This window comes from Micromonospora sp. ZG13 (assembly GCF_059359355.1).
In genome coordinates, this window is the sequence record NZ_JCADBQ010000008.1 from 110344 (window position 1) to 168014 (window position 57671).

Annotated in this window: 46 protein-coding genes (2 of these 46 only partly in view); 27 read left to right on the forward strand and 19 right to left on the reverse strand. The window is 73.5% G+C overall.

Annotated elements, in window-relative coordinates; genetic code table 11:
- Positions 1-363, forward strand: the 3' portion of a protein-coding gene (gene hrpA, locus AC5L34_RS18410; RefSeq protein ID WP_494826092.1) for an ATP-dependent RNA helicase HrpA. Its footprint begins 3666 nt before the window's first position; only the last 363 of its 4029 coding nucleotides appear in the window; the start codon falls outside the window, past its left edge; its stop codon occupies positions 361-363.
- A gap of 85 nt (positions 364-448) precedes the next feature.
- Here hrpA and AC5L34_RS18415 read toward each other — a convergent pair whose 3' ends face one another.
- Positions 449-1771, reverse strand: coding sequence for an FAD-dependent oxidoreductase (locus AC5L34_RS18415; RefSeq protein ID WP_441176390.1), 1323 nt, complete (start codon positions 1769-1771; stop codon positions 449-451).
- 118 nt (positions 1772-1889) lie between these two features.
- Complete coding sequence (locus AC5L34_RS18420; protein ID WP_441176389.1) at positions 1890-2819, reverse strand: LysR family transcriptional regulator; 930 nt, start codon at positions 2817-2819, stop codon at positions 1890-1892.
- A gap of 35 nt (positions 2820-2854) precedes the next feature.
- Between AC5L34_RS18420 and AC5L34_RS18425 the strand changes: the two genes are divergently transcribed.
- The 7 genes from AC5L34_RS18425 (at position 2855) to AC5L34_RS18455 (ending at position 11206) form a co-directional block, all read left to right on the forward strand.
- A complete protein-coding gene (locus tag AC5L34_RS18425) occupies positions 2855-3586 on the forward strand; it encodes a succinate dehydrogenase cytochrome b subunit (RefSeq protein WP_494826095.1) in 732 nt (243 codons plus the stop codon).
- 1 nt (position 3587) lies between these two features.
- A complete protein-coding gene (locus tag AC5L34_RS18430) occupies positions 3588-5525 on the forward strand; it encodes a fumarate reductase/succinate dehydrogenase flavoprotein subunit (RefSeq protein WP_494826097.1) in 1938 nt (645 codons plus the stop codon).
- Entirely contained in the window at positions 5522-6286 is a 765-nt protein-coding gene (locus AC5L34_RS18435; protein ID WP_089001139.1) for a succinate dehydrogenase/fumarate reductase iron-sulfur subunit, read from the forward strand. Before AC5L34_RS18430 ends, AC5L34_RS18435 begins: the two co-directional genes overlap by 4 nt.
- A gap of 452 nt (positions 6287-6738) precedes the next feature.
- Entirely contained in the window at positions 6739-7923 is a 1185-nt protein-coding gene (locus AC5L34_RS18440; protein WP_494826099.1) for a zinc-dependent alcohol dehydrogenase, read from the forward strand.
- Positions 7920-8864 carry an SDR family NAD(P)-dependent oxidoreductase gene (locus AC5L34_RS18445; protein WP_494826101.1) on the forward strand — a complete coding sequence of 315 codons (945 nt, stop codon included), beginning with the start codon at positions 7920-7922 and terminating at the stop codon, positions 8862-8864. The genes AC5L34_RS18440 and AC5L34_RS18445 overlap by 4 nt, the downstream gene beginning before the upstream one ends.
- 86 nt (positions 8865-8950) lie before the next feature.
- Positions 8951-9952, forward strand: coding sequence for a serine hydrolase (locus tag AC5L34_RS18450; RefSeq protein WP_441176383.1), 1002 nt, complete (start codon positions 8951-8953; stop codon positions 9950-9952).
- Between the two features lie 108 nt (positions 9953-10060).
- The gene (locus AC5L34_RS18455) at positions 10061-11206 is read left to right on the forward strand and encodes an MBL fold metallo-hydrolase (RefSeq protein WP_441176382.1); all 1146 of its coding nucleotides are present in this window, start codon (positions 10061-10063) and stop codon (positions 11204-11206) included.
- Between the two features lie 18 nt (positions 11207-11224).
- On the opposite strand, the gene AC5L34_RS18460 is transcribed toward AC5L34_RS18455, so the two are convergent.
- Positions 11225-12736, reverse strand: a complete 1512-nt coding sequence (locus AC5L34_RS18460) for a deoxyguanosinetriphosphate triphosphohydrolase family protein (protein ID WP_101414857.1) — start codon at positions 12734-12736, stop codon at positions 11225-11227.
- A gap of 134 nt (positions 12737-12870) precedes the next feature.
- On the opposite strand from AC5L34_RS18460, the gene AC5L34_RS18465 reads away from it, so the two are divergent.
- The 8 genes from AC5L34_RS18465 (at position 12871) to AC5L34_RS18500 (ending at position 23339) form a co-directional block, all read left to right on the forward strand.
- Complete coding sequence (locus tag AC5L34_RS18465) at positions 12871-15300, forward strand: Tex family protein (RefSeq protein WP_494826104.1); 2430 nt, start codon at positions 12871-12873, stop codon at positions 15298-15300.
- A gap of 249 nt (positions 15301-15549) precedes the next feature.
- Complete coding sequence (locus tag AC5L34_RS18470) at positions 15550-15981, forward strand: hypothetical protein (protein ID WP_441176380.1); 432 nt, start codon at positions 15550-15552, stop codon at positions 15979-15981.
- Between the two features lie 346 nt (positions 15982-16327).
- Entirely contained in the window at positions 16328-16966 is a 639-nt protein-coding gene (locus tag AC5L34_RS18475) for a sugar transferase (RefSeq protein WP_494826215.1), read from the forward strand.
- Positions 16963-18111 carry an aminotransferase class I/II-fold pyridoxal phosphate-dependent enzyme gene (locus tag AC5L34_RS18480; protein WP_441176378.1) on the forward strand — a complete coding sequence of 383 codons (1149 nt, stop codon included), beginning with the start codon at positions 16963-16965 and terminating at the stop codon, positions 18109-18111. The genes AC5L34_RS18475 and AC5L34_RS18480 overlap by 4 nt, the downstream gene beginning before the upstream one ends.
- The gene (locus AC5L34_RS18485) at positions 18108-18752 is read left to right on the forward strand and encodes an acetyltransferase (RefSeq protein WP_441176377.1); all 645 of its coding nucleotides are present in this window, start codon (positions 18108-18110) and stop codon (positions 18750-18752) included. Before AC5L34_RS18480 ends, AC5L34_RS18485 begins: the two co-directional genes overlap by 4 nt.
- 149 nt (positions 18753-18901) lie before the next feature.
- Positions 18902-20773, forward strand: coding sequence for a polysaccharide biosynthesis protein (locus AC5L34_RS18490; protein ID WP_441176376.1), 1872 nt, complete (start codon positions 18902-18904; stop codon positions 20771-20773).
- A gap of 101 nt (positions 20774-20874) precedes the next feature.
- Positions 20875-22101, forward strand: coding sequence for a glycosyltransferase family 4 protein (locus AC5L34_RS18495; protein WP_441176375.1), 1227 nt, complete (start codon positions 20875-20877; stop codon positions 22099-22101).
- 32 nt (positions 22102-22133) lie between these two features.
- Complete coding sequence (locus AC5L34_RS18500; RefSeq protein ID WP_494826108.1) at positions 22134-23339, forward strand: glycosyltransferase; 1206 nt, start codon at positions 22134-22136, stop codon at positions 23337-23339.
- Between the two features lie 69 nt (positions 23340-23408).
- Here AC5L34_RS18500 and AC5L34_RS18505 read toward each other — a convergent pair whose 3' ends face one another.
- From AC5L34_RS18505 to AC5L34_RS18530, 6 genes are all read right to left on the reverse strand, one after another.
- Positions 23409-24833, reverse strand: coding sequence for a glycosyltransferase (locus tag AC5L34_RS18505; RefSeq protein ID WP_494826109.1), 1425 nt, complete (start codon positions 24831-24833; stop codon positions 23409-23411).
- 148 nt (positions 24834-24981) lie between these two features.
- Positions 24982-26298, reverse strand: a complete 1317-nt coding sequence (locus AC5L34_RS18510; protein ID WP_441176372.1) for a lipopolysaccharide biosynthesis protein — start codon at positions 26296-26298, stop codon at positions 24982-24984.
- Positions 26295-27572, reverse strand: coding sequence for an O-antigen ligase family protein (locus AC5L34_RS18515; protein WP_494826111.1), 1278 nt, complete (start codon positions 27570-27572; stop codon positions 26295-26297). The genes AC5L34_RS18510 and AC5L34_RS18515 overlap by 4 nt, the downstream gene beginning before the upstream one ends.
- Positions 27569-28576 (reverse strand): SDR family NAD(P)-dependent oxidoreductase, encoded by a 1008-nt coding sequence (locus AC5L34_RS18520; protein ID WP_441176370.1) that lies wholly within the window; start codon positions 28574-28576, stop codon positions 27569-27571. Before AC5L34_RS18520 ends, AC5L34_RS18515 begins: the two co-directional genes overlap by 4 nt.
- 48 nt (positions 28577-28624) lie before the next feature.
- Positions 28625-29536 (reverse strand): NAD-dependent epimerase/dehydratase family protein, encoded by a 912-nt coding sequence (locus AC5L34_RS18525; protein ID WP_441176369.1) that lies wholly within the window; start codon positions 29534-29536, stop codon positions 28625-28627.
- Positions 29533-30261 carry a nucleotidyltransferase family protein gene (locus tag AC5L34_RS18530; protein ID WP_494826114.1) on the reverse strand — a complete coding sequence of 243 codons (729 nt, stop codon included), beginning with the start codon at positions 30259-30261 and terminating at the stop codon, positions 29533-29535. The genes AC5L34_RS18525 and AC5L34_RS18530 overlap by 4 nt, the downstream gene beginning before the upstream one ends.
- Before the next feature lie 189 nt (positions 30262-30450).
- On the opposite strand from AC5L34_RS18530, the gene AC5L34_RS18535 reads away from it, so the two are divergent.
- Entirely contained in the window at positions 30451-31380 is a 930-nt protein-coding gene (locus tag AC5L34_RS18535; RefSeq protein ID WP_363895739.1) for an NAD(+)/NADH kinase, read from the forward strand.
- A gap of 10 nt (positions 31381-31390) precedes the next feature.
- Here the strand turns inward: AC5L34_RS18535 and pgm are convergent, their stop codons facing one another.
- The gene (pgm, locus tag AC5L34_RS18540; protein ID WP_441176367.1) at positions 31391-33037 is read right to left on the reverse strand and encodes a phosphoglucomutase (alpha-D-glucose-1,6-bisphosphate-dependent); all 1647 of its coding nucleotides are present in this window, start codon (positions 33035-33037) and stop codon (positions 31391-31393) included.
- Positions 33034-34266 carry a glucose-1-phosphate adenylyltransferase gene (gene glgC / locus AC5L34_RS18545; RefSeq protein ID WP_121395617.1) on the reverse strand — a complete coding sequence of 411 codons (1233 nt, stop codon included), beginning with the start codon at positions 34264-34266 and terminating at the stop codon, positions 33034-33036. The genes pgm and glgC overlap by 4 nt, the downstream gene beginning before the upstream one ends.
- 71 nt (positions 34267-34337) lie before the next feature.
- Between glgC and glgA the strand changes: the two genes are divergently transcribed.
- The 4 genes from glgA to glgB all read left to right on the forward strand — a co-directional run bounded on the left by glgA (position 34338) and on the right by glgB (position 40603).
- A complete protein-coding gene (glgA, locus tag AC5L34_RS18550; RefSeq protein WP_494826117.1) occupies positions 34338-35546 on the forward strand; it encodes a glycogen synthase in 1209 nt (402 codons plus the stop codon).
- A 72-nt stretch (positions 35547-35618) separates the two neighbouring features.
- Positions 35619-36134: a DUF3592 domain-containing protein gene (locus tag AC5L34_RS18555; RefSeq protein ID WP_441176364.1), complete on the forward strand. Its 516-nt coding sequence runs from the start codon at positions 35619-35621 to the stop codon at positions 36132-36134.
- Positions 36135-36413: 279 nt separating this feature from the next.
- Positions 36414-38513 (forward strand): alpha-1,4-glucan--maltose-1-phosphate maltosyltransferase, encoded by a 2100-nt coding sequence (locus tag AC5L34_RS18560; RefSeq protein ID WP_494826119.1) that lies wholly within the window; start codon positions 36414-36416, stop codon positions 38511-38513.
- Positions 38501-40603 carry a 1,4-alpha-glucan branching protein GlgB gene (glgB, locus tag AC5L34_RS18565; protein ID WP_441176362.1) on the forward strand — a complete coding sequence of 701 codons (2103 nt, stop codon included), beginning with the start codon at positions 38501-38503 and terminating at the stop codon, positions 40601-40603. The genes AC5L34_RS18560 and glgB overlap by 13 nt, the downstream gene beginning before the upstream one ends.
- A 188-nt stretch (positions 40604-40791) precedes the next feature.
- Here glgB and AC5L34_RS18570 read toward each other — a convergent pair whose 3' ends face one another.
- Both AC5L34_RS18570 and AC5L34_RS18575 read right to left on the reverse strand, forming a co-directional pair.
- Complete coding sequence (locus AC5L34_RS18570; protein ID WP_494826121.1) at positions 40792-42828, reverse strand: family 10 glycosylhydrolase; 2037 nt, start codon at positions 42826-42828, stop codon at positions 40792-40794.
- A gap of 505 nt (positions 42829-43333) precedes the next feature.
- Positions 43334-44374: an App1 family protein phosphatidate phosphatase gene (locus tag AC5L34_RS18575; protein WP_441176360.1), complete on the reverse strand. Its 1041-nt coding sequence runs from the start codon at positions 44372-44374 to the stop codon at positions 43334-43336.
- Positions 44375-44590: 216 nt separating this feature from the next.
- On the opposite strand from AC5L34_RS18575, the gene AC5L34_RS18580 reads away from it, so the two are divergent.
- From AC5L34_RS18580 to AC5L34_RS18595, 4 genes are all read left to right on the forward strand, one after another.
- Positions 44591-46210: a glycosyltransferase family protein gene (locus tag AC5L34_RS18580; protein ID WP_494826123.1), complete on the forward strand. Its 1620-nt coding sequence runs from the start codon at positions 44591-44593 to the stop codon at positions 46208-46210.
- 62 nt (positions 46211-46272) lie between these two features.
- Positions 46273-47070, forward strand: coding sequence for a peroxide stress protein YaaA (yaaA, locus tag AC5L34_RS18585; RefSeq protein ID WP_494826125.1), 798 nt, complete (start codon positions 46273-46275; stop codon positions 47068-47070).
- A gap of 102 nt (positions 47071-47172) precedes the next feature.
- On the forward strand, positions 47173-47847 hold the full coding sequence (locus AC5L34_RS18590) for a hypothetical protein (RefSeq protein WP_494826127.1): 675 nt from the start codon (positions 47173-47175) through the stop codon (positions 47845-47847).
- 185 nt (positions 47848-48032) lie between these two features.
- Positions 48033-48953: a TAXI family TRAP transporter solute-binding subunit gene (locus AC5L34_RS18595; RefSeq protein ID WP_441176491.1), complete on the forward strand. Its 921-nt coding sequence runs from the start codon at positions 48033-48035 to the stop codon at positions 48951-48953.
- A 206-nt stretch (positions 48954-49159) separates the two neighbouring features.
- On the opposite strand, the gene AC5L34_RS18600 is transcribed toward AC5L34_RS18595, so the two are convergent.
- The 3 genes from AC5L34_RS18600 to AC5L34_RS18610 all read right to left on the reverse strand — a co-directional run bounded on the left by AC5L34_RS18600 (position 49160) and on the right by AC5L34_RS18610 (position 51795).
- Positions 49160-50653 (reverse strand): sensor histidine kinase, encoded by a 1494-nt coding sequence (locus AC5L34_RS18600; RefSeq protein ID WP_494826129.1) that lies wholly within the window; start codon positions 50651-50653, stop codon positions 49160-49162.
- A gap of 9 nt (positions 50654-50662) precedes the next feature.
- Positions 50663-51319: a response regulator transcription factor gene (locus AC5L34_RS18605; protein ID WP_089001170.1), complete on the reverse strand. Its 657-nt coding sequence runs from the start codon at positions 51317-51319 to the stop codon at positions 50663-50665.
- Between the two features lie 164 nt (positions 51320-51483).
- On the reverse strand, positions 51484-51795 hold the full coding sequence (locus tag AC5L34_RS18610; protein WP_441176354.1) for a hypothetical protein: 312 nt from the start codon (positions 51793-51795) through the stop codon (positions 51484-51486).
- A 115-nt stretch (positions 51796-51910) separates the two neighbouring features.
- Between AC5L34_RS18610 and AC5L34_RS18615 the strand changes: the two genes are divergently transcribed.
- Together AC5L34_RS18615 and AC5L34_RS18620 are read left to right on the forward strand one after the other, a co-directional pair.
- Positions 51911-52249 (forward strand): DUF952 domain-containing protein, encoded by a 339-nt coding sequence (locus AC5L34_RS18615; protein ID WP_089001171.1) that lies wholly within the window; start codon positions 51911-51913, stop codon positions 52247-52249.
- A 159-nt stretch (positions 52250-52408) separates the two neighbouring features.
- The gene (locus tag AC5L34_RS18620; protein ID WP_441176353.1) at positions 52409-52951 is read left to right on the forward strand and encodes an acyltransferase; all 543 of its coding nucleotides are present in this window, start codon (positions 52409-52411) and stop codon (positions 52949-52951) included.
- A gap of 57 nt (positions 52952-53008) precedes the next feature.
- Here AC5L34_RS18620 and AC5L34_RS18625 read toward each other — a convergent pair whose 3' ends face one another.
- The 3 genes from AC5L34_RS18625 to AC5L34_RS18635 all read right to left on the reverse strand — a co-directional run.
- Positions 53009-54754: a CDP-glycerol glycerophosphotransferase family protein gene (locus AC5L34_RS18625; protein ID WP_441176352.1), complete on the reverse strand. Its 1746-nt coding sequence runs from the start codon at positions 54752-54754 to the stop codon at positions 53009-53011.
- Between the two features lie 187 nt (positions 54755-54941).
- The gene (locus tag AC5L34_RS18630) at positions 54942-56225 is read right to left on the reverse strand and encodes a nucleotide sugar dehydrogenase (protein WP_357719358.1); all 1284 of its coding nucleotides are present in this window, start codon (positions 56223-56225) and stop codon (positions 54942-54944) included.
- Positions 56226-56229: 4 nt separating this feature from the next.
- Positions 56230-57671 carry the 3' portion of a glycosyltransferase family 2 protein gene (locus AC5L34_RS18635; protein WP_494826134.1) on the reverse strand. It continues 130 nt past the right edge of the window, so the window shows 1442 of its 1572 coding nt (coding positions 131-1572); its start codon lies beyond the right edge, outside the window; its stop codon occupies positions 56230-56232.

Below are 57671 nucleotides of genomic sequence, written 5' to 3' on the forward strand. Positions count from 1 at the left end.
CTGGCCGACATCCGGGCTCAGCTGAACGGCCTGGTGCACAAGGGGTTCGTCACCGAGACCGGGTACGCGCGCCTGCCCGACCTGCTGCGCTACCTCACCGCGATCGAGCGGCGGCTGGACCGGCTGCCGGGCAACCCGCAGCGCGACAAGCAGCAGCAGGACCGGGTCGCGGTGGTACAGAAGGAGTACCAGGAGGTGCTCGCCGCGCTGCCGCAGAGCCGCCGGCAGTCGACGGCGGTGCGGCAGATCCGCTGGATGATCGAGGAGCTGCGGGTGAACGTGTTCGCCCAGGCGCTGGGCACCCCGTACCCGGTGTCGGAGCAGCGGATCTACCGCGCGATGGACGAGGCGGAGGGCAGGTAGGGCGGCACGCCCGCACCCGTCGGACGGCGTCCGCCCGGCTCAGGGTGCCGACGCCGGGACGGTCATGGCGCCGATGCCGGGACGGTCATGGCGCGGACGCCGGGGCACCGCGCAGCACCCGCAGCAGCACCGGCGGGGAGAGCAGCCGCGTCGGCGGGTCGACGAGGTTCACCACCCGCAGGAACGCCGCGCCCAGCGCCGGGTCCCGGGTCGCCGCCGCGTGCAGCCGGCCCACGTACGCGTTGACCAGGCGTACCCGCGGCGAGCGGCGGCCGGGCACCTCGGGGAAGCGCAGGTCGGTGCCGACCGCGATGGACCACGGCCCGTCGATCAGCCGGGCGGCGCCCCGGAAGAACCGCCGGGCGAGCCGGTCGGGCGAGCGCCGCAGCAGCCGGCGCAGCAGCAGGGCCTCCAGCGCGGCCACCGTCATGCCCTGCCCGTAGACCGGGTTGAAGCTGCACACGGCGTCGGCCACCACCAGGTAGCCGGCCGGGAAGCGGCGCAGCCGCTCGTAGCGCCGCCGCACGCTGGCCGGGAACTTCATCGTCGCCGGCGGGCTCTCCGGCTGCGCCGTACGCAGCAGCTCGGCGATCTGCGGGGCGGCGAGGGTCTCGGCGAAGGCGGTCATGCCGTCGTCGTCGGCCGGCGGCTCCTCGCCGAGCATGCCGCTGAGCGCCACCGCGAACCGGCCCTGCTCCTGCACGGCGACGATGCCGCCCCGGGGCTGGCCGGGCACGGCGTTGGTGAGCGCGCCGAGCAGCCCCTCCAGGTGGTGCGGCTCCCGGCGGTAGGTGCGGGTGAGGTAGGTGACGCCGACCTTGACCCGTTCCTCCGGCGCGGGCCGGTAGCCCAGCTCGGCCAGCCACACCGGGCTGCGGGTGCCCCGGCCGCCGGCGTCGACGACGAGGTCGGCGGCGACGGTCGTGGGCTCCCCGTCGCGGGGGTGCAGCCGCACCCCGGTGACCCGCCGCCGGTCGACGGTGGTGGTCAGGCCCGCCACCTCGCAGCCCGAGACGATCCGCACCCCGGGCAGGGCGGCCACCCGCTCCCGGACGACCTGTTCCAGCAGCGGTCGGCTGACCCCGAGGGCGAACAGCGGCGACGGGGCGCGGCGCATCCGGTGGCCGTTGTTGTACCAGTGGACCTGCTCGTGCAGGTCGACCGTGGGCACGCCGCGCGCGGCCAGCTCCGCCGAGATGCCCGGCAGCAGCTCCTCGAACGCCTGCCGGCCCCGGGTCAGCAGGACGTGCAGCTGCCGTCCCTGGGGTACGCCCCGGCGGCTGTCCGCCCGCTCGGGCAGCAGGTCACGGTCCACGAGGGTGACCCGCTCGTACGCCTCGGTGAGAGCGCGCGCCGTCAGCAGGCCGCCCATGCTGGCGCCGATCACCACGGCGCTACCCGTTGCCATGCGGGCAGCGTAGGCACGCCGACGGGGGCCGGTCGTCTTCCGTCGTGCGCACCTGACGGCGGGGAACGGCGCGGCCGGGCGTGCGGCGGCCGACCTCCGCGCGGTTCGCCGGCGGGCCTCAGAGCGGTTCGACGCCCGGCGGCAGGTCCCCGTCGGTGGTGGCGTCGCGGACGTAGTCCAGCAGTATCCTGCGCAGCTCCCGGCCGGCGTGGGTGGGCACCACGTCGCGGCGCCGGGCGACCGCGATGGTGCGCCGGACGCCGGGCGGGGCCAGCCGGGTGACGCGTACGCCCGGCCGGCGGGCCACCACGATGCCGGGGACCAGCGCGACGCCCAGCCCGGCCTCGACGAAGCTCAGCACCGCGTCCATCTCGCCGCCGTCGACGGCGATGGTCGGCTCGAAGCCGGCCTCCCGGCAGGCCTGGAGGGTGGCGTCGCGCAGGTCGTAGCCCTCCCGGAACATGACCATCGGCTGGTCGCGCAGGTCGGCGACGCGCAGTTGCCCGGCCTCCGGGGCCACCGGCAGCTCCTCGACGGAGGCGACCACCAGGCTCTCCCGCAGGATGGGGTCGGCGCGCAGCCCGGGGTCGGTGCCCTGGGCCGGCATGATGATCAGTGCCAGGTCGAGGTCGCCGCGGAGCAGGCCGCGGACCAGGTCCTGCGAGCCGCTCTCCTCCACCCGCAGGTCGATGGTGGGGTGGGCGTCGCGGAAGCGGCGCAGCACGGGCGGGGCGAGCGAGGTGGCGAGGCTGGGGGTGGCGCCGAGCCGGACCCGGCCACGGCGCAGGCCGACCAGCTCCTGCACCTCGCGGGTCGCGGTGTCGACGTCGGCGAGGATCCGCTTGGCCAGCGGCAGCAGCACCTCACCGGCCGCGGTGAGGGTGATGTTGCCCCTTACCCGCTCGAACAGTGGGGCACCGAGGCCCTCCTCCAGGGCGTGAACTTGCTTACTCAACGAAGGCTGGGTGATGCCCACGATGTCGGCGGCTTGGGTGAAATGTCGTACTTCTGCGACCGCTACGAAGTACTTCAGCTGATGGAGCTGCATCTACATAGCCTATAGCTATCAAGACTGCGAGTTCGATGCATTGGACGACTGAATCAAGTGCTCCTAGCGTCGATCGCGTGGTAGTCACGAGAACTCGGTCGCCCATCCGTTCCAGCGTCGGCCTCAAGGCCGTCATGGCGGTGACGGGCATCATCCTGGTGTCATTCCTGATCGCGCACATGCTCGGCAACCTGAAGATCTTCACGGGGGCGACCTCGTTCGACCACTACGCGCACTGGCTACGCGAGATCGGCACCCCGCTGCTGCCGGGCGTGTGGTTCCTGTGGATCATGCGGATCGGCCTGGTGGTGGCGGCAGTCGGCCACATCTGGGCCGCGACCGCCCTCGCCGTGCGCGCCCGCGCCGCCCGCCCGGTGCAGTACGCGCACCGCAAGAAGGTGCAGGGCAGCTACGCCGCCCGCACGATGCGCTGGGGTGGCGTGATCATCCTGCTGTTCGTGATCTACCACCTGCTGGACCTCACCACCGGCACGCTCAACCCCGTCGGCGACCCCGCCCGGCCGTACGCCAACGTGGTGGCCGACTTCGCCCCGGAGCGCTGGTACGTGACGCTCTTCTACACCCTGGCGATCGTCACCCTCGGCTTCCACCTGCGGCACGGCCTGTTCAGCGCGCTGCGCAGCCTCGGCCAGCAGAGCCCGCGCGGCGAGCGGCGGGCCCGGGCCGTGGCCCTCGGCTTCTCCGTGGCGCTCTGCGTCGGCTACCTGGTGGTCCCGTTCGCCGTACTCACCGGATTGGTGTCCTGACATGGATCTCTACACCGAGGGCGACCCGATCGCCGACACCAAGGCTCCCGACGGCCCGATCGAGACCCGGTGGGAACGCCGCCGCTTCGAGGCCAAGCTGGTCAACCCGGCCAACCGCCGCAAGATGACCGTGATCGTGGTCGGCACCGGTCTGGCCGGCGGCTCGGCCGCCGCCACGCTGGGCGAGCAGGGCTACCGGGTCAAGACCTACTGCTACCAGGACAGCCCGCGCCGGGCGCACTCCATCGCCGCGCAGGGCGGCATCAACGCCGCCAAGAACTACCGCAACGACGGCGACTCGGTGCACCGCCTCTTCTACGACACCGTCAAGGGCGGCGACTTCCGCTCCCGCGAGTCGAACGTGCACCGGCTCGCCGAGGTCTCGGTCAACATCATCGACCAGTGCGTCGCGCAGGGCGTCCCGTTCGCCCGCGAGTACGGCGGCCTGCTGGACACCCGCTCCTTCGGCGGCGCGCAGGTGCAGCGCACCTTCTACGCCCGGGGCCAGACGGGCCAGCAGCTGCTGCTCGGCGCGTACCAGGCGCTGGAGCGGCAGATCGGCCTCGGCAACGTGGAGATGAACACCCGGCACGAGATGCTGGAGCTGATCGTCGTCGACGGCAAGGCCCGCGGCATCGTGGTCCGGGACATGGTCACCGGCGAGATCACCACCGAGTTCGCGGACGCGGTCGTGCTCGCCTCCGGCGGCTACGGCAACGTCTTCTACCTCTCCACCAACGCCAAGGGCTGCAACGTCACCGCCACCTGGCGGGCCCACCGCAAGGGCGCGTACTTCGCCAACCCCTGCTACACGCAGATCCACCCGACCTGCATCCCGGTCTCCGGCGACCACCAGTCGAAGCTGACCCTGATGAGCGAGTCGCTGCGCAACGACGGCCGGGTCTGGGTGCCCAAGGCCAAGGGCGACACCCGCAGCCCGCGGGACATCCCCGAGGGCGAGCGGGACTACTACCTGGAGCGGATCTACCCCTCCTTCGGCAACCTGGTCCCCCGCGACATCGCCTCCCGCGCCGCGAAGAACGTCTGCGACGAGGGGCGCGGCGTCGGCCAGACGGGGCTCGGCGTCTACCTGGACTTCGGCGACGCGATCAACCGGCTCGGCCGCAAGGCCATCGAGGCCAAGTACGGCAACCTCTTCGAGATGTACGAACGGATCACCGGCGAGGACCCGTACGAGGTGCCGATGCGCATCTACCCCGCCGTGCACTACACGATGGGCGGCCTCTGGGTCGACTACGACCTCCAGTCGACGATCCCGGGCCTCTTCGTGATCGGCGAGGCGAACTTCTCCGACCACGGCGCGAACCGTCTCGGCGCCTCGGCGCTGATGCAGGGCCTGGCCGACGGCTACTTCGTGCTGCCGAACACCATCGCGCACTACCTGGCGTCCGGCCCGATGGAGAAGGTCGACGCCACGCACCCGGCGGCCGTGCAGGCCCGCGCCGACGTCGAGGACCGGATCCAGCGGCTGCTGGCCGTCGACGGCGACCGGACCGTGGACTCGTTCCACCGCGAGCTGGGCCAGATCATGTGGGAGCACTGCGGCATGGAACGCAGTGAGGCCGGGCTGCGCAAGGCGATCGACGAGATCCGCGCCCTGCGCGAGCAGTTCTGGCAGCGGGTCCGGGTGCCGGGCAGCGGCGAGGGGCTCAACCAGTCGCTGGAGAAGGCCGGCCGGGTGGCCGACTTCTTCGAGCTGGCGGAGCTGATGTGCATCGACGCCCTGCACCGCGAGGAGTCCTGCGGCGGTCACTTCCGGGCCGAGCACCAGACGCCCGACGGCGAGGCGGAGCGCGACGACGACCGCTTCGCGTACGTGGCGGCCTGGGAGTTCACCGCCACCGGCGAGCCCTCGGTGCTGCACAAGGAAGACCTGAACTTCGAATACGTCCACCCCACGCAGCGGAGCTACAAGTGAACCTGACCCTGCGCATCTGGCGCCAGTCCGGCCCCGAGGACAAGGGTCGGATGGTGACCTACAAGGTCGACGACGTCTCCCCCGACATGTCCTTCCTGGAGATGCTCGACGTACTCAACGAGCGGCTGATCCTCGCCGGCGAGGAGCCGGTGGCGTTCGACCACGACTGCCGCGAGGGCATCTGCGGCATGTGCGGCCTGATGATCAACGGCGACGCGCACGGGCCGCAGCGCGGCACCACCGCCTGCCAGCTGCACATGCGGCAGTTCTCCGACGGCGAGACGATCGACATCGAGCCGTGGCGGGCCCGGGCCTTCCCGGTCATCAAGGACCTGGTGGTCAACCGGGGCGCGTTCGACAAGATCATCGCCGCCGGCGGCTACATCACCGCGCCGACCGGCAGCGCCCCCGAGGCGCACTCGACCCCGGTCGCCAAGGCCAACGCGGACGCCGCCTTCGAGGCGGCGGAGTGCATCGGCTGCGGCGCCTGCGTGGCGGCCTGCCCGAACGGCTCCGCGATGCTCTTCACCGCCGCGAAGGTCACCCAGCTCTCGCTGCTGCCGCAGGGCCAGCCGGAGCGCTACACCCGGGTGGTCGGCATGGTCGACGCGCACGACGAGGCCGGCTTCGGCGGCTGCACCAACGCCGGTGAGTGCACCGTGGTCTGCCCCAAGGGCATCCCGCTGAACACCATCGGCCGGCTCAACCGCGACTTCCTGATGGCCACCTCGAAGCGGGGCGACAACACCCCCGGTTCCTGAGCCTCAGCAGGTCACGCCGGCGAGGTCGGCGCAGGGCCGCCGCGTCTTCCGAACGCGGCGGCCCTCGCCGTACCACCCGCCCGGCCGTCGGCCCGCAGTCCCTGCTCCCCCGTCGCGTCGGCCCCGCCCGACGCGGCCCCACGCCGGCCGCACCGGGCGGCCGCGCCTGCCTGCTCGCGCCCTGTCGAGCTGAATCGTCTGCGACATCAGCCGAGTCGTCTACGACATCAGCTCGACAGGCGGCCCAGCCGTCGTCGTCGCCGGACGCGGGATCAGCGCCCGGCTGCCGGAGCCCTTCCGGGAGCCGGCACCCGGCCCCACGCACCCGGCTCGCGCACCGGCTCGCGCATCGTGCCCCCGACATCCGGCCCGCCAGCCGACACCCGGGCACCGGTTCAAGTCGGCAAGGACGGGTAGCACCCCCGGGGACGGCACGAGGAGGGACGAGGGACATGAAGGCGCTGACCTGGCAGGGCAAACGGGACGTACGGGTGGAGGAGGTGCCCGATCCGCGGATCGAGGAGCCGACCGACGCCGTCGTCCGGATCACCTCGACCGCGATCTGCGGCTCGGACCTGCACCTGTACGAGGTGCTCGGGCCGTACCTGAAGCCCGGCGACGTCCTCGGCCACGAGCCGATGGGCATCGTCGAGGAGGTGGGCGCGGGGGTGACCCGGCTCAAGCCGGGCGACCGGGTGGTGGTGCCGTTCAACATCTCCTGCGGCTCCTGCTGGATGTGCGACCGGCAGCTGTACGCGCAGTGCGAGACCACCCAGGTCACCGCCGAGGGCAAGGGCGCCGCGCTGTTCGGCTACACCTCGCTCTACGGCTCGGTGCCCGGCGGGCAGGCAGAGTACCTGCGGGTGCCGCACGCCCAGTTCGGTCCGATCAAGGTGCCCGACGTCGGGCCCGACGAGCGCTGGCTCTACCTGTCCGACATCCTGCCGACCGCCTGGCAGGCGGTGAAGTACGCCGACACCCCGCGCGGCGGCACCCTCGCCGTCTTCGGGCTCGGGCCCGTCGGCCAGTTCTGCGCCCGCATCGGCCGGCACCTCGGCGCGGACCGGGTCATCGGGCTCGACCTGGTGCCGGAGCGGTTGGCGATGGCCCGCCGGCACGGCGTCGAGGTGCTCGACGTCAGCGAACTGGACGACGTGCCCGGCGCGCTGATCGACCTCGTCGACGGACGCGGCCCCGACGCCGTCATCGACGCGGTGGGCATGGAGGCCCACGGCGCGCCCCTCGGCAAGCTCGCCCAGACCGCCGCCGGGCTGCTGCCCGACAAGCTCGCCCAGACCATGACCGACAAGGTTGGCGTCGACCGGCTGGTCGTGCTCAAGGCCGCGATCAAGGCCGTCCGCCGGGGCGGCACCGTCTCCGTCTCCGGCGTCTACGGCGGCGAGGTCGACCCGATGCCCCTGATGGAGATGTTCGACCGGGGCATCCAGCTGCGCATGGGGCAGTGCCATGTACGCCGGTGGACCGACGAGATCATCCCGTTGCTCTCCGGCGACGACGACCCGCTGGGCGTGGCGGACCTGCGTACCCACCGGGTGCCGCTGTCGGAGGCGCCGCAGGCGTACGAGATGTTCCAGAAGAAGGAGGACGGCTGCGTCAAGGTCGTGCTGGCACCGTGACCCGGACGGTGGTCGTGACCGGCGCGACCAGCGGGATCGGCCGGGCGGCGGCCCGGGCCTTCGCCGACCGCGGGGACCGCCTCGTGCTCGCCGCCCGGTCCGCCGCAGCCCTCGCCGCCGTCGGCGACGAGTGCCGGGCCGCCGGCGCGCAGGCGCTGGAGGTGCCCACCGACGTCACCGCCGACGGCGCCCTGGCGGCGCTCGCCAACGCGACCCTCGACCGGTTCGGCGGCATCGACGTCTGGGTGCACACCGCGGCGGTGATGGCGTACGGCCGGTTCGAGGAGACCCCGGAGCGGGTCTTCGAGCAGGTGGTACGCACCGACCTGCTCGCCGCCGCCGCGGTGGCCCGGGTGGCGCTGCGCCGCTTCCGGGCGGACGGCGGGGGCACGCTGATCCTCACCGGGTCGGTGCTGGGGCACATCACGGCGCCGTACATGAGCGGCTACGTGGCGAGCAAGTGGGGGTTGCAGGGGCTGACCCGCACGTTGCAGCAGGAGGCCCGGGAGACCCCGGGGGTGCACGTGTGCATCGTGAACCCCGGCAGCGTGGACACCCCGGTCTACCAGCGGGCCGCGAACTACCTGGGCCGCGTCGGCCGACCCCCGCTGCCGGTCACCACCCCGGAACGGGTGGCCCGGGCCATCGTGGACTGCGCCGACCGGCCCCGCCGGGAGGTGTCGGTGGGCCGGATCAACGTGGTCATGCGGGTCGGCTTCACCCTGCTGCCGGGCGTCTACGACGCCCTCGTCGGGCCGTTGATGCGGCTGCTCGGGCTGACCGACCGGCCGGTCGCGCCGCACGACGGCACGGTGTTCGCGCCGGACCCGGCCGCCGCGTCCGTACGCGGCGGCTGGCTGCCCGACCTCGGGCGGGTGGTGCGGGCCGTCGGGGAACTGCCCGGCCCGGTCGTGGCGGCCGTCCGGCGTCGGCTGCCGTGAACCCCGCGCGGGATCACCGGCGTCGATCGTTTCGCCTAGGGTGGTGGGCCGGCCCACCACGACGGGAGAGACGATTGACTATCCGGGTGAACCGCAGGACCGCGCTGGGACTGGGCACGGTGGCCACGGCGGGAACGGTGCTCGGCGCCGCCGCGCCGGCGTCCGCCGCCCCCGAGGTCGCCGAGCCGGCTCCGACGACGCCCCGGCAGGCGGCCCGCCGGGTGGCCGCGATCTACGAGCGGGAGACGGTGGCAGCGGGGGGCAACTGGCAGGCGTACGTCAGCGTCGCCGACCCGGCCGGCGCCCCGCAGGTGGCGGTGTCCGACGAGCCCGACCGGCGCCTCGAGGCGTACAGCGTCAACAAGATCGCGGTGGCCGTGGCGGTGCTCGACAAGGTCGACCGGGGGCTGCTGACGCTCGACCAGCGGGTCGAGGTGACCGAGGCGATCGTGGTGCCCGGCGGCGACGGCATGTTCAGCCTCGACGGGGCGTACCCGAGCTTCGTGACACTCGGCCACGTGCTGGCCAACCTGCTGACCGTCTCCGACGACACGGCGGTACGGCTCTGCGGCCTGGTCTGCCCCGCCGCCGAACTCAACGACATCCTGCGCGGCAAGGGCTTCCCGAACACCCAGGTGCAGCCCGTGGCCAACCCCAACCGGTTCTTCCTCGGCACCAGCACGCCCCGGGAGACCCACGACCTGCTGCGCGCGCTGGTGGCCGGCACGCTGCTCTCGCCGGCCGGCACGGCGTTCGTGCTGCGGCTGCTGCGCGCCCCCGTCGCGTACACCGACGGGATCCGGCGGGTCATGTCCTCCACCGAGCGGGCCCGGGTCGCCACGAAGGCCGGCTGGTTCGCCGACGCCCGGCACGAGGCCGGGGTGATCTTCGACACGGCCGGCGCGCCCGTGCTCACGTACGCCCTCTTCGCCGACGGCCAGGCCGAGCCGGACGACTACGGCGCCACGCACCCCGCCGTCGCGGCCCGCGCCCGGATGGGCCGGCGCTTCCTCGCCGCGGTCGACCGCCTCACCGGCACCGGCGTCACCCACCGACCGACCGTGCAGCGACCCAGCAACGGCGGCTGAGCCGCCCTCGACGCCCGGGGCCCGCCGCGCGGCGGGCCCCGCCGACCTTCCGGCGCTCCCCCGACCGCCGGGCTACCGTGTACGACGGGACACGGCGGAGGGACGGCGATGGGCGCACCAGCGGAACGCGCGGGACCCGAGGGGACCCTCGGACGGCGGCTGCGCGGGGCGGCCGGGCTGGCCGCGCTGGCCGGGCTCGCGTGGGTGGTCCGGGACGTGCCGGCGGCGCTCGGCGGCCGGCTCACCGGCGCCCGCGCGGAGCGGGCCGCCCGCTCGCCCCGGTTCCACGACGGCGTCTTCCGCAACCCGGGCGGCTCCCGCTCGATGGCCGGCACCCCCGACCGCAACCTGGTCCGTGAGCTGCTCTTCGGCAAGCAGAAGCGCCGGCCGGGCGTCGCGGTGCCGCTGCTGCGTCCCGGCGCCGCACCGGCCGACGACGCGGGGCGTCAGCTGAACGTCGTCTGGTACGGCCACGCCTCCGCCCTGATCGAGATCGAGGGCCGACGGGTGCTGCTCGACCCGGTGTGGAGCGACCGGTGCTCCCCGTCGAGCATGGTCGGCCCGCGCCGCCTGCACCGGCCACCGGTGCGCCTCGACGAACTGCCCCCGGTCGACGCGATCCTGATCTCGCACGACCACTACGACCACCTCGACATGGCGACCGTCCAGGCGCTGACCGCCCTGCAGTCGGCGCCGTTCCTGGTGCCCCTGGGCGTGGGCGCGCACCTGGACCGCTGGGGCGTACCGGCCGGGCGGATCGTCGAGCTGGACTGGGCGGAGAGCCACCGGGTGGCGGGGCTGGAGATCACGGCCACCGCCGCCCAGCACTTCTCCGGCCGGGGGCTGCGCCGCGACGGCACGCTCTGGAGTTCCTGGGTCGTCGCCGGCGCGCACCGGAAGGTCTTCTACACCGGCGACTCCGGCTACTTCGACGGCTACGCCGAGATCGGCGAGCGGCACGGTCCGTTCGACGTGACGCTGATGCAGATCGGCGCGTACGACCGGGCCTGGCCGAGCATCCACATGTTCCCCGAGGAGGCCGTCGCCGCCCACCTCGACCTGCGCGGCGGGCTGCTCGTGCCGGTGCACTGGGCGACGTTCAACCTGGCCCTGCACGCCTGGTCCGAGCCGGTGGACCGGATCTGGGCCGAGGCGAAGGCCAGGGACGTGCGCCTCGCCGTGCCCCGCCCCGGCGAGCGGGTGGTGGTGGACGACCCGCCCGCCGTCGACGGCTGGTGGCAGGCCGTCGCCTGAGCGCCGGGGCACCGCCCCTCAGAGGACGAAGGCGTCGGTCCAGAGCGCCCCGGATCGGCCCGACAGGGCGTCCAGCATGGCGACCGCCTGGCCGTCGGTGAGCTGGGCGACGAAGTCGACGATCGCCCGCCCGCGGGCCTTGCCGATCCGGTCCGGCGTACGCGGGTGCAGCTCCGCCTCTGCCAACTCCACCAGGTCGTGCAGCCGGCGCGGCAGCCGGGACTCCTCCTCGGGGTCGAGCAGCCACTCCAGCAACGCCTCCACCAGGGTGCCCAGCAGCCGGGCCTGCCCGCGCTGGTGCAGGGCCAGGTCGGGCCGGGCCAGCACGAACCGGTGGTGGACGAACTTGAGCACCTGCACCTCGTGCCACTGCGCGGGGGCCAGCAGCACGTGCCCGGAGCGCACCGCCGGCTGTTCGACCACGGTGATCGCGTCGACGAAGCGGGTCGTCCAGCGGGCGGAGAACCGGGCCACGTACTGCTCCGCCTCGATGGAGCCGTCGAAGGGCATGGCCAGCAGCCCCTCCACCAGCTCCTCGCGGACGTGCTCGACAGCGGCGGCGAACGCCTCGTCGTCGGCGATCCAGGCGTCCTTGCGGTGCAGTTGCCGGCGCAGTCGCTCGATCGCCGAGCCGGGTCGGCGGGCGGCGGCGGCCAGGGCCGCGTCGGTGATCGCACGCAGGTGCCCGCTCTCGCGCTGCCAGGCCATCAGTTCGGCGGCCACGGCACCCTGCTGGAGCACCCCGACCCGGTAGAAGTCCTCGACGTCGTGGATCGCGTACGCGATGTCGTCGGCGGTGTCCATGATCGACGCTTCGGGGGTCTGCTGCCAGTCCGGGATGCGCCCCACGAACGGTTCCCGGGCCTGCCGCAGGTCGCCGATCTCCGTGCGGTACGCCCCGAACTTCGACGAGCCGCTGCCCGGGTCGTCCGGCGGCGGGGTGGCGCCGCGCGGCGGCGGGTCCAGCAGCCGGGGGTGCGGGTCGGGATGGTCCAGCCGCGTCCACGGGTACTTCAGCAGCGCGGCCCGCACCGCCGCCGTGAGGTCCAGGCCGGTGGTCGCCGCGCCGCGGATCTCGGTGCTGGTGACGATCCGGTACGACTGGGCGTTGCCCTCGAAGCCGTCGGTCAGCCCGAGGCGCTGGCGGGCCAGCCGGTCCAGCACCCGCTCCCCCAGGTGCCCGAACGGCGGGTGGCCGAGGTCGTGGGCGAGCGCGGCGGCCTCCACCACGTCCGGGTCGCAGCCGCCCAGCTTCTCCAGCAGGTCGCGGTGTCGCTCGTCGGCGGTGAGCCGCTCGGCGATGGCCCGCGCGACCTGCGCCACCTTGAGGCTGTGGGTCAGCCGGTTGTGCACGAGCAGGCCGGAGCCGCCGGGGCTGACGACCTGGGTGACGCCGTTGAGCCGGGCGAAGAACGGCGAGGCCACGATGCGGTCCCGGTCGGCCCGGAACGGGCTGGCGGCCAGGTCGCCGAGCGCCCGGGCGCTGCCGCCGAAGAGCCGCCGGGCGCGCGGGTCCGCGGGAGGTTCCATGATCGCCACGCTAGCGCAGCGCGGGCCGCGGTGCCGACGGTCGCCGCCGGCACGCCGGGCCGGGGGCGGCGACGCGCGTCGGTGCGGGCCGGCAGAATGCACAGCGGAACCCACACCGAAGGCGGATCGAGATCGTGACCCTCTCTGTTCATCAGCGGATCGCCGACGAGCTCGGCGTCGCCGAGCGTCAGGTACGGGCGGCCGTGGAGCTGCTCGACGGCGGCGCCACCGTGCCGTTCATCGCCCGCTACCGCAAGGAGGCCACCGGCCTGCTCGACGACACCCAGCTGCGCACCCTGGAGGAGCGGCTGCGCTACCTGCGCGAGCTGGACGAACGGCGCGCGGCGGTGCTGGAGTCGATCCGCGGTCAGGGCAAGCTCGACGAGGCCCTGGAAGCGCAGATCATGGCGGCCGACTCGAAGTCCCGCCTGGAGGACATCTACCTGCCCTACAAGCCCAAGCGCCGCACGCGGGCGCAGATCGCCCGCGAGGCCGGGCTGGAGCCGCTGGCCGAGTCGCTGCTGACCGACCCGTCGCAGGACCCCCGGGAGGCCGCCGCCGGCTACGTCGACGCGGAGAAGGGCGTGGCCGACCCGGCCGCCGCCCTGGAGGGCGCCCGCGCCATCCTCATCGAGCGCTTCGCCGAGGACGCCGACCTCATCGGCACGCTGCGCGAGCAGATGTGGTCGCGGGGCCGGCTGGTCTCCCGCGTACGCGACGGGCAGGAGGCGGCCGGCGCCAAGTTCGCCGACTACTTCGACTTCGCCGAGCCGTACCCGAAGCTGCCCTCGCACCGGATCCTGGCCATGTTCCGGGGCGAGAAGGAGGGCGTGCTCGACCTGACGATGGAGCCCGAGGAGGCCGGCGACGCCGACGCGGCGCCGACGGGGCCGAGCCGCTACGAGGCGGTGATCGCGGGACGGTTCGGCGTCACCGACAAGGGCCGGCCGGCGGACCGGTGGCTGGCCGACACGGTGCGCTGGGCCTGGCGCACCCGGATCCTCATCCACCTCGGGGCCGACCTGCGGATGCGCCTGTGGCAGGCGGCCGAGGAGGAGGCGGTGCGGGTCTTCGCCACGAACCTGCGGGACCTGCTGCTCGCCGCGCCGGCCGGCACCCGGCCCACCATGGGACTGGACCCGGGCCTGCGTACCGGGGTGAAGGTCGCCGTCGTGGACGCCACCGGCAAGGTGGTCGCCACCGACACGATCTACCCGCACGAGCCGCGCCGGCAGTGGGACGCCTCGATCGAGACCCTCGCCCGGCTGGCCGGGGCGCACGGCGTCGAGCTGGTCGCCATCGGCAACGGCACCGCCAGCCGGGAGACCGACAAGCTCGCCGGTGAGCTGATCAAGCGGTACCCGCAGCTCAACCTGACCAAGGTGGTGGTCTCCGAGGCCGGCGCGTCGGTCTACTCCGCCTCCGCGTACGCCTCGCAGGAGCTGCCCGGGCTGGACGTCTCGCTGCGCGGCGCGGTCTCCATCGCCCGGCGTCTCCAGGACCCGCTCGCCGAGCTGGTGAAGATCGACCCGCGCTCGATCGGGGTCGGCCAGTACCAGCACGACCTGTCGGAGGTGAAGCTCTCCCGGTCGCTGGACGCGGTGGTCGAGGACTGCGTCAACGCGGTGGGCGTCGACGTCAACACCGCCTCCGCGCCGCTGCTGACCCGGGTCTCGGGAATCGGCGCCGGGCTGGCGGAGAACATCGTGCTGCACCGCGACGCGAACGGCCCGTTCCGCACCCGCGCGGAGCTGAAGAAGGTCGCCCGGCTCGGGCCGAAGGCCTTCGAGCAGTGCGCCGGCTTCCTGCGCATCCCCGGCGGCGACGACCCGCTGGACTCCTCCAGCGTGCACCCCGAGGCGTACCCGGTGGTGCGCCGGATCCTGTCCACCACGGGGCAGGACCTGCGGTCGCTGATCGGCAGGAGCAACATCCTGCGGGGGCTGCGGGCCACCGACTTCGTCGACGACACCTTCGGCCTGCCCACCGTCACCGACATCCTGGCCGAGTTGGAGAAGCCGGGCCGCGACCCGCGGCCGGAGTTCCGCACCGCCACCTTCGTCGAGGGGGTGGAGAAGATCAGCGACCTGGTGCCGGGCATGGTGCTGGAGGGCGTGGTGACCAACGTGGCCGCGTTCGGCGCGTTCGTGGACGTCGGCGTGCACCAGGACGGGCTCGTGCACGTCTCGGCGATGTCCCGCACGTTCGTCAAGGACCCGCGCGAGGTGGTCAAGTCCGGCGACGTGGTCCGGGTCAAGGTGCTGGACGTCGACGTACCCCGCAAGCGGATCTCGCTCACCCTCCGGTTGGAGGACGACGCGGAGGCGGGGCGCGGCGAACCGCAGGGCGGTGGCCGGCGGGAGCGCGGCGGCGGGCAGGGCGGTGGCCGTGGCGGCCCGGGCGCCGGTGGTCGCGGTGGACAGGGCGGCAGTCGCGGCGGGCAGGGCGGTGGCCGCGAGGGCCGCGGCGGCGGGCCGCAGCAGCGGCAGGGCCGCGGCGGTGGCGCGGCGGCGCCGGCCAACGACGCGATGGCCGAGGCGCTGCGCCGCGCCGGCCTCGCCTGAGCGCCGGCCGGGCACGGCTCGGCCGTAAGAACGGACGCTATCGCGCTGACGTCGCCGGTGGGTCAGCCCGCCACGTGTGTGCGGCTCAGCGCGCCAGCGTCCTGCGCCACCATCCCGGGGCGCCACGCCGCCGGGCGGCGGGCAGGGCCCGAACCCGCCCCGGCGTTAACGGTGCGACACACCCGCCCGGTGGGAGACAGGACGCCACACCCCCGCCCGGCGGCGCGGGCGTCGCGTACCTTCGAGGTCGTGGCATCCCACGACAACCCGGACTGGCGGGAGCGGCGGCGACAGGCGGTGCGGGCGCACGCGGCGGCCGACGAGCAGCGCCGGGCGGCGGAACGGGCCGAGGCGGCTGAGCTGGTGGCCCGGTTCGTCGCCGAGGCCGTCCGGCGCGGGCTGCCGCCCACGCCCCTGACCGCGCGGTCCTACGACGGGCGGGGCCGGTACCGGACGCGGTTGCGCGGCTGGTACGTCGACCGGGCCCGGAGCCGCGCCGTGGACACCGACGGACGGTTCCATCTGCTGACCGTGCCGGGCGGTCTGCGCGCGCGGCTGTTCGGCGCCGATCCGGAGCCCAGCCCGCCGCCGCTGGTCGTCGGCGCGGGCGGTCGCGACGGCGAGTCGATCCCGCTGGAGGTCCTGCTGGCCCGGCGGCTCGACGGGAACGACGGCCCCTGACGCTGGTCAGCGCGGAGCGACTCCCGCCGGGGCTCCCTGGCGCCTCCCTGCCGGAGACCGATCACCGGAACGGACGTCAGGACTCCGGACCACATCGGTCAGCGGTCGCTCCGCGACCGCCACTGTCCCTCCCCGCCGAGCGCCCCGCTGTCGTCAGTGCCCGCGCCGGATACGAAGGTCGACCAGGTCGAAGCCGTGTCCTCGGCGGGACTTTCGAGGTTGATCCGACGGATTGCGGGGGGAGTGTCGAGGTTGTCGGCTCTCCGAGCGCAATTCACTGATAGGACTGTTTCGTAGTCTTTGACGGTTTTGCCGGGAGGTCGGATCGGTGTCGGTGTCTGGACTCGTGAACGCACCCGAGCGCCCTCTACCCGCCTCGACACGGCCGGAGCGGGGCAAACGGCTCATCGACGTGACCGTGGCGATCGCCCTGCTGGTCCTGACCGCGCCGGTGCTCGCGGTGGTCGCCGCTCTCGTCGCGGTGGGACTCGGCCGACCGGTGCTCTTCCGGCAATGTCGTGCGGGGCGGCACGGTCTCCCGTTCGAGCTGGTCAAGTTCCGGACCATGCGTCCCATGGACGCGCGTCGCGGGCTGGTGACCGACGCCGAACGGCTCACGCCACTCGGGCGTTGGCTGCGGGCCACCAGCCTGGACGAGCTGCCCACGCTGTGGAACGTGCTGCGGGGCGACATGAGCCTGGTCGGCCCCCGGCCACTGCTGCCCGAGTACCTCACCCGGTACTCGCCCACCCAGGCCCGCCGGCACGAGGTCCGTCCCGGTGTCACCGGCCTGGCCCAGGTACGCGGACGCAACAGTCTGAGCTGGGAGGACAAGCTGGAACTCGACGTGGCCTACGTGGACACCCGGAACCTCCGTCTCGACCTGGCGATTCTCGGCGCGACGGTGTGGACCGTCCTGCGCCGCGAGGGGATCTCCGCGAAGGGATCGGCGACCGCACCCGAGTTCCTCGGGAGCCCGCGGTGAGCCGGACCATCTACCTCTCCCCGCCCGACGTCGGGCCACTGGAGGAGTCGTACGTCCTCGCGGCCCTCCGGTCGGGCTGGGTGGCCCCGGTCGGCCCGGACCTCGACGCCTTCGAGAGCGAGGTGGCCCGGCGGGTCGGCACGCAGGGCGCGGTGGCGGTCAGCTCCGGAACCGCCGCGTTGCACCTGGCCCTGCTCGGTGTCGGCGTCGGCCCCGGAGATGTGGTCGTCGTGCCGACGTTGACCTTCGTCGCCACGGCCAACGCGGTCCGCTACATCGGCGCGCGACCCGTCTTCGTCGACTGTGATCCGCACAGTGGCAACATCGACGTCGCCCTGCTGGCCGAACTGCTGGGTCGACTGCGCGACCGGGGTGAACGGGTCGCCGCCGTGGTGCCGGTCGACATGTTCGGCAGCTGCGTCGACTACACGGCGCTGCTGCCGGTGTGCGCCGAGGCGGACGTACCGGTGGTCGAGGACGCCGCAGAGGCGTTGGGCGCGCACCACCACGGTCGGGCCGCCGGCTCGTTCGGTCGGATCGGCGCGCTGTCGTTCAACGGCAACAAGATCATCACGACGTCGGGCGGAGGCATGCTGGTATCCGACGACCCGGCGCTGCTGAGCCGGGCCCGGCACCTCGCGACCCAGGCGCGGGAACCCACGCCGCACTACGAGCATCGTGAGACCGGCTTCAACTACCGCCTGAGCAACCTGCTCGCCGCGCTGGGTCGCGCCCAGCTGGTACGGCTGGACGGGATGATCTGGCGCCGCCGACAGCTCCGCGAGCACTACGCCAAACTGTTCGCGTCGGTGCCGGGCGTCGAGCTCATCGGTGCCGAGGACGCCGAAGCCAACTGCTGGCTCACGTGCATCCGCGTCGACCCGCAGCGGTCCGGTTGGCGTGCCGCCGACCTGGGTGCGCACCTGGCCGGCCGGGACATCGAGACGCGCCCGGTGTGGAAGCCGATGCACCGCCAGCCGGTCTTCGCGGGTGCCGAGAGCCTGCTGACCGGTGCCGCCGACGCGCTCTTCGCCGACGGGCTCACGCTGCCGAGCGGCAGCGCGCTCACCGAGCAGCAGGTGACGTCGGTCCTCGGGGCGATCGACGAGTTTCTGGCCGCCCGAGTGGGCGCGACGACAGCGTGACGATCCCACTGGTGGTCGTCGGCTGTGGCGGCCACGGCCGGGAGGTCCTCACGATCGCCCGCGCGATGGACGTCGACGCGCGCCGGCCGCGCTGGCGACTGCTCGGCTTCGTCGACGACCGCCCCTCGGAGGAGAACCTCAAGCGGGTGCAACGGCTCGATGTGCCCTTCCTCGGCGGAGTCGCCTGGCTACGGGACGCGCCGCCGGACACGCACCACGTGATCGGCATCGGCGATCCCCGCATCCGGCGTGCGGTGGCTCGGCGCGTCGAGGACTACGGCACCGCGGCGGCCAGCGTCGTCCACCCGGCGGCCACGATCGGGCCGGACATCGTGCACGGGCCGGGCTTCGTCGCGTTCCCGGGAGCCCGGGTCACCACCAACGTCACTCTCGGCCGGCACGTGCACCTCAACCAGAACGCCACGGTCGGGCACGACAGCACGCTCGCCGACTTCGTGTCCGTCAACCCGCTGGCCGCCGTCTCCGGTGACTGCCACCTGGCCGAGGGCGCGCTGATCGGTACGACCGCCGCCGTGTTGCAGGGCCTGCGGGTCGGACGGGACAGCACGGTCGGTGCGGGCGCCTGCGTGGTCCGGGACGTCCCCGACGGCGTGGTGGTCAAGGGCGTCCCGGCCCGCTGAGCCGGAAGGCGGGCCCGTTCGTCCCCCGATTCCGTCGCTCTCACGAAAACGCCCAAAAGACCATAAAAAGGTAGTAGAAACCTTTATAGAACGAATTTGCCCCGCCCGTGTGTGCGGGAAGTGGTCGACAGACGCGACAAGGAGCACACATGCCGCTGGACACGGACACCTCGCGACGCACACCGGCCGCCGATCGTCGTGCCCGGGCCCGACGCCGCACCGCCGGATTCCTGGCCACGGACACCGTCGCCTGGCTCGGGGGCTTCCTCGCGGCGGCGTGGACGCGCTACGAATTCCACCTGCCACCGGGCCTGTTGCCCCGGGCCGTCGGCGTCGGCGTCGCCGCCGCGCTGGTGCACATCGCCGTCGCGGCGGTCCGCCGGCTCTACTCCGGACGACACCCGCTGGGCAGCCTCCAGGAGGTGCAGGGTGTCGCCGGAACGGCGATCACGACCTCGGGAATCGTGCTGCTCGCGCTGCTCCCGTCGGCGGACCGGCCGGTCCCGGCGAGCACGCCGCTGGTCGCCGGCGCGCTGGCCCTGCTGTTCATGCTCGCCACGCGGTTCGCGTACCGGCACCGTCGCGACCTCGCCATGCGGCCGGACGTACGCTCCGCGACACCGGTGCTGCTGTTCGGGATGGGTGAAGCGGGACAGGGTCTGCTCCGGGCGATGCTCGGTGACCCGCGCAGCCGGTACCTACCCGTCGGCGCCCTCGACGACGACCCGGACAAGCGAAACCTCCGTATCGGTGGCGTACGCGTCCTCGGTGGGCGGCACCACGTCGCCGACGCCGTACGCCGCACCGGCGCGACGACGGTCATCTTCGCGGTGGCCAACGCCGACGCCGCCCTGATCCGTGAGATCCGCGAGGCGACGCTGGAGACCGGGGCCGCCTTCAAGGTGCTGCCGCCCATGCGGGATCTGGTGGACCACCGGATCACCGTCACGGACGTGCGGGACGTCCGCATCAGCGATCTGCTCGGTCGCCGTCAGGTCGTCGGTGACCTGCCGCTGAGCACCAGCAGCCTCACCGGCCGACGGGTCCTCGTCACCGGCGCCGGCGGCTCGATCGGCTCGGAGCTCTGCCGGCAGGTGATGAAGGCCGATCCGGGCGAGCTGATGATGCTGGACCGCGACGAGTCCGCCCTGCACGGACTCCAGATGTCCCTCGACGGCCGGGCGCTGCTGGACGGGCCCGAACTCATCCTCGCCGACCTACGCGACGACGAGGGGATCCGGCGCATCATCCGGGAACGCCGGCCGGACGTCATCTTCCACGCGGCGGCGCTCAAGCACCTCCCCCTGCTCCAGCGGCACCCCGGCGAAGCGGTCATGACGAACGTCTGGGGCACACTGTCGGTGCTGGACGCCTGCCGCGAGGTGGAACGGTTCGTCAACATCTCCACCGACAAGGCCGCCGACCCGATCAGCGTGCTCGGCTACTCGAAGCGCATCACCGAGCGACTCACCGCGCACGCCGCCTCCCGGTTCCCCGGCACGTTCCTCAGCGTCCGGTTCGGCAACGTGCTCAGCAGCCGCGGCTCGGTGGTCACCGCGTTCCAGCGGCAGATCGAGGCCGGCAACCCCCTCACGGTCACCCACCCTGACGTGACCCGCTACCTGATGACCGTCGAGGAGGCGGTGCACCTGGTGCTCCAGGCCGCCGAGATCGGACGCGACGGCGAGGCGCTCGTGCTGGACATGGGTGAACCGGTCCGGATCCTCGACATGGCCCGACAGCTGATCGAGCAGGCCGCCAGCTCGGTGCCGATCGTCTACACCGGGCTCCGCGTGGGCGAGAAGCTGCACGAGGACCTGCTGGGCACCGGGGAGATCGACACTCGACCGTTCCACCCGCTCGTCTCCCATGTCCCGGTTCCGGCGCTGGACCCGATCGAGATCACCGGGCTGGACCCGTACGACGACCCGGAGAAGGTCATCGAGCAGCTCGCCCTGCTCTGCGTCTCGCCGCTCGACCCGCTCCTCGACCTCGCGCAGGAGACACCGCTGCGCCGCTGACGTGTGAACCGAGCGGCCCGGCGCGTCCAGGAGGCGACCGCCGGGCCGCTGCCGGCGCCCCACCGGTGTGTCGGCGAGCAGGACGAAGGGAGTTGCTCCAGGTGACATCGACCGACGAGAAGCAGGTGCCGGGGCGGGAGCGGCAGCCGGCGAGCAGGCCGCTCCGGATCGCCGTTCTGATCAAGACGAACGACGGCGGGCTCTGGATCCTGCCGCAGGTGGAGGCCATGCGCCAGCGGGGACACGAGGTCGTCGTGGTGCTCCCACCCGGCGCCGGCCGGCTCAGCGACGAGCTGCGCCGGCGCCACTTCGACATGGTCGACTGCCCGTTCCCCTTCCGGCCGGGGCCGTCGATGCTGGCGGGGCTGTGGCGGCTCCGGCGCCTCATCCGCCAACTGCGACCCGACGTGCTGCAATACCACCTGATCGCGTCCGCGTACGTGGCCCGGATGGCGACGGTCGGCCTGCCGGTGCGCCGGGTGCACACCGTGGCGGGGCCGCTCTACCTCGACTCCCCCGTGATCAGGGCGACCGAACGTCTGCTGTGGCGGTTGGACGACACCATCATCTGCGGCTGCGCGAACGCCTCCGAGCGGTACGGCGCCCTGGGATGTCCCGCGCCGCGCCGGGCCGTGGCCACGTACGGGGTGGACACCAGCGCCTTCGACCCCACGAGCGCGGACCCCGGGACCCGGCTGACCGCCCGCGCCGAACTGGGCATACCCCGCGACGCCTTCCTCGCCGTCATGGTCGCCTACGTGTACCCGCCGAAGCGGCTCGTCCACGGCGGGCGCGGCATCAAGGGACACGACGTGCTGCTGGCAGCGTGGCCGGAGTTCCGACGGCGGCACCCGGACGCGCACCTGCTGCTGGTCGGCGGCGGTTGGACGCAGGCGGGAGTGGCGCACCGCCGGGAGCTGATCGAACGGTTCCGGGTCGCCGAGGATCCGACCATCACCTGGTTGGAGACCGTGCCCGACGTCCGTCCCTGCTACCACGCCGCCGACGTGAGCGTGAGCCCGTCGTTGAGCGAGAGCCACGGCGCGGCGGTCGAGGCGGGCGCGATGGGCGTGCCGAGCATCGTCAGCGACGCCGGCGGGCTCCCGGAGACGGTCGACGAGCGGTCCGGCTGGGTGGTTCCCCGCGACGACCCGGCGGCGCTGCTGGCCGCGCTGGAGCACGCCTACGGCGAGTTCGAGGCCGGCACGCTGGCGGGCCGGGGCAAGGCCGCGCGGGACCGGATGGTCGAGCTGTTCGACAACCGGCGGACCGCCCGGACGGTCACCGACGTCTGCGAGCGGGTGGCGACCGTGGCGGGGCACCGGTGAGCGGCCCCGGCGGTGACCTGCCGTCCCGGGTCGTGGTGACAACCGAGTCGCGGTTCAGTCGTACGCCCGATGGGCGGGTCTGGGTCGAGGCCGGACCGGACCACTCGGTCTGGCGGCGCTACCTGGTCGCGTTCGACCGGGTGCGGATAGCCGCCCGCACGCGTGACGTCCCCGAGGCACCCGCCGGCGCCGCCCGGGTGGACGGTGACGGTGTCGAGGTCTGGCCGCTGCCGTACTACGTGGGTCTCGGCCAGTACGTGCGGCAGCGCCGGGCGCTGGCCCGGGCGGCGGCGTCGGCGGCCGGCCCCAACGACGCGGTCATCCTCCGGGTGCCGTCGCCGGTCGGGTCGCTGCTGGCCGTGGCGCGGGAGCGCGCCCGACTGCCGTACGCCCTCGAGGTGATCGGTGACCCGTACGACGTGCTGGCCCCCGGCGTGGTCCGGCATCCGCTACGGCCCGTGCTGCGGGCCACGTCGACGCGGCGGCTGCGGCAGCAGTGCCGCAGCGCCGCCGCGGTGGCGTACGAGACGGAGCGGCACCTGCAGAGCCGCTACCCCTCCCTGCCGACGGTCCCGACGGCCGGCATCTCCAGCGTGGACCTGCCCCCGGCGGCGTACGTCCCCCGGGCGCGGCCGGTCCGCCCGCGGCTACGGGCGGCGACGCTCGTCTCGATCGGCTCGCTGGAGCAGCTCTACAAGGGCATCGACACCCTCATCGAGGCGCTCGCGCTGCTGACCGGCGACGCTCCGGCCGTCCGGCTGGTGCACGTGGGGGTCGGCGCGTACCGTCCGCAGCTCGAACAGCTCGCGGCACGGCTCGGTGTCGCCGACCGGGTCACCTTCACCGGGCTGCTGCCCACCGTCGAGATGGTCCGCGCGCAGTTGGACGCGGCGGATCTGTTCGTGCTGCCGTCGCGGACCGAGGGCCTGCCGCGCGCCCTGATCGAGGCCATGGCCCGTGCCCTGCCGGCGGTCGGATCCACCGTCGGCGGCATCCCGGAGCTGCTCGCCCGGGACGACCTGGTCCGACCGGACGACCCGGCGGCGTTGGCCGACAGGGTCGCCGCCTTTTTGGCCGACCCGGACCGGCTGGCCGCGGCGTCGGCCCGCAACCTGGCGCGGGCCCGCCGGTACGCGGCCGGGGAGCTGGACGTACGGCGCGCCGCCTACTACCGCGCGGTCGCCGAGACGACGCGACGCCGAGCGGGACGGGGTGTCCCGGTGCCGGTCCCCCGCTGAGCGACGCACCCATCACGACGACGTCCCGGCACACCACGAGCGGTGTGCCGGGACGCTGCCGTGCGGCGCCTAGTGGCGACGGCTGGTGGTCGCGGTGCGTGCCCGCGAGCCGGGCACGCCCCGCTCCGCGGCCTCCCGGAGGATCTCCAGGAACCCGCTGAGCTGGTCCTCCCGGTAGAGGCCGTCGAGGGCGGAAGCCGGAACGGCGGGAACCCGCCCGGTGCGGTCCTTCACCGCGAGCCACTCGCGCAGCCGAGCCGCGATCGACTCCCGGTCGTTGCCGACCACCCCGGCACCGCGGGTACGCAGCAGTTCGGCGGCCACGCCGCCCTCGTAGCCGAGCAGCAGGATCGGACGGCCGGCGAGGAGATAGTCGAAGATCTTGCCGGTGTAGGTGCCGGCGTCGCGCGGATCGTTCCACATCAGCAGGACGAGCACGTCCGCCTCGACCTGGATACGCCAGGACTTCTCGGCGGAGACGTGGCCGAGGAGCGTGACGGAGTCGACGACGCCGGCCCGCTCGGCTGCCGCCCGGACGATGCCGTGGTCGTCACCGGCGAAGACCACGTGCACCCGGGCCGCGTCCGGGCCGAGCAGCGCGATGGCGTCCAGGAGCGGCCCGGGGTCACGTTTGCCGGGATAGACGTAGCCGGTGTGGGCCAGGGTCAGCGTGGCCGCCGACGGGATCGTGGGGCCCCCGGCCGGCGGCGGGGCCGGACGTCGGTCGATCCCGTTCATCACCACGCGGGCGTCGACGCCGAAGGTGCTCCGCAACGCGTCCGCCAGCGGCTCCGAGACGGTCACGCAGGTGGTGACCGTCCGCAGCACCCGCTGCTCCAACCGCCGGTCGAGGGCGCGGCGGGGCCCGGACCGGACCCAGTACTCGTTGCCGACCGACCAGAGATCCCGGTAGTCGGCCACCCAGGGAACGCCGAACCGCCGGGCCAGGGACGCCGCCACGACGAACCCGGAGAACGGTGGGCCGGACGCGACGACCACGTCCGGGCGCCACCGGTCCGGCCCGCGCAGGAATCCCCGGACGGCCGCTCTGATCCAGTTGACCTGCGGGTCGGGAACGAGCAGTTCCATGCCGGCCTTCCAGACCCAGCCCTTCGCGACGGCGCGGACCGACGCCAGTGTCGCCGGCGCCGGTGCCGCGCCGCTGGTCGCCGACGCGCCCGTACCGGCCGACCGGTTCAGCCGGGGCAGCCGCGGCGTCGGTTCCGCCCGGACGATCGACGCCTCCGCCAGGCCGGCGTCGACCCCCTCGGGGGACGGCGCGATGGCGGTGAGGACGCGGACGTCCCAGCCGTGGTCCCGGGCGAACCGGGCGAGGGCGGCCGGCCGGCGAGCGCCGACCGTCTCCGCCGGCGGGAAGTGGTACGACACGAGGAGCAGCCGCGGCGCGTCGCGGCCGTCGGACGGCACGGGCGTCGGCAGGTCGGCGGGCTGGGCGTCGCCCGTACCGGCCCCGTCCGAGGGGTCACGTCTCATCGACGGCACCCCGCACCGGTGGTGACTGGCGTCTCGCCGTGGCGGTACGCATAGCTTCGGGCTCCTCTCCACTTCGACAACTGATCAACGAGTCGCCCGGCGGCCAGGACGCGCCGGAATCCGCCGGTCGTCCTCGCCGCCGGCATCCTCACCCTCTCGGGAGGAGTTCCCGCTCGGGCGGGACGGCCGGCACCACGCGGCCGGCGTCCGTGACCGCGCGCAGCGCCATCCACCACGACACCACGTACGCGAGGGCACCCGTGACGCTCATGGACCAGATCGCGGCCAGCGGCGGCAGACCGCCCACGGCGACCACGGTCACCGCGCCCGGGACGAGCAGGGTCCGGCCCACGTCCCAGCCGAGTTGTCGGCCGTGACGCTCGAAGACGACCAGTGTCTGGGACAGCGGTGCGGCGACGAACTGGGCGGCCATGAAGAGGGCCAGGGCCTGCGCGTACGTGCCGCTGGTCCGCCACTGCGCGCCGAAGAGGAAACCGAACGCGGTGGGTGCCACGACGACGACGGCCGTGGCGCTGGCCACGCCGATGAGCACGAGCTTCCTGGTCGCCCGAACGAAGATCAGCCGGGCCGAGCCGGGGTCCTCCCGGACCGCCCGGGACATCTCCGCGAGGTAGACCTGCGCGACGGCGGACGCTATCAGAGCGGCGGGTACGGCGATGATGCGCTGGGTCATGCCCAGCCACCCGGCGACGGCACCGCCGTACCAGGCGGCGACGAGGAGGACGGGAAGCTGTGTCCCGAGGACGTTCAGCAGCCCCGAAGGCGCGAGCAGGAGCGGGAAACGCCGGTAGCGGCGCGCGACCCGCAGCAGATCACGCCGTCCGGCGCGCGCCTGGCCGGCACGCAGGCCCGCGCCGCGCAGCAGCACCAGCGCCGAGGCGATCTGTCCGACCCCGAGGCCGAGCGCCAGCCCACCGGGGCGCAGCCCGGCCAGGCCCGCCGCGAGCTGGGTGGCCACGATGGCGGTGGACTGCGCCAGGTTCCGGCGGCCGATCGCGCCGTAGCGCCGGCGACGCACCGCGAGCTGGTTCAGCACCAGGACCACACCCATCGCCGCCGCCGTGGGCGGCACCACCCACAACCAGTGCTCCAGCGTGGGCTGGCCGAACAGGACCGCGAGCCGGTCGCCCCAGACCCCGACGACCACCGCACCCACCACGGCCGTGCCGCAGGCGGCGACGCAGCCCAGCGTGACCAGGGCGTGTGCGTCACGCTCCCGCTCGGGAAGCGGGACGGCCATCTCGAAGCGGAGGGCCGCGACCGTACCGATGATCGCCACCAGGGCCGCGACGACGGCGAACGTTCCGAAGTCGGTCGGGCGGTAGAGCCGGGCCAACAGAGGCACGGCCGCCAGCGCGAGCAGTTGCCCCCCGGCCGAGCCGGCGGCGATCGCGAGGACACCTCGCCGGCTCGCCGACATCCGCGCCGCTGGCAGGCCCCTCACCAGCGGACGGGCTCCCGGTCCTCGCGTCGGTGCGCCGCGGGACGGGTGCGCCACGGCGGAGCCGCCCCGATCGGGGCGGTGTCCGCCGCACTCCGCACCCGCAGCAGCACCAGCAGACCGAGGGCCAGCGACACGAAGAGCCCGCGGCTGGCGTTGACGTCCCCCGACGTCGACACGGCGACCGCGTTGAACGCCAGCATCGCGAGGACGAACCCGGCGAGGGCGTCCGACCGCGCCGCGCCCCACAGCCGCACCGCCATCACCAGGCAGAGGAGGATGAAGGCCCCGCCCACCAGCCAGCCCGCCTCGGCGAGCAGTTCCAGCCAGATGTTGTGCGGGTAGTGGTGCTCGAGCATCCAGGAGTGGCTGGTCCAGTTGCCGTAGCCGACGCCCCCCGGGTGCTCGGCGATGATCGACATCGTGCGGTCGCGCATCTCCGTCCGCGCGGTCCCGGCCAGTTCGTTCGACGGATCCACGACGAAGGCGTACATCCGCGGCGGAAGCAGCGACGGCAGCGCCAGCACCACGACGACCAACGCGCCCAACAGGCCGACGCCGACCCACTCGCGGCGTCCGTGGCGGATCTTCCGCCGCAGCCCGGACAGGACGAGGACGAATAACGCGACGACCGTCGCCACCAGCGGCCCACGGGATCCGGTGGCGAACAGCCCCAGCGCGAGCAGCACGACGAGGCCGGAGGCGACTGCCATGGACAGTCGCCGACAGAAGTAGAGCCAGATGCAGGCGACGACCGCGATGCCGATGGCCCGGGCCAACCAGATGGGATTGGAGCCGAATCCGGCCGCCCGATCTTCACCCGAACCGCTGGCCAGCGCGGCGACGGCCAGTACGCCGCCGCAGCCGACCAGGGCCAGGGCGAACGCCTCGATGTCCCGCTGGCTCCGGATGACCGCGACGGCCGCCGTGGCGAGCAGGGTCACGGTGACGAGCAGGAAGAACTTGAGCTGGCCGTACTCCGTCTCCGGCCGGTGCAGGACGCCGGGCAGGGCGAGGACACCGAACACCACCACGGCCCAGAGGACGACGACCCGGGCCCGCGACTCCGGCCGCAGGATCTCGTTGAAGACGATCAGCACGGCGAGCGCCGCGGCGGTGAGCAGGAAGGCCCGGCCGAGCTGGCGTGGAAACTGGTCGAAGTTCAGCAGGAGCATCACGGTGACCGCACGCAGCAGCGTGGACCAGGCGCCCGTGCGGCGTTCGGGTCGTGTCGTCGGGAGCGGGCCGGCCGCCACCGGCATGGCGAGCCGGCTCACACCGCGCGCTCCGCCCGGTACCGGGCCAGGTTGGCCGGGTCGAGGAACCACTCCACGGTCGCCTTCAGCCCGTCGTCGAGCGTGGCGACAGGCTGCCACCCGGTGGCCGTACGCAGCTGACGGTTGTCGCCGACCAGCCGCTCCACCTCGGAGTCGGCCGGGCGCAGCCGCGCCTCGGAGACCCGGATCTGCGGTTCGCTGCCGAACATCGCCGCGATCCGGCGCACGAGTTCCCCGATGGCCGTCTCCTGACCGGTGGCCGCCTGGAAGACCCGACCCACCACGGCCGACTCCGGCGCCATGCCGACGGCGCGGAACGCGGCCACGGTGTCGGTGACGTAGAGCAGGTCCCGGGTGGTACGCAGCGCGCCCAGCTCCACCGCACCGGTCCCCCGGGCCAACTGGCTGACGATGGTCGGGATGACCGCCCGGGTGGACTGCCGGGGACCGTACGTGTTGAAGGGCCGCAGGGTGACCACCGGCAACCCGAAGCTGAGGTGGTAGCTCTCGGCCAGCTTGTCGGCGCCGATCTTCGTGGCGGCGTACGGGGACTGCCCACGCAGCCGGTGTTCCTCGGTCATCGGTACCGTCGTCGCGGTGCCGTACACCTCGCTGGTGGAGGTGACCACGACCCGGCCGGTGCCGGCGGACCGGGCGCTCTCCAGCACGTTCAGGGTGCCGGTGATGTTGGTGTCGACGTAGGACTGCGGCGCGAGGTAGGAGTACGGGATGCCGCCCAACGCGGCCAGGTGGTAGACGACGGAGGCGCCGTCGACCAGGCGTTGGACCATGCCGCGGTCCCGGATGTCCCCGGCGACCACCTCGACGTCGGCGAGCTGCTCGGGGCTGAACGTGTCCAGCCAGCCGTGCGTGCCGGCACCGTTGTAGTGCACGAAGGCGCGCACCCGGTGACCGGCGGCGGCGAGGGCCTCCACCAGGTGCGAGCCGATGAAGCCGCCCGCACCGGTGACCACCACCGGATCCGCGACGGGGTGTGCCGTCATGTCCTCTGCTCCTTCTTCTACTGGCGGCCCGCAGGGGCCGGGGTGGCGTCAGCCAGCCGGTGCGAACGGGCGGATCTCGGACGCGGCGGCCGCCGCGTGCCAGACGGCCCTGATCGAGTCGGCCAGGTCGTGTCGCGGCGCCCAGTCCAACGTGGAGCGGGCACGGCGGATGTCGGCGCGGATCCAGTCGACCGCCGCCGACCGGGTTGGCGGGGTGCGGTCCTCGGTGAGACGTACCGTCGCGCCCGCCGTCTCGACCAGCAGCCGCACCGCGTCGCGGACCCCGACGGCACGGCCGCTGCCGACGTTGACGAGCCGGACCGGGAGGGCGGGGGCGTGCACGGCGGCGCGCACCGCCGCCGCCACGTCGCGGACGTCGACGAAGTCGCGGCGGGCGTCCAGTGGACCGGTGCGCAGCTCGGCGCCGGGTGTGGGCCGGCTGAGCAGCGCGGCGACCCGCCCGAGCAGCGTCGTCGCCGGGAGCCCCGGACCGATCGGGTTGAAGACCCGCAGCACCACGGCGTCGACCCGGCCTGCGCGGGCCGCCAGCTCGGTCAGCCGGGTGGCCGCGGCCTGGCTGACGCCGTAGTCGCTGACCGGTTCCGCCGGGTCGTCCTCGCTCACCGAGGACCCGAACGGCGTCGGACCGTACTCGGCCGCCGAGCCGAGGCGCACCAGGCGGGCCGTCGGCGCCGCGACCGCGACCGCCTCCACCAGGCGCGCGGCGACGACCGTGTTCGCCAGGACGAGGTCGGCCGCGGTGCCGCTGACGGCGCCCGCGCAGGTGACCACCGCGTCGGGGCGTACGGAGCTGAGCAGCGCCCGCAGCTCCTCGGTGTCGCAGCGGGTGAGGTCGCACTCGGCGCGCGTGGGGCAGACCAGGTCGCCGTCGACCTCCAGGGCCCGCCGGACGTGTGTCCCGAGGAAGCCCGAGGCGCCGAGGACGAGGATCCTCCTCATACCGCGGAGGGTGCCCACGCGGGCAGCAGCATCGGCTCCACCTCGGCGAAGCAGCGGTTGGCCTCGTCGTAGTCCTCGGGGCGGCCGATGTCGAGCCAGTAGCCGTCGAACGCGTAGCCGGCCGGCGGCTCACCCCGGCGCAGCAGGTCCAGCACCAGTTCGTCGAACCCGAAGGGCATGCCGGCCGGGTACCCGGCGATGGTGCTGCGGGAGAGCCCGTAGACGCCCATGCTGACCCGGTAGTCCAGGACCGGCTTCTCCGAGAAGGAGGAGATCTTGTCACCCTCCAGCTCGAGCACACCGAAATCGATCTTCACCGTCCGGCGGTAGGTGGCGACGGTCAGCGGCGCCCCGGAGAGTCGGTGCGTGGCGAGCAGGTCGGCGTAGTCGAGGTCGGTGAGGACGTCGCCGTTCATGACGAGGAAGTGCTCGGGAAGTTCGTCGCGCAGGTTGAACAGCGGGCCGATGGTGGACAGTGGCACTAGCTCCTCGGCGTACCGCACAACGAGCCCGAAGCGCGAGCCGTCGCCGACGAACGCCCGGATCAGCGAACCGAGGTGATTGATGGCCAGCGTGACATGGGTGAAGCCGCGTGCCGCCAACTGCCGGAGGATGATCTCCAGGATGGCGTAGTTCTCGCCGATCGGCACCAGCGGCTTCGGCAGGGTCGACGTGTAGGGGCGCAGTCGTACGCCCGCACCGCCGGCCATGATCACGACATGCATCGCCCCTCCGCTCGTCGCGCGACGCCTTTCATTGCCTGGTCAACGAGCAGGGCAGACGCAAGGTACGCATAACGCCCGTTCTTGTCACCCCGGCTGGGGACGGCCGACAAGCCGATCGGTCCCGCGGAGCACCGCCGCACCTGTGCGTTCCGGCCACCCGGCAGGCCCGGCGTGTGGTGAGCTGTAGCCATGGAACGGATCCGGCTCGGGCTGGTGCTGCACCCGACCCGGGACGTGACCGAGGTGGTGGAGATCATCGAACGCTGGGCGGACCGGCAGGGGATGACCCTCGCGGTCCGCGCCGAGGACAGCCACCGGGTGCCGGCGAGCGTCGAGCCACTGCCCGTCGACCAGGTGCCGGTGGTGTGCGACGCGCTGATCAGCATCGGCGGGGACGGCACGATGCTCGGTGCGCTGCGCTCGGCCGTACACGACCCGAAGCCGGTGCTCGGCGTGCACCTGGGCCGGCTGGGGTTCCTGGTGGAGGTCGAGCCGCCGGAGCTGCCGGCGGCGCTGGACCGGTTGGCCGCTCGGGACTTCACGGTGGAGCGGCACAGCTGCCTCGTCTGCGACGTGTGCGGCGACGACGTCGTGGCCTTCAACGACATCGCGCTGGTGCGGCAGCCCGGCGCCGGCTTCGTGTCCGCCACCCTCGCCGTGGACGGTCAGCGGTACGGCTTCTACCGCTGCGACGCGCTGGTGGTGAGCACCCCGAGCGGCTCGACCGCCTACAGCTACGCCGCCGGCGGCCCCCTGGTCTCGCCCGCCAGTGATGCCGTGGTGGTGACCCCGTCGGCGCCGATGGCGGGCATCTCGAGGGCGGTGGTGCTCTCCCCCGAGGAGGCCATCCAGTTGGAGCTGACGCCGGGCTCCGCCCCGGTCGCGGTCGAGATGGACGGCCGGATCTTCCGGGAGGCCGCCACCTCCGGCGCGTTGCAGGTGCGCTACCGCCGCGACGCCGGCCTGGTGGTACGCCTCGACCCGCGCCGCTACCAGGAGCGCAACCAGCTCAAGCTCAGCCTGCTGGACCTGCCGCTACTGCCCGAGCAGTTGCGCGAACTGCTCCCCGAGAACCTGCGCGAGCAGCTCAACCGTCGCCAGCTCCCGCCGCCCCGCTGATTGGTGGTGGTCAGGACTTGGCCAGGACGTCGGACACCAGGTCCTTCGCCTCCTGCTGGATCCGGGCCAGGTGCTCCGGGCCCTGGAAGGACTCGGCGTAGATCTTGTAGACGTCCTCGGTGCCCGACGGCCGGGCGGCGAACCAGCCGGACTCCGTGGTCACCTTCAGGCCGCCGATCGGCGCGTCGTTGCCCGGCGCGGTGGTGAGGGTCGCGGTGATCGGCTCGCCGGCCAGTTCGGTGGCGGTCACCTGCTCCGGTGAGAGCCTGCCGAGCACGGCCTTCTCCTCCCGGGTCGCGGGCGCGTCGATGCGGGCGTACGCGGGCGCGCCGAAGCGCTCGGCCAGCTCCGTCCAGTGCTGGCTGGGGGTGCGTCCCGTGGTCGCGATGATCTCGGCGGCGAGCAGGCAGAGCAGGAGGCCGTCCTTGTCGGTGGTCCACGTGCCGCCGTCGCGGCGCAGGAAGGACGCCCCCGCGCTCTCCTCGCCGCCGAAGCCCACCGCGCCGTCGAGCAGCCCCGGCACGAACCACTTGAAGCCGACCGGCACCTCCAGCAGCGGGCGGCCCAGGTCGGCGGCGACCCGGTCGATCATCGAGGAGGAGACGAGCGTCTTGCCGACCGCTGCGGCCGGGCCCCACCCCGTCCGCGTGCGGAACAGGTGGGCGATCGCCACCGCGAGGTAGTGGTTGGGGTTCATCAGGCCGCCGTCGGGGGTGACGATGCCGTGCCGGTCGGCGTCGGCGTCGTTGCCGGTGGAGACCTGGTAGTCGGCGCGGGCGGCGATCAGCGAGGCCATCGCGTTCGGCGAGGAGCAGTCCATCCGGATCTTGCCGTCGCCGTCCAGCGTCATGAACCGCCAGGTCGGGTCGACCGTCGGGTTGACCACGGTCAGGTCCAGGCGGTGCCGCTCGGCGATCTCGCCCCAGTAGGCCACGCTCGCGCCACCGAGCGGGTCAGCGCCGATGCGCACCCCGGCGTCGCGGATCGCGTCGACGTCGATCGCCGCCGGCAGGTCGTCGACGTAGCGGGCGAGGAAGTCGTACGACCCGGTGGTGTCGGCGGCGCGGGCCCGGGCGTACGGGATCCGCCGGACCTCCTTCAGGCCGTCGGCGAGGATCGCGTTGGCGCGGTCCTGGATCCACCTCGTGACGTCGGAGTCCGCCGGGCCGCCGTGGGTGGGGTTGTACTTGAAGCCGCCGTCGTCGGGCGGGTTGTGCGACGGGGTGATGACGATGCCGTCGGCGAGCCCGCTGGTGCGTCCCCGGTTGTGGGTGAGGATGGCGTGCGACACCGCCGGGGTGGGCGTGTAGCCGTCGCGGCTGTCCAGCAGCACGGTCACCTCGTTGGCGGCGAGCACCTCGAGCGCGTCCACGGCGGCCGGAGCCGAGAGCGCGTGGGTGTCGCGGCCGAGGAAGAGCGGCCCGTCCAGGCCCCGCTCCCGCCGGTAGTCGCAGAGCGCCTGGGTGACCGCGAGGATGTGGTCGGAGTTGAACGCGTTGCGCAGGCTCGACCCGCGGTGCCCGGACGTGCCGAAGGAGACCTGCTGCGCCGGGTCCTGCGGGTCGGGGTGCTCGGCGTAGTAGGCGGTCACCAGCCGCGGCACGTCGACCAGGTCGGCGGGCTGGGCGGGCTTGCCGGCCCGGGGATGACTGCTCACGGTTCCACCTTCTGTCCCTTGCCGATGACCACGATGCCGTTGTCGGAGACGGTGTAGCGCTGCCGGTCCTTCTCCAGGTCGACGCCGATCTCCGCGCCCTCGGGCACGACCACGTTCTTGTCGAGGATCGCCCGGCGGACGACCGCGTGCCGGCCGATGTCGACCCCCTCCATGAGCACCGCGCCGTCCACGTGCGCCCAGGAGTGCACCTTCACCTTGGGCGAGACGACCGAGTTCTCCACCAGGGAGCCGGAGATCACCGCGCCGGGCGAGACCATCGAGGCGACCGCCCGGCCGACCCGCTCGCCCCACTGGTGCACGAACTTGGCGGGCGGGTAGGTGAGCTGCCCGGTGTAGATGGGCCACTCGAAGTTGTAGAGGTTGAACACGGGGTGCACGTTGATCAGGTCCATGTGGGCGTCGTAGAAGGAGTCGAGCGTCCCCACGTCGCGCCAGTAGCCGCGGTCCCGGTCGGTGCTGCCCGGCACCTCGTTGTCGCGGAAGTCGTAGACGTTGGCCTCGCCGCGCTCCACGAGCATCGGGATGATGCTGCCGCCCATGTCGTGCTTGCTGGTCTTGTCCTCCGCGTCGCGCTCGACCGCCTCGCACAGCGCCTTCGTGCTGAACACGTAGTTGCCCATCGACGCGTAGATCTGGTCGGGCGCGTCGGGCAGGCCGACCGCGTCCGTCGGCTTCTCGCGGAACGCCCGGATCCGCCGGCCGTCCTCGCCGACCTCGATCACGCCGAACTGGTCGGCCATCGACAGCGGCTGCCGGATGCCGGCCACGGTGACGCCGGCGCCGGAGGCGATGTGGTCCTCCACCATCTGGCGCGGGTCCATCCGGTAGATGTGGTCGGCGCCGAAGACGATCACGTGGTCCGGCTGCTCGTCGTGGATCAGGTTGAAGCTCTGGTAGATGGCGTCGGCGGAGCCGGCGAACCACCACGGGCCGCGCCGCTGCTGCGCCGGCACGGGCGTGACGTAGTTGCCGAGCAGGGTCGACATCCGCCACGTCTTGGTGATGTGCCGGTCCAGCGAGTGGGACTTGTACTGGGTCAGCACGACGATCTTCAGATAGCCGGCGTTCGCCAGGTTGGACAGGACGAAGTCGACCATGCGGTACATCCCGCCGAACGGGACGGCCGGCTTGGCCCGGTCCGTGGTGAGCGGCATGAGGCGCTTGCCTTCTCCGCCGGCCAGGACGATCGCGAGCACCTTGGCAGCCATGTCCAGACGCTATCCATCCCCGTGGGACTTCACCACTCGTACGGGCACACTTCTGCACTAGGGTGCGGGGGATGACGGACTCCACACCACTTCGCGTCGATCTGCTGACCCGGGAGTACCCGCCGGAGGTGTACGGCGGGGCCGGCGTGCACGTGGAGTACCTGTCCCGTGAGCTGCGTGGACTCGCCGAGGTGCGGGTGCACTGCTTCGGCGCGGCGCGCACCGAGCCGGGCGTCACCGCGTACGCCGAGCCGGCGGGCCTGACCGGCGCGAACGCCGCGCTGCGGACGATGGGTGTGGACCTGGAGATGGCGGCGGCGTGCGCCGGCACCGACGTGGTGCACAGCCACACCTGGTACGCAAACTTCGCCGGGCACACGGCGAAGCTGCTGCACGGCGTGCCGCACGTGGTGACCGCGCACAGCCTGGAGCCGCTGCGGCCGTGGAAGGCCGAGCAGCTCGGCGGCGGCTACGCGCTCTCCTCCTGGTGCGAGCGCACGGCGTTCGAGGCGGCCGACGCGATCATCGCGGTCAGCGAGGGGATGCGCCGCGACGTGCTGACCGCCTACCCGGCGGTCAACCCGGACCGGGTGCGGGTGGTGCACAACGGCATCGACACGGCGCAGTACGCCCCGGACCACGGCACGGACGTCGTGGACCGGCTCGGGATCGACCCGGCCCGGCCCAGCGTCGTGTACGTGGGGCGGATCACCCGGCAGAAGGGCCTGCCCTACCTGCTGCGGGCGGCGCGCGACCTGCCGGCGGACACCCAGCTGGTGCTGCTCGCCGGCGCGCCGGACACCCCGGAGATCGCCGCCGAGGTGGAGGGCCTGGTGGGCGAGCTGCGGGCGAACCGCTCCGGCGTGGTGTGGGTGGCCGAGATGCTGCCGAAGCACGAGGTGATCCAGGTGCTCACCCACGCCACCGTCTTCGTCTGCCCCTCCGTCTACGAGCCGATGGGCATCGTGAACCTGGAGGCGATGGCGTGCGAGACGGCGGTGGTGGCCACCGCCACCGGCGGCATCCCGGAGGTGGTCGCCGACGGCGAGACCGGGCTGCTGGTCCCCATCGAGCAGGCCACCGACGGCTCCGGCCGGCCGCTGGACCCGGGCCGGTTCGTCGCCGACCTCGCGGCCCGGATGAACGAGGTGCTCGCCGACCCGGGCCGCACCAAGGAACTCGGCCTCGCAGGCCGGCGCCGGGCGGTCGAGCACTTCTCCTGGGACGCCCTTGCCCGGCGGACCCTGGAGGTGTACCGGTCGGTGGGCGCCACGGGCTGAGCCGGCGAGGTCGCCGGATCCGGCCGCTGACCGTCGATGACGTGTCTTGCCGACGGCGGGCAGGATGGCGGCATGGGCTGGCGGAGAAGACGCGCGCCGCTCCGGCTGCGCAGCCGGTGGCTGCCCGGATACTGGCTGCGCCACCCCCTGCTCAGCCTCGTGGTCCTGCTGCTCGGAGCCGTGGTGTTCGTGCTGCTCGGGATCGACTCGGCACACCGCGCGCACCGGTTGGACGCGTACGGCGTGCGCGCCGCGGCGACGGTGCTGGAGGTGCACGACCTTCAGCGGGACTCGTACGTGGTGGCCGCCTTCACCACGGCCGACGGCCACCACGTCGTCACGCAGGTCAGCGACTACTACTGGCGTCCACGGCCCCGGGTGGGCGACGCGGCAACCGTGCTCTACGACCCCGCCGACCCCGCCGGGATCGTGCGCGACGTACGCATCGGCGACGACTCCGTCATGGCGTGGCTCGGCGTCGGCCTGGGTGTGGCGTTGGGTCTGGGCGGTGGTGTGTTCCTGTGGCGCACCTGGTCGATGTGGCGCGAGAACGCCGAAGACTGGCGGTCCGGACGCCACTTCGCCTGACGGCCGACTCTGGACCCTGGATGAGCGGGGCTGGATCGAGGTGCACCAGGGCAAGGGCTCGTTCGTGACGCCCGAGCCGCCCGCCTGAACCCCGATCTTCCACCGGCTGGGCATGGCGTTCCGAATCTCGGGACAGCAGTAGATCTTGGCAGGAACGGCCCTTCAAGGGGCCACTTCGTACCAAGACCTACGCCGCCACTACCCACGCCCGCCACCGGCCGCCAGGGCGATGGGGTGCTTGGCCGCGCGCGAAAGGATCTCGCGCAGTAGGTTGAACCGGTGACTGGACGGTTCCCGATCGAAGACGTCTCCCCCGTCGTCTCCTGCGGTCGCTACCCGGCCAAGGCGGTGGTCGACGAGCCGGTGCCGGTGTCGGCCCGCGCCTACCGCGAGGGGCACGACGCGCTCGGCTGCAACGTGGTCTGGCGCGGCCCCGACGGGCGGGCGCGGCCGTTCACCCGGATGCGCCCCGGCGAGCCGGGGCAGGACCGCTGGCACGCCGTGATCCGCCCCGACGCGGTCGGCGAGTGGACCTTCACGGTGGAGGCGTTCCAGGACCCGTACCTGACCTGGCAGAACGCGGTCACCAAGAAGATCGCCGCCGGGCAGGGGCCACAGGAGCTGGCCAACGACCTCGCCGAGGGCGTACGGGTGCTGACCGCCGCCGTCGAGCTGGTGCCGGCCGGCGACGCGAAGCGGGTCCGCGCGGCGGTGGCGGCGCTGGGTGACGCCGGGAAGGAGCTGCCCCGGCGGGTGGCCCCGGCGCTGGAGCTGGCCACCCTGCTCTGGGAGCACCCCGTCCGCGAGCTGGTCACCACCGGCGAGGAGCACCGGCTCTGGGTGGACCGGTGGCGGGCGCTCTTCTCGGCCTGGTACGAGTTCTTCCCCCGCTCCGAGGGGGCCGTCCCGGCGACCGTCGACGCCCCGGCGCGCTCCGGCACGTTCACCACCGCCGTCGAGCGCCTGCCGGGCGTCGCCGCGATGGGCTTCGACGTGCTCTACCTGCCGCCGATCCACCCGATCGGCCGGGTCAACCGCAAGGGCCGCAACAACGCGCTCACCGCCGGGCCGGACGACGTCGGCTCGCCGTGGGCGATCGGCGCCGCCGAGGGCGGCCACGACGCCATCCACCCCGATCTGGGTACGCCGGAGGACTTCCGGGACTTCGTGGCTGCCGCCGCCGAGCAGGGCCTCGAGGTGGCGATGGACCTGGCGTTGCAGTGCGCGCCGGACCACCCGTGGGTGACCGAGCATCCGGAGTGGTTCACCACCCGGGCCGACGGCAGCATCGCGTACGCGGAGAACCCGCCGAAGAAGTACCAGGACATCTACCCGCTGAACTTCGACAACGATCCGGAGGGAATCCGGGCGGAGGTCCTGCGGGTGGTGCTGCACTGGGTCGGCGAGGGCATCCGGATCTTCCGGGTCGACAACCCGCACACCAAGCCGTTCGACTTCTGGCACTGGCTGATCGTCGAGGTGAAGAAGGTCGACCCGGGCGTGCTCTTCCTCGCCGAGGCGTTCACCCGGCCGGCGATCATGCACGGGCTGGGCAAGATCGGCTTCACCCAGTCGTACACCTACTTCACCTGGCGCACGTCGGCGGCGGAGATGCGGGCGTACTGCGAGGAGCTGGTCGAGGCGGCCGACTACATGCGGCCCAACTTCTGGCCCAACACGCCGGACATCCTGCACGAGTCGTTGCAGCACGGCGGCCCGCCGATGTTCAAGATCCGGGCGGTGCTGGCCGCGCTGCTCTCCCCCTCCTGGGGCATGTACGCCGGCTACGAGCTGTTCGAGCACACCGCCCGCCCCGGCGCGGAGGAGTACCTCGACAACGAGAAGTACGAGCTGCGCCCCCGCGACTGGGCCGGCGCGCAGGCCCAGGGCCGCTCGCTGGCCCCGTTCATCGCCGTGCTGAACCGGGTGCGCCGGGAGAACCCGGCCCTGCACCAGCTGCGCAACCTGGTCTTCCACGAGATCGACAACCCGGCGCTGCTCTGCTGGTCGAAGCACGACCCGGGCATGGGCAACACGGTCCTCGTCGTCTGCTCGTTCGACCCGCAGGCCGTGCAGTGGGGCAACACCACGCTGGACATGCCCGCGCTCGGGCTGGACTGGCACGACCGGTTCACGGTGCGCGACGAGCTGACCGGCGCCAGCTACGACTGGGGCCAGCGCAACGCCGTACGCCTCGACCCGTACCTGCAACCGGCGCACGTGCTGACCGTGCGCCGGGCGGCCCCCGATCCCGCCGCCGGCCCGGCGGCGGCCACCGGCGCGCCGGACCTGACCGTCGAAGACGTTCCCGACGACCTCTCGGGCGGCACCGCGCCCACCGCTCCCGCCCAGAAGGACGACGCCCGATGGACAAGCTGATCGCCGGCGCAACGCACGACCCGCACGCCGTCCTCGGCGCGCACCCGGCCGACGGGCGGACCCTCGTCCGGACGCTGCGCCGGGGTGCCGCCGACGTCGTCCTCGTCGTCGACGGCGAGCGGCACCCGATGCGGCGGGTGCACGACGTCGGGGTGTTCGAGGCGACGGTGGCGGGCGAGGTGCTCGACTACCGCGTCGAGGTCGACGGCCGGCTCCACGACGACCCGTACCGCTACCCGCCCACCCTGGGCGAGCTGGACCTGCACCTCATCGGCGAGGGCCGCCACGAGCGGCTCTGGGAGGCGCTCGGCGCCCGGGTCTTCGACGAGGGCGTCGCGTTCTCCGTCTGGGCGCCGAACGCGCGCGGGGTCCGGGTGGTCGGCGACTTCGCGGGCTGGGCGCCGGACGACGGCTGGCCGATGCGCTCGCTCGGCGGCAGCGGCGTGTGGGAGCTGTTCGTCCCCGGCGTCGGGGCGGGCGCCCGCTACAAGTACCGGATCCTGGGCGCCGACGGGCAGTGGCGGGACAAGGCCGACCCCCTGGCGGCGTACGCGGAGGTGCCGCCGGCCACCGCGTCGGTGGTGCACCACTCGACGTACGAGTGGGGCGACGCCGACTGGCTGGCGCGGCGGGGCCGGCGGCAGCCGCACCAGGAGCCGATGAGCGTCTACGAGGTGCACCTCGGCTCGTGGCGTCCCGGGCTGGGCTACCGGGAGCTGGCCGAGCAGCTGACCGCGTACGTCACCGAGCTGGGCTTCACGCACGTGGAGTTCATGCCCGTGATGGAGCACCCGTTCGGCGGCTCCTGGGGTTACCAGGTCACCGGCTACTACGCGCCCACGTCCCGCTTCGGCGACCCCGACGAGTTCCGGCACCTCGTGGACGCCCTGCACGCCGCCGGGATCGGCGTGATCCTGGACTGGGTGCCCGCGCACTTCCCCAAGGACGAGTGGGCGCTGGCCCGCTTCGACGGCACCGCCCTCTACGAGCACCCCGACCCGCGCCGGGGCGAGCACCCCGACTGGGGCACGTACGTCTTCGACTTCGGCCGCCCGGAGGTGCGCAACTTCCTGGTCGCCAACGCGCTCTACTGGTGCGAGCAGTTCCACGTCGACGGGCTGCGGGTGGACGCGGTGGCCTCGATGCTCTACCTGGACTACTCCCGGCAGGAGGGGCAGTGGCTGCCCAACCGCTACGGCGGCCGGGAGAATCTGGAGGCCATCGCGCTCATGCAGGAGGTGAACGCGACGGTCTACAAGCACCACGCCGGGGTGGTGCTGATCGCCGAGGAGTCCACCGCCTGGCCGGGCGTCACCCGCGCCACGGCCGACGGCGGGCTCGGTTTCGGTTTCAAGTGGAACATGGGCTGGATGCACGACACCCTGCTCTACACCTCCAAGGACCCGGTCTACCGGCAGCACCACCACCATCAGCTCACGTTCTCCCTGGCGTACGCCTGGAGCGAGAACTACGTGCTGCCGATCAGCCACGACGAGGTGGTGCACGGCAAGGGCTCCCTCGCGGGCAAGATGCCCGGCGACACCTGGCAGCGGTTGGCCAACGTACGCGCCCTGCTGGCGTACATGTGGGCGCACCCGGGCAAGCAACTGCTCTTCATGGGCTGCGAGCTGGCCGACGACCGGGAGTGGAGCGAGGAGCGGGGCCTCGACTGGTACCTGCTGCACGACCCGGCCCGCGCCGGCGTACAACGCCTCGTCGCCGACCTGAACCGCGTCTACCGGGACACCCCGGCGCTGTGGGCGCAGGACACCGAGCCGGCCGGCTTCCGCTGGATCGCCGGCGACGACGTCGCCAACAACACCGTCTCGTTCGTCCGGATCGCCCCCGACGGCGCGACCCTGGTCTGCGTGGCGAACTTCTCCGCCCGACCGCTGGAGGACTACCGGGTGGGGTTGCCGGCCGGCGGCACCTGGGCGGAGGTGCTCAACACCGACGCCCACCACTACGGCGGCTCGGGGGTGGGCAACCTGGGCGCGGTGCGGGCCGAGGACGTGCCGTGGCACGGGCTGCCCGCCTCAGCGGCGCTGCGGGTGCCGCCCCTCGGCGTCCTCTGGCTGCGCCGCGACTGAACGGGCGGCAGCCCGCACGCGCCCACCACCGGTCACCGGCCCCGACCCGCGCCGTTCGACCCCACGGAAGATCTTGGTAGGAACCGGCCCCTGGAGGGGTCAGTTCCTACCAAGATCTCCGGTCATCCCAAGAAGCCGAGCGGACCGGCACGGCTTCGACCGTACGACAGATTCTCCGTCGGCTCGGCTCAGAGTCGGGTGATCCGGACCGCGTCGGCGACTACGTACCCCTGGGTGCTGGTCCAGCGGCTGACCCCGACGACCTGGCGCGTCCCCGCGGCGAGGTCGTAGGTGCCCAGCACCCGCCACTGACCGCCGCCGGTGCGCTGGTCGACCCTGGCCGTCACGGTCCCGCTCGCCGTCGTCACCAGGTACGGCGTGGCGCTGTTGTAGCCGGGGTCGGCCGGATACCAGACCTCGACCCGGTAGCTGCCCGTGGCGGGCAGCGTCGCGCTGAACCAGGCCGGGTCGCTGACCGCCTCCGGGCTGGCGAAGCGGTAGTTGGCGCCGTAGCGCGCCGGGAGGTACGACGACGTGCCCCAGGTGGCGGCTGCGGTGAAGCCGCCGGCGGTGGCGTTGTCCACGATCACGCTGAACGTGCCTCCGGTGCCGGTGACGACCCGCGCGTTGCTGGCGGCGCTCTCGTGGTGCAGCCGGTCCAGGGCCGTCACCAGATAGCGGTACGTCGAGCCGGCCGCCGCGGTGGCGTCGGTGAACGTCCCGGTCGTACCCGAGGCGCGGACCGTGCCGAGCAGGTGACGGGCGTCGGCCAGGTCGCAGGCGTCGACCGCGCCGTCGCCGGGCAGCCGGTAGACCGCGTACGCGGCGGTGCTGCCGGTGGCGCCGCGCTGCCAGGTGAGGGTCACGCCGCCGGTGCCGCGTACCGCCGAGGTGAGGTTGGGTGCGGCGGGCGCGACGCCGCCCACCCCGGCCGGTGCCAGCGCGGGCCGGCGGTAGTGGTCGGTCGCCACCCGGGAGACGGCGCCGATCCGGTCGGCGCGGACGTCCTTGGCGCTGAAGTGGATGTCGCCGACGATCCTCGGGTGGCTGCGGTTGAGCGTCAGGTGGTCGGTCAGCTCGGCCGGGTCCTGCCAGGCGGCGTCCTGCCCCGTTGCGCCGGCCCGGTAGGTGGCCTGCCCGACGAGCAACTGCACGTCGGTGCCGGTCACCGTCTCGGACCACCAGCGCACCAGCTCCGCGTAGTCGGCCGCCGGGTGGCCGATGTGCCAGTAGATCTGCGGGGCGATGTAGTCGACCCAACCCTGCCGCACCCAGCGCCGGGTGTCGGCGTAGATCGCGTCGTACGACTGGAGCCCGGTGGTACGCGAGCCGAGCGGATCGGTGCCGGCGTTGCGCCAGATGCCGAACGGGCTGACGCCCAGCTTCACCCACGGCTTGGCCGCCCGGATCCTGTCGCGCATCTCCCGCACCAGCAGGTTGACGTTGTTGCGCCGCCAGTCGCCGATGCTGCTGAAGCCTGAGCCGTACTGGGCGTAGGTGGCCTGGTCGGGGAAGGCCATCCCGCTGACCGGGTACGGGTAGAAGTAGTCGTCCCAGTGCACCGCGTCGATGTCGTAGCGCTTGACGGCGTCCATCATCGCGTCCTGCACGAAGGCGCGGACGGCCGGGATGCCGGGGTTGTAGTAGATGTGTCCGCCGTAGGTGACGGTCCAGCCCGGGTTCTTGCGGGCCGGGTGGCTGGCCGCCAGCTTGCTGAGGTCGGTGTGGTTCGCCACCCGGTACGGGTTGAACCAGGCGTGGAACTCCAGGTTGCGGGCGTGCGCCTCGGCGACCATGAAGGCCAGCGGGTCGTAGCCGGGGTTGGTGCCCTGGGTGCCGGTGAGCCACTGCGACCACGGCTCGTACGTCGACGGCCAGAACGCGTCGGCGGCGGGCCGGATCTGCACGACGACGGCGTTCATCCGCCGCTGCTGGGCCAGGTCGAGCCAGCCCCGGTACTCCGCCTGCTGGGCGGCCGGGGTGAGCCCGGTGCGGCTGGGCCAGTCGATGTTGGCCACGCTGGCGATCCACATGCCGCGCAGCTGCCGCTTCGGGGTGGCCGGGTCGGTCACGCAGGCCGCCTGGGCGGCGACCGGCACGGCGTCCGTCGCGGCGACCGGGACTGCGGGCCGGGAGGCGGGGGCGCCCGTGGGGACGGCCACGCCGAGCGCCAGCGCCGCAACGAGGGCAAGCCCGGACAGGTATCGACCATAATCTCTACGCACGAAAAGATGTTCAATGTTGCCGGCTTGTTGCGCAAGTATCCTTCACAACTTTTCGTCCGGCGAGCTCCACCACTGGCTGGAACGAGAGACTCCGACCCGCACACCGCTCACGGTGCGTCACCCCGAGCTGGACGGCCCCAGTTATCACTCTGCGTAATTAGTTTCCGCCCTGCGAGAAGCTCGGAATTCGACAATCCACGTCAAGGAACGGCACGACCAGGCAATTCACGGCACCCCGGCCGGAACGCCCCCATGCCCCCGCGCTGCGCTTTGCTCTGCAGCCATATCAGCACCACGCACGCTGCGTTAGTGGTGCCTATTTGGCTGCAGAGCAAAGCGACGGAGCAGGCACGGCCCGAAGCAGGAGTCAACCACTCCGCGTAACGCGAGCATCTGTTGCGGCTCCACTGCACGCGCACCCGAGGGGCGCCCCGTGCAGGTCGAACCAGCGTCCCCCGAGGGCATGCCGGGGAGGTGAGAGCGTGACGGGGCCGTGGGGTGCGGGTCAGACCAGGCCGACGTCGCGTAGGAGCTTCCAGAGGCCGGCGCCGTCGGGCGCGGAGAGCCACTTCTGCCCCACCGGCCCCGCCGACGACTCACCGCCCGGGGTGGGCAGGCTACCGGCCAGCACCGCCTGCGTGGGCGAGAGCCGACGGATCGCCACCCCGGCCACGTTCTCCGGGTGGGCTGCGGCGAACTCGCGGTAGATCTCCGGGTCGTGCTGCCCGTCGTCGCCGACCAGCAGCCACTTGACGTCGGGGAACTCGCGGGCCAGCCGGGCCAGGGTGACCCGCTTGTGCTCCCGCCCGCTGCGGAACCAGCGGTCGGCGGTCGGCCCCCAGTCGGTCAGCAGCAGCGGCCCGGCCGGGTAGAGGTGCCGGGACAGGAACCGGGTCAGCGTCGGCGCCACGTTCCAGGCGCCCGTGGAGAGGTAGAAGACCGGCGCGCCGGGGTGCGCGGTGACCAGCCGCTCGTAGAGCACCGCCATGCCGGGCACCGCGTTGCGGGCGTGCTCGTCGAGCACGAACGTGTTCCATGCGGCGAGCAGCGGTCGGGGCAGCGCGGTGACCATGACCGTGTCGTCGATGTCGGAGAGGATGCCGAAGCGCACCTCCGGGTCGAGGATGCGCACCGGCGCCTCCACCGGCTCGGCGTCCGGCAGGCTGATCCGCACCGAGCCCCAGCCGGGCGGCAGGTCCGCCTCGACCACCGCGTCGACGAAGCCGCTGCGGTCGGCGCGCGCCTCGTGCCGTTCTCCCCCGGCCTCGATGGTGACCGTGACGTGCTTGGCCGGCAGCGTGGTGAAGCTGCGCCAACCGCGTACCTTCTCCAGCCGGCCGCGCTGGCGGGTGTCCGGCCGGCCCAGCAGCACCCGGCACATCACCCGCACCCAGCCGGGCGCGCCGTAGCCGGTGTACGCGATGACGTTCGTGCGCCAGCCGGTGCGCCGCAGCCGGCGCTCGACCAGTGAGTGCACGGCGTCCTCGATCCGCGCGGCCCGGTGCAGGTTCGGTACGGCCAACTGGCCGGCGGGAGTGGGTGGCACGTCAGCAACCCTGCCACAACCCGGCCACCTCGGCCACGCGAGGCGATCTTCCCCGGCCACCGCGGACCTCGACGCCACCCCCGCCACAGTCCAGCAGCCGGCGGCCCTGAAGGTCGACGCCGCACCCGCGCGGATCGTCCGCGCTGCGCCGATCCGCCCCGCCCGGCCCCGGCGGCGTGAAACACTCCGGTCGGGACGACGACGGGGGCGTTGGTCGTGTCGCAACCAGTGCGCAAGCGTGGGCGGTGGCGCCCGCAGCTCGACCGGCCGGCGCTCGTCGCGCTCCTGTTCGGGCTGGCCGGGGTCGGCTACCGGCTGGTGCTGACCCTGTACACGGTGCCCGTCTCCAACAGCGACGAGGCGACGTTCGGGTTGGCCGCGCTGCACATCGCGCAGGGCCGTGAGCTGCCGGTCTTCCTCTACGGGCAGCGCTACATGGGAATGCTGGAGTCCTACCTGGCGGCGCCGCTGATCGCGGTGGCCGGGCCGAGCTGGCCGCTGCTGCGCCTGCCGCTGCTCGTGCTCTACGCCCTCTTCCTGTGGCTGATCCACCGGCTGACAAGGCGGATCTGCTCGCCCTGGTTCGCCGCCGGGATCGTCGGCCTGCTGGCGCTCGGCGGGGAACGGGTGGTGCGCGACCAACTGACCGTGGTCGGCGGCCGTCCCGAGGTCAAGGTCGCGGTGCTGCTGATGCTGCTGATCGCGGTGGGGCTCGCCCGGGGCACGGTGCGGCACCGCCGGCTGGCCGTCGGGCTCTTCGGCCTGCTCGCCGGGGTGGCCGCCTGGTCGGACTGGCTGATCCTGCCGTATCTGGGGGTGGCCGCGCTGGCGCTGCTCTGGGTGGCCCGCCGGGAGCTGCTCGGCCTGGCCGGGGTGCTGCTGCTGGCCGGGTTCGCCGTCGGAATCGCGCCGATGATCCGGGACAACCTCCTCGCCCCGCCGGGCGAGGACTCGCTGTCGGTGTTCCGCGAGATCAGCACCAAGGCCGGGCCGTCGCCGCCGTGGTCGCGGCGGCTCGACGGCGGGCTGCTGGAGGGGGTACCGCTCGCCGCCGGCCTCTGCCCGGTGGACGGCTGCGCCCGCTGGCAGGGGTGGTTCGGGCTGATCTATCCCGTACTGCTGGTGGTCGCCGCCGCGCTCGCCGTCGTCGCGTACCGCCGGGCCCCGGGCGCCCCCCGCGGCGAGCGGGTCGGCCCGGTGGTGCACCTCGCGCTGGTCGTCGGCGCGGTGCTGACCCTGCTGTCGTACGTGCGCAGCCCGCTCGCCGCCACCAGCCCCCTGGACAACGCCCGCTACCTGTCGGTGCTCCAGCTCTCCCTGCCGGCGGTGCTCTGGCCGCTCTGGCTGGCGGCGGTCGCCTGCTGGCGGGGCACCGTCGGGGCGCTCGGCCGGCTGGCGGGGGCGCTCGCCACCGCCGTGCTCGCCGCGCTGACCGCGACGACGCTGGTGGTCACCGTGCTGTTCGCCGTCACCGGCGCCGGGGCGTCCCGGATCGAGGAGCGGCAGGCACGCGAGCTGGCCGACCGGCTGCGCGCGGACGGCCCCCGCGAGGTGTACGGGGACTACTGGACCTGCAACCGGCTGATCTTCAACACCGCCGAGTCGGTGGTGTGCGGGGTGCTCGACGGCGACCTAACCCCCGGGCAGAACCGCTACCCGGCGTACTGGCGGCAGGTGGGGCGGGCCGACCGGCCCGGGTACGCGCTGGAGGCCGGATCGGCGGCGGAGCGGCGCCTGCGCGGGCTGCTGGGCGACCGGGCCGACGCCGCGCTCGTCGCCGAGGTCGGCGGGTATCGCGTGTACCACCCGCAGACGCCGGTGCGGCCGTGGCGGTAGGGCCGGCCCGTACGCTGGCCGCACCGGCGCGCGGATGCCGCGCCGAGCCGAGGAGTCCACCGATGCTCATCCTGCTGCCGCCCTCCGAGGGGAAGGCCGACGCCGGCACCGGCCGGCGGCTGGACCTCGCCCGGCTCTCCCTGCCGGAGTTGACCGGCGCGCGGGAGGAGGTGCTGACCGCCCTGGTGGCGCTCAGCGCCGACGGCGACGAGGAAGCGGCCCGGGCGGCGCTGGGGCTCAGCGAGGGCCAGCGCGGCGAGTTGCGCCGCAACGCGCGGCTGCGGGCGGCGGCCACCGCGCCTGCCGCGCGCGTCTACACGGGGGTGCTCTACGAGGCGCTCGACCTCGCCTCGCTGCCGGCGACCGCGCAGCGGGCGGCCCGCCGGTCGGTGCTGATCAGCTCGGGCCTCTGGGGGGCGGTACGCCTCACCGACCGGATCCCGCCCTACCGGTGCCCCGTCGGGGCGCGGCTGCCGGGGGTCGGCGCGCTGTCGGCGTACTGGCGGCGGGCGCTCGCGCCGGCGATGGCCGCTGCGGCCGGCGACGGGCCCGTGCTCGACCTGCGCTCCGGCGCGTACGCGGCCACCTGGGCGCCGCGGGGCGAAGTGGCCGAGCGCACGGTGACCGTCCGGGTGCTGCACGAGCGGGAGGTCGACGGGGTGCCCGTCCGCTCGGTGGTGAGCCACTTCAACAAGGCGACCAAGGGCCGGCTGGTCCGCGACCTGCTGACCGTCGGCGTCCGGCCGCGTACGGTCGGCGGGCTGCTGACCGCGTTGCGCGACCTGAAGTATCCGGTGCTGGAGCAGCCGGGCGTGGCGGGTCGGCCACGCCAGGTCGACGTGATCGTCACGGAGTTGTAGGGCAGCCGCAAGATTTCCTCAAGGCTGGGGCCGATCGGTTTCCCCCTCGGCGTCGACGGGCCACGGTATGAGGACCCCCGACGCCGACAAGGAGTGCCTGAGTTGGCTCCCGAACAGATCCTGCTCGACCGGCCGCGCCTGCCCTCGACCCCGCCGCCGCTGGACTGGTCGACCCTGGCCGACGCGTTCGAGGCCGCCTGCCTGCTGCGCTGCACGCCCCCGCCGGCCGTCGCCGGCACCCGCCGGCCGGTGCCGGAGCACCGTCCCCCGTTGGTGGAGTTCAACCGGGCGGAGGCGGCGCACCGGATGAGGCAGTTGCTCGGCCGGCTGGACGTCCCCATCGCGCACGAGGTGACCGTCGGCGGGCTACGCCGCCGCTTCGAACTGCACCGGCTCTCCGTGGCGCCGGAGCACCGGCCGGCGTACGCCCGGACCTTGGAGACCGGCTGGCGGCAGGGCCGGCGCGAACTGCTGGGCGGGCCGGTTCCGGGCGCGTCGACCGTACGGCGGGCGTGGCGGCCCCGGCTGGCCGCGGCGGCCTGGCGGGCCGCCCTGCTCGCCGGGGGACGCCACGTCCGCCGGCACATCCTCGGCATCCGGATCACCGACCGGGAGTTGGCCGCCATCCTGGTACGCGGTGCCGCCCTGCTGGACGTGCCGGCGCTGCTGCGTCCCGGCACCGGGTGCTACCTGGTCTGCGTCGCGGACGGCCCGGACCGCGAGCGGATCCTGCACAGCACCGCCCTGGATCCCGCCCACCTGCGCGAGCGGTCATGACGGCCGGATGAGCACGCCCGGTGTCGTCCGCGAGTACCACTCCGAGGAGGGGTGGGGGGTGACCGCCGCCGACACGGTGCCCTAGCCCGACGGAGGGGGGCGGGTTGCGGCGGCGGCCCGCACGGCGCAGAGTGCAGCCCGTGAGTCGCACCCGGTCCCGCGGTGTCCGCCCGCGCCCCGTCCGTATGCCGGCACTGCTGGCGTTGCTGCTGCTGGTGACGTCGCCCGGCCTGACCGGCTGTCAGGACGCCCCCGACGCGCCGGTGCGGATCCGGATCGCGACCGGCAGCCCGACGGCGGTCTACCACGCCTTCGGGCAGTCGCTGGCCACCGTCCTCAACCGGGAGCTGCCGGGCGTGCGGGCCAGCGTGGTGGTGACCGCCGCCTCGGCGGAGAACGTCCGACTGGTCGGCTCCGGCGAGGCCGAGCTGGGTTTCACCCAGGCCGACGTGCTGCCGGCGGCACCGGCGGCGCACCCCTCGGTGGTCGCGGTCGCCCGGGTCTACGACGACCTGCTGCACCTGGTCACCACCGCCGGCGGGCCCGTCCGCACCCTGGCCGACCTGCGCGGCCGGCGGGTGTCCGTGGGCGCGCCCGGCTCCGGCACCGAGATCACCGCCATCCGGCTGCTGGAGGTGGCGCGCCTGGGCGGCGACCGGGTACGCCAGGAGCGGCTCGGCCTCGACGACTCGGTGGCGGCGCTGCGGGCCGGCACGATCGACGCGTTCTTCTTCTCCGGCGGGCTGCCGGTCCGGGCGGTGGAGCAGCTCACGGACGACAGCGCGACCCGGATCGTCGACCTGGGTGAGTGGACGGGGCCGCTGCGCGCGAGCAACCCGGAGGTCTACGTGTCCCGGGACATCCCCCGCTCGGTGTACGGGACGGATCCGGTGACCACGGTGGCCAACCCGAACTTCCTGATCGTCCGGGCCGACCTGCCGACGCCGCTGATCCGGGAGGTGACCCGGCTGCTGATGGAACGCCGCCAGGAGTTGGCCGCCGCGCACCCGGCCGCCGGCCGGATGAGCCCCCGGTCGGCCATCGCCACCGCCCCGCTGCCGCTGCATCCCGGCGCCGCCGACTGGTACCGCAACGCCAAGCCCTGACCCGCCACCCCCGACTGCCACCGCGCACAGGGCCCGGACCGCCCCACCCCGGCGTCGCCGACGTCGGCCTGACCGAGCACATCGGGGTGCGCGACTGCCACCGCACCCTCGAACCCCTGACCGGCCCCCCTCTGGCGTCGCTGCCGAGCTGCCCCGTCGGGCGGGGCAGGTCTCATGGACGGGGCAGCTCGACAGGCCCGACGGCCTCAGCGCTCGACCGCCCCCGCCGGGAGCGACTCGGCAGCGTCGTCACGGGCCGACGCGGCGGGAGCACCGGACACGGTGTCGGCGGGAGCGGCGTCGCCGCGCGCGGGGTCAGTGGGGGCGGAAGCATCGGGGGCGGGGAACCAGAGGCCCGCGACCAGCCCCCGTGGCTCGCCGCCGCGCATGGTCAGCCGCCCGTCCGAGGCGTCGACCAGCACGGCGACGATGGTGAGGCCCAGCCCGGCTCCGTCGACGTTCTGCACCTCCGGGGCCCGCCAGAACCGCTCGGTCGCCTGGCCGAGCTGGCTCGCCGTCATGCCCGGCCCGGTGTCGCGGACCTCCAACGCGGTGCCGTCGCCGTCGTGCCGGACGGTCACCGTCACCTCGCCACCGGCGTCGCTGAACTTCACCGCGTTGTCGATCAACGCGTCCAGGGCCTGGTCGATGGCGGTCGGCACGGTGCGCGCGTACGCCGGAGCGTCCTCGACCACCAGCCGCAGGGCGATGCGGCGGTGCCGGGCCAGCGGGTCCCAGGCGGCGACCCGGGACGCGGCGACGGCCGCCGCGTCGACGGTGACCCGCTGGTTCTCCCGCCGTTCGGCGCGGGCCAGGGTCAGCAGCGCGTCCAGCACGAGCGCCAGCCGGTCGGTCTCCTCCAGGGCCAGTTGGTGCTCGGCGCGCCCGTCGGCGTCGGTCAGGCTCGGCCCCAGCTCCTCCACCCGCAGCCGCAGCGCGGTCAGCGGGTTGCGCAGCTGGTGGCTGGCGTGCGCGACGAACGCCCGCTGCCGGTCCATCACGTCGGAGACGACGTCGGCCATGTGGTTGAAGCTGGCCGCCAGGCGGCGCAGTTCCGGCGGGCCGAGCCGGTGCTGCACCCGCGCGCCCCGGTCCCCCTCGGCGATCTCGTGGGTGACCGCGTCCAGCTCGGTGACCGGGCGCAGCACCCATCCGGCCAGCCCGAACGCGGTCAGCACGCAGGCCAGCACGGCGAGCAGCCCCGTGCCGGCCAGCGCCAACCACCACACCGTCACGGCCCGCCGGACCGCGTCCGCGGGCGTGGTGATGACCACCGCCCCGAGCACCTCGCCGCCGTCGTTGATCGGCACCGCCACCACGATCGGCCCGTCGACCCAGGGCCAGACCGACTCCGGCCCGCTGGCCTGCTGGCCGGAGAGCGCGGTGTCCAGCGCCTCGTGCGAGCCGGGGGCCGGCTGCCAGCTCTCCGAGGCCGCCACCGTCCGGCGGTCCCGGTCGACCACCGCCGCGCCGATGCCGTACAGGGCGTCGTAGCTGCGCAGCTCGTTGTCGAGCGGGCCCGGGGTGCCGCCCCGCAGCGCCGGCCCGGCCAGCGAGGCGAACCGGGTGGCGTCGGCGAGCCGGTCGGCGCGTACCCGGTCGGTCTCCCGGGTCGCCAGGGTTACCGCCAGCGGGGTCTCCAGCGCGATCAGCACCAGCACCATGAGCAGCAGGTAGCTGATCACCAGTCGACGTCGCACGGCGTCACCTCACTCGCCGCGCAGCCGGTAGCCGACCCCGCGTACGGTCTCCACCAGGCCGGGGTCGCCCAGCTTGCCGCGCAGCGACCCGACGTGCACCTCGACCGTGTGCCCGTCGCCCCAGGTGGTGCCCCAGGCGTCGAGCAGGATCCGGTCCCGGGCGACCGCCACCCCGGGCTGCCGGGCCAGGGAGAGCAGGACGTCGAACTCCTTGCGGGTCAGCGCCACCGCCCGGCCCTCGACGGTGACCGTACGGGCGGCGACGTCGACGCGTACGGGCCCCACCTCGATCAGGTTGCGCTCCGGCACGGCGTGCGCCGCCCGGCGCAGCACCGCCTCGATGCGCGCCTGGAGCTCGGTCATGGAGAAGGGCTTGACCACGTAGTCGTCCGCGCCGAGCCGCAACCCGAGCACCCGGTCCCGTTCCTCGCCCCGGGCGGTGACCGCGATGATGCCGAGCTGGCTGCTGCGCCGCCGCAGCTCCCGGCACAGGTCGGTGCCGTCACCGTCGGGCAGGGTCAGGTCAAGCAGCACGAGGTCGCAGGGGGCCGCGCAGAGGGCGGCGGCGACGGTCGCGGCGTGCTCCACCTCGTACCCCCGGCGGGTGAGGGCGGCGGAGAGCGCGGCGGCCACCCGGCGGTCGTCCTCGACCAGCAGGATGCGCACCCGGGGCCCCCATTCGTCGGTCTGTCGAACCGAATGGTGGCAGAAGTACGCCCGCGACGGGAGAGCCGGCCCCGCACGGACCGCTCCCGGGGCGGGCCGGGTGAGCGGTCGGGGCGGCCGGGTGGGGCGGCCGGGGGCGCGCCGGCGGCGGGCCGGCCGGCAGGTCAGAGGCCGAAGACCTCGTCGGCCGTGGCGTCGTGGACCCCGTCGACGAAGCCCCGGAAGCCGGGGTCGTCGTGGCTGGCGGGCACGCTGGTGACGAGCTCGCCGGTGGCCTGGGTGACGGCGTCGACCAGGGGCGGGTAGTCGATCTCGGCGTCCGCGAGGGTGTCGTCGTCGGCCTGGCCGAGGTTGATCACGTGCTGCACGTCCTCGGCCGGCGTGTCCGGGTCGGCCGCCCACTCGCCGCCCGCCCGGTGGCACTCGTCGTACAGCGCCCGCTGGCTGTCGGTCCAGTCCTCGTCGTAGCTCTCCATCGCCATCCCTCCGCGACCCGCTGCCCCGAGCATGCCCGTAGGCGGCGGCCACCCGGGGCGGTACCGGGAAACCGGGACGGCCGCGGGCGGGACCGGCCGCGCGTAGGCTGCCCGGGTGATCTACAAGCTGCTCACCACCACCGAGTGGGACGACGCGCTGGCCGCGGGCCACTTCGAGGGTACGGCGGCGGACCGCCAGTCCGGGTTCGTCCACCTCTCCGGCGCCGACCAGGTGGTCGAGACCGCCCGGCGGCACTACGCCGGCGCCACCGGGCTGACCCTGCTGACCGTCGACCCGGACCGGCTGGGCGTCGCGCTGCGCTGGGAGCCGTCGCGCGACGGCGCGCTCTTCCCGCACCTGTACGGCCCGCTGCCGGTGCCCGCCGTCGTGGCCGCCGACGCGCTGCCCGCCGACCGGCCGGCCGCCGACGCGGTGGCGGCGCTGCTCGGCTGAGGGGTCGCTATGCTACGCCGAGTCCGCTCCCCCGGCCTCGCCTCCGCGCCCCGGGGCGGGTGTGGCAGAACCGATCCGCGCGATCGACGCCCGCCCGGCGTACGCCGACGTGGATCACCGACGGCGCGACGCCGCGCCCCGAGCCATGCGAGTTGAAGGATGACTGACAGCAGTTCCCTGTCCCCCTCCGTCTTCGTCCACCCGACGGCCGACGTCGAGGAGGGTGCCCGCGTCGGCGACGGCACGAAGGTCTGGCACCTGGCCCACGTCCGGTCCTCGGCGCAGGTCGGCGCCGGCTGCGTCATCGGCCGCAACGTGTACGTCGACGCCGGCGTCACGGTCGGCGACCTGGTGAAGATCCAGAACAACGTCTCGGTGTACCAGGGCGTCACCATCGAGGACGAGGTCTTCGTGGGTCCGTGCGCGGTCTTCACCAACGACTTCCGGCCCCGGGCGCAGAACCCGGACTGGACGATCACCCCGACCCTGGTCCGCAGGGGCGCGTCGATCGGCGCCAACGCCACTCTCGTCTGCGGCATCGAGGTCGGCGAGTACGCGATGATCGCGGCCGGGTCCGTGGTGACCCGGGACGTGGCGCCGTACCAGCTGGTCGCCGGCAACCCGGCGCGCCCGAAGGGCTGGGTCGACGAGCGCGGCGAGGTCGTCTCGCGGGACGTGGAGAACCCGCCGCAGCGGGGCTGAACGGACGACGCGGGGGCGGTGACCGGCACCACCGGTCACCGCCCCCGCGTCGACGCGTCAGCCGCAGAGCCGGTCGACCTCCGTCCGGAACCGGTCCATCGCGTTCGGCTCGTCCGGGCCCAGCAGGTACGTCTTCAGCTCCCGGCGCGCCTCGGTCATCGGGTCGTCACCGGCCCGGGTCACCGCGACGATCTTCGGCAGCTCCCCGCAGTCCGCACCGAGCAGGTACGCGGCCCGCGCGGTGGGGTACCGGCGGCGGAACTCGTCCTCGGGCAGTCCGGCCGGGTTCGCCACGACGTACGGCCGCTGGCTCTGCATGAAGTCCGAGACGACGCTGGAGATGTCGCTGACCAGCAGGTCGGTCTGGTTGAAGCAGTCGAACAGCCCCGGCGCCCGGCCGGTGACCACGAGGTGCGCGTCGCCGGCCAGCGAGGTCGCGTCGCTCTGCCCGCCAGCGGCCCGGATCCGACGGACGATCCGGTCGTTGGCCGACCGGGCCTTCGCCGACCGGCTGCCGGTGAGCGGGTGCGGCTTGTAGATCACCCGCACCCCGGGGGTCGCCAGCAGGCCGGCGACGATCCGCTCGCCCATCAGCACGACGGAGGTGTGGTAGACCTCCTCCTCCAGCCAGCCCTCCCACGTCGGGGCGTACAGCACGGTGAACGGCCGGCCGGTGGCCGTCGAGCCGAAGGTGTGCACGCCGGCCAGCTGCGGCCGGCCGATCTCGATGATGTCGCGGTCGAGCACGCCGACGCCGCTGAGGGCGTAGCGTTCCCGCCCCGCCGGACCGGCCACCCAGACCTCGTCGTACACCTTGCTGTAGGGGTTGACGCTGGCCTGCTTGTCGCTGTCGCCGTGGCCGACGAAGACGTGCTTCACGCCGGGCTCGCGCAGCAGGTGGATGTTGGCGCCAACGTTCGCCACGTAGAGGGCGGCCCGGAGGCTGCCCAGTTCGAGGTTCATGAAGTCGGTGCCGGCGGGTACGCAGACGACCGGCAGGCGGGTGTCCGCGAGCGCCCGGAACGCCTCCTCCTGGCGCATCAGCACCACCGCCCGGCGGCCCGTCGCCTCGACCGGGGCGAGCCACATGTTGGCCTGGTAGACGTCCTTGACCGGGCCGGCGAAGTAGAGGGCGAGGTCCGGCTGTTCCCGGGCGAGCCAGCTCTGCACGACCGGCAGCGCCGAGGTGGCCCGGCCCCGCCCGCGCAGCCACGTCAGCGCGAGCACGGCGGCGACCAGCGCCCCCGCCACCAGCGTCACCGCCGCGGTGAGCACCACCGGCGCCACCTCGTCGGCCAGCACCGCGACCACGGCGGCCGGTACCAGCAGCAGGTTCAGCAGGGGCAGTCGCTCCCCCTCGACGGCGACGGCCCAGGCCGGCGGTCGGGACGCCCCGGAGGACCGCCCGAGGTCGATGTTGCGGACGAAGGCGACGGCGGCGGCGCCCCGATCGCCGAGGCGCGCCAGCACCCCCGTACCGAGGGCGAGCGCCAGCAGCACCGCGGGCAGCAGCAGGACCAGGACCAGCGCCGTCGGGCCGGGGCGCAGCGTCGTCACGATCAGCAGGACGACCGCCAGGTCCCGGGCCAGGTGCCGGTGGAGCTGCCCGATCCCGGCCTTCTCCAGCAGTTCCCCGCCGGCCGGCCGGCGCAGCAGGGTGAGTTCGCCACCGATGGCGACCAGGCCGGCGAGCGCGAAGGGGACCACCCAGCCGAGGGCCCCGGCCAGCACCATGACGGCGTACGACAGCAGCAGCGCGCCGATGAGCCCGGCGTCCGGCTGCCTGCGCAGTTTGCTGAACAAAGACACTCTCCCCTGTCGATCACCGGCGAATCCGGGCAGGTGCGACCTTAACGTGGCATGTCCTTCGAGTATTGCCGGGGTGTCGCGTGGCCCACCGGCGGGCGGCGCGCCGGCCCACGGCGGCACCCCGCTCGACGCGACGGGGCCCCGGCCGTTGTCGACCGGGGCCCCGTGACGCGACGGCGGATCAGCCGCCGATGACCACCCGCCGTACGCCCGCCCAGCGGGCCGGGTCGGTGACCCGGCGGCCGTCCACCAGGACGGTCACGCCGGGCAGGTCGGACGGGCTGAGGGTGCGGTACTCCGCGTGGTCGGCCTGCACCACGGCCGCGCCGAGGGACTCCCCGGCGTACGGCGGCAGGCCGTGCGCGGTGAGCTCCTCGGCGGTGTACATCGGGTCCGAGACGTACGGGCGGGCGCCCCGCTGCCGCAGCGCCTCCACGGTCGGGAAGACACCGGAGAAGGCGGTCTCCTTGACCCCGCCCCGGTAGGCGGCGCCCAGCACCAGCACCCCGACGTCGGTCAGGTCGCCGTACGCGGCGGCGAGCAGGTCCACCGCGTACTCCGGCATGGCCGCGTTGGCCTCGCGGGCGGAGCGGACGACGGTGGCCGCCGGGTCGTTCCACAGGTACATGCGGGGGTAGATCGGGATGCAGTGCCCGCCGACCGCGATGCCCGGCTGGTGGATGTGGCTGTACGGCTGGGTGTTGCACGCCGCGATGACCTTCGTGACGTCCACGCCGACGGTGTCGGCGAAGCGGGCGAACTGGTTGGCCAGCCCGATGTTGACGTCCCGGTAGGTCGTCTCGGCCAGCTTCGCCAGCTCGGACGCCTCGGCGGAGCCGAGGTCCCACACGCCGTTGGGGTGCTCCAGGTCGGGCCGCTCGTCGAAGTCCAGCACCGCCTCGTAGAAGCGCACGCCGTGCGCCGCCGACGCCTCGTCGATGCCGCCGACGAGCTTCGGGTAGCGGCGCAGGTCGGCGAAGACCCGACCGGTGAGCACCCGCTCGGGGCTGAACACCAGGTGGAAGTCCTTGCCCGCGGTCAGCCCGGAGCCCTGCTCGAGCATCGGCGCCCAGCGGTTGCGGGTGGTGCCGACCGGCAGGGTGGTCTCGTAGCTGACGAGGGTGCCCGGCTTCAGGCCGGCGGCGATGGCGCGGGTCGCGTCGTCCATCCAACCGAAGTCCGGCACGCCCTCGGCGTCCACGAAGAGCGGGACGACCACCACGACCGCCTCGGACTCGGCGACCGCGGCGGCGGTGTCGGTGGTGGCGGTCAGCAGCCCGGCGGCCACCGTCTCCTTGAGCTTGACGTCCAGGTCGGTCTCGCCCGGGAAGGGCACGGCCCCGTCGTTGACCAGCCCGACGACCCGCTCGGAGACGTCGGCACCGATCACCCGGTGGCCCTTCGTGGCGAACTGCACGGCGAGCGGCAGGCCGATCTTCCCCAGCGCGACGACGCAGATGTTCATGGAACTACTTTCCTCCTAGTGGAAGCCTGCGCCGCAGGCGGGCCACCACCCGGCGCAGCGTCACCGGCGAGACGGCGATCACCAGGTGGCCCTTGTGGTTCGTGGTCGTGGTGAACACGTACAGCTGTCCGCCGTGTCGGTGGAGCACCCGCTGCCGGACCGGCGGACGTGGCCCGCGCAGCGGGGTGGAACCGCTCTCCCCGGCCGCCACGGCGGTGACCCGGACGGTCCGGGTCCGCCCTCCCGGCGGGAGGCCGGCGAGCAGGTCGACGGCCCGGAACGTGACCCGGACGGTGGTCCCCAGCGGGTCCTCCGTCAGGCCGGTGACCGTGCCGGCGGCCGACCCCACCTTGAAGGTGAGCCCGCCGTCGGCGAGCTCGGCGAGCTCCGGCCAGGGGCTGCGCGCGACGACCGTCAACGTCCTCTCCCCGCCCCGGTCGGGGGACCAGGTCGCGGAGACCGCCTCCAGCCGGGCGAGCCACTTGGGGTCGGACCGGCTGACCTCGAACCACTCCTCGGACAGGGCGGATCGGGGGTCGCCGAAGCCAGGGTACAGGGCGTACCAGCGCTCGTCCTGCACCACCGTGGGCGGCAGGCCCTCTTCGACGTCCTGCCTGATCACCGCGCGAAGGTCGGCGAGCGACCCGAGCCAGGCGGCGCCGATACGGACCCGGGCGGTGACGCCCAGCCGGTTCCGGATGGAGTCCGTGAGGTGCTTGCGGGCCAGGTTGGCCACGCCCGCGCGGACCTGCTCCTGGACGTCGGGCTCCAGCGTGAGGAAGTCGTCCTGGAGCAGCTTGGCGATCTCCCAGGTGAAGTGGCGGTACAGGATCGCGTCGCGCCGCTCACCGGGCTCGATCAGCTCCGCCACCACCTCGACGACGCGCTCGACGCCGCGCAGCCGCGCCAGGTGGTTGCTGCGGTAGGTGATGTTGCCGGCGTTGAGCCGCTTGACCGCGTAGTAGTAGTCGTAGTCGGCGAGCACCGAGATGCGACCGGCCCGCAGGCAGGCCTCCAGGGTGAAGGGCTGGTCGCTGCCGACCGGCATGTCCTCCGGGAAACGCAGCCCGTGCTTCTCGATCAGGTCGCGCCGGAACAGCTTGGTGTTCGACAGGGCGAACGGCAGCGCGGAGGCGAAGAGGTCCACCTCGTCGCGGGTGCTCTCGAAGATCGCCTGGTGGACGTAGCGCTCGTTGACCCCGACCATCCGGCCGAGCAGCACGTCGGAGCCCCACTCGTCGGCGGCGGCCACCATCCGGGCCAGCGCCTCCGGCCCGAGGTGGTCGTCGGCGCCGATGAACAGGACGTACCGGCCGGTGGCGTGCTCCAGCGCCCGGTTGCTGGGGGCGGCCGGGCCGCCCGAGTTGGCCTGGTGCAGCACCTTCACCGTGCCCGGGTACGCCGCCGCGAAGCGGTCCAACTCGGCGCCGCTGCCGTCGGTGGAGC

Coding starts and splice junctions, on each gene's coding strand:
- AC5L34_RS18610 (WP_441176354.1), bottom strand. CDS start 51,795: ATGGAGAGCTACGACGAGGACTGGACCGACAGCCAGCGGGCGCTGTAC.
- AC5L34_RS18420 (WP_441176389.1), bottom strand. CDS start 2,819: ATGCAGCTCCATCAGCTGAAGTACTTCGTAGCGGTCGCAGAAGTACGA.
- AC5L34_RS18595 (WP_441176491.1), top strand. CDS start 48,033: ATGCCGGCACTGCTGGCGTTGCTGCTGCTGGTGACGTCGCCCGGCCTG.
- glgB (WP_441176362.1), top strand. CDS start 38,501: ATGGACAAGCTGATCGCCGGCGCAACGCACGACCCGCACGCCGTCCTC.
- yaaA (WP_494826125.1), top strand. CDS start 46,273: ATGCTCATCCTGCTGCCGCCCTCCGAGGGGAAGGCCGACGCCGGCACC.
- AC5L34_RS18440 (WP_494826099.1), top strand. CDS start 6,739: ATGAAGGCGCTGACCTGGCAGGGCAAACGGGACGTACGGGTGGAGGAG.
- AC5L34_RS18430 (WP_494826097.1), top strand. CDS start 3,588: ATGGATCTCTACACCGAGGGCGACCCGATCGCCGACACCAAGGCTCCC.
- AC5L34_RS18555 (WP_441176364.1), top strand. CDS start 35,619: ATGGGCTGGCGGAGAAGACGCGCGCCGCTCCGGCTGCGCAGCCGGTGG.
- AC5L34_RS18505 (WP_494826109.1), bottom strand. CDS start 24,833: ATGAGACGTGACCCCTCGGACGGGGCCGGTACGGGCGACGCCCAGCCC.
- glgC (WP_121395617.1), bottom strand. CDS start 34,266: ATGGCTGCCAAGGTGCTCGCGATCGTCCTGGCCGGCGGAGAAGGCAAG.
- AC5L34_RS18535 (WP_363895739.1), top strand. CDS start 30,451: ATGGAACGGATCCGGCTCGGGCTGGTGCTGCACCCGACCCGGGACGTG.
- AC5L34_RS18630 (WP_357719358.1), bottom strand. CDS start 56,225: ATGAACATCTGCGTCGTCGCGCTGGGGAAGATCGGCCTGCCGCTCGCC.
- AC5L34_RS18415 (WP_441176390.1), bottom strand. CDS start 1,771: ATGGCAACGGGTAGCGCCGTGGTGATCGGCGCCAGCATGGGCGGCCTG.
- AC5L34_RS18620 (WP_441176353.1), top strand. CDS start 52,409: ATGACTGACAGCAGTTCCCTGTCCCCCTCCGTCTTCGTCCACCCGACG.
- AC5L34_RS18525 (WP_441176369.1), bottom strand. CDS start 29,536: ATGAGGAGGATCCTCGTCCTCGGCGCCTCGGGCTTCCTCGGGACACAC.
- glgA (WP_494826117.1), top strand. CDS start 34,338: ATGACGGACTCCACACCACTTCGCGTCGATCTGCTGACCCGGGAGTAC.
- AC5L34_RS18530 (WP_494826114.1), bottom strand. CDS start 30,261: ATGCATGTCGTGATCATGGCCGGCGGTGCGGGCGTACGACTGCGCCCC.
- AC5L34_RS18455 (WP_441176382.1), top strand. CDS start 10,061: ATGGGCGCACCAGCGGAACGCGCGGGACCCGAGGGGACCCTCGGACGG.
- AC5L34_RS18425 (WP_494826095.1), top strand. CDS start 2,855: ATGCATTGGACGACTGAATCAAGTGCTCCTAGCGTCGATCGCGTGGTA.
- AC5L34_RS18520 (WP_441176370.1), bottom strand. CDS start 28,576: ATGACGGCACACCCCGTCGCGGATCCGGTGGTGGTCACCGGTGCGGGC.
- AC5L34_RS18490 (WP_441176376.1), top strand. CDS start 18,902: ATGCCGCTGGACACGGACACCTCGCGACGCACACCGGCCGCCGATCGT.
- AC5L34_RS18460 (WP_101414857.1), bottom strand. CDS start 12,736: ATGGAACCTCCCGCGGACCCGCGCGCCCGGCGGCTCTTCGGCGGCAGC.